The sequence below is a fragment of the Rathayibacter sp. CAU 1779 genome (assembly GCF_054551755.1).
The window spans coordinates 969,158-1,026,828 of record NZ_JBTOLK010000001.1; the positions used below are offsets into that span (position 1 = coordinate 969,158).

A 57,671-nucleotide genomic window follows, 5' to 3' on the forward strand; every position below is an offset into this window, starting at 1 on the left:
GGCGTGCGCCGTCTCGAGAGCCTTCGTGGCGCGGAATCCCGTGCCGCGGGTCTCGCCCGTGATGCTCTGGACCGGATCGAACGACGGCAGCGGGCCGTCTGGATCCGCGTCGGCAAGCTCGGTGCCCCAGAGTTGCTCGACGAACGCGATGGCGGTCTGCGGTGTGATCTGGTGCTCGCGCACCCAGCGCACCTTCTCCTCCCTCTCGGATGCGTCGTCGACGACGATGAACTCCTGTCCGGGGAAGATCTTGAGGTCGTCGGCCGGGCGCCCGGCGGCCAGTGTGCGGGACCGGATGTCCGCGGCGAACTCCGTCGCGGGCTCCAGGGTGGCGTGCGCCGAGAAGATCACCTCGGCGTTGCGCGCGGCGAAGTCGCGGCCCTCTGCGGAGTCCCCCGCCTGGAACAGCACGGGGTGGCCCTGCGCGCTGCGCGGCAGCACACCGCGGCCCTCGACGGAGTAGTACGCCGTGTCGTAGCGGAACGGATCCGGGAGCGATCCGGGCGCGCTGCCTGCGGTGCTGTCGGGCACGGCATCCCACACCCGCCTTGCGATGGCGATCACGTCGGCGGCGTGCGTGTAGCGGTCGGCGTGGTCGAGGTATCCGCCGCGACGGAAGTTCTCGCCCGTCCACGCGTTGTCCGTCGTCACGACGTTCCACGCTGCACGCCCACCAGAGAGCAGGTCGAGGCTCTGCAGGCGATGAGCGAGGTCGATCGGGTCGTTGTAGGTGGTGTTCTGCGTGGCCACCAGGCCGATGCGCTCAGTGACGGATGCCAGTGCCGCGAGTTGCGTGATGGCATCCGGCCGTCCGGCGATGTCCAGGTCGTGCAGTCGGCCGAGGTGTTCGCGCAGCCGCAGGCCCTCGCCGAGGAAGAACGCCGTGAACAGGCCGCGCTCGGCCGTCTGCGCGACGCGACGGAAGCTCTCGAAGTCGGTCTGGGATCCGCTCTCGGGGGCATCCCATACGGTCGACGAGTTCACGCCCTGGAAGAAGACGCCGAACTGGACGCGGCGGCGTGCGGATGCGCTCATCGGGCGGCCTCCAGGCTCGGGGTGGAAAAGCTCGGGGTGGACGGATTCGGTGCGGACAGGCTCGGGGCGGCCACGTTCGGGGCGAAGCGGTTCGCTGGCCGGTCCAGCCCGAGTGAGGTGCGCAGCGTGTCGCCAGCGCGCGGGGAGCGGAACAGTCCGCGGGCACGAAGCTCCGGCAACACGGCGCGGCCGAGCTCGTCGAGATCCTGGTCGAGGCGTGCGGGGAAGAGACGCACGCCGTCCGCCACCCCGGCGAGGGCGGAGAGGAGGTGGACGAGAACGGGAGCGGCGTCGGCGACGAGGGCACGGACATCCGCTCGAAAGTCGCCGCGTTCCTCGCCGAGGCGATCGGGCGCGGACAGCTGATCGAGCGCGGCCGGCCGATCGAGAGCGAAGAGCCCCGCCGAGTCGAGCGCGAAGCCGAGCTGCAGCACGATCAGGGTTCCCGGCGCGAGCATGGTGCGTGCGGCGTCGGCAGCCTCCGTCGCCCGGGCGACCAGTTCCGGAAGGTCCGCGGCGTCGGCGACACGTGAGACCGTGCGCCCGTCGGCGTGCGCTGTCGACCGGTCCCGGCCTGGAAGCGTCACGTCGATGAGCACGGCGTCGACCTCGGCCGACGAGTTCCGTGCGCCGAAGACGACCGGCTGCCCCTGCGGCGGACGCGGGATGATCGACGGTCCCTTCACCGAGAATCGCTCACCCGCGAAGTCGGCGTAGTGCACCTTCGTGCGGTCGAGGTACCGGCCGGTCGCGGCGTCGCGGATGACGGCGTCGTCCTCCCACGTGTCCCACAGGCGGCGGATCGCCTCCACCACGTCGGCGAGCTCGGCGTCTGCGACCGATGGGGGCAGCGGATCCCTGCCGTGTCGGGCCGCGATGGACGGATCCGGGTCGGCACGAACGATCCATCCGGCCCGGCCCAGCGACGCCGTGTCCAGCGTGGCGAGCTGGGTCGCCAGGTGGAACGGCTCGTTGTACAGCGCGTGCACAACAGGGATCAGGCCGATCGAGCCGGTGAGCGGAGCGACGGATGCGGCGCGCAGGGTCGCGTCCAGCCGTCCGTACTGAACACCCGAGCGGTACCGGGCGCCGGCACCGGGAACGGTCGGGTTGTCCTCGAAGCTCACCGCGGTGACGCCCGCGCGCTCGGCGGCGACCGCGGCCCGCGCGATGGCGGATGCCGGGGCATCCGTCTGCAGGTCGTCGTCGAGCTCGACGATCACGGCGAAGGTTCGGCTCATGCTGCGCTCCTGTCGGTGCTGTCGGACGCGGTGCCGTCGGACGCGTTGGTATCGGACGCGTTGGTGCCCGACGTCGTGACTCGCGAGGCGTTGATGCCCCACGCGTCAGCGAGCAGACGGTACGAGTTCACGCGGTCGACGTGGTCGTGCGTGATGGTGGTGACGAGCAGCTCCTGCGCGCCGGTCACGCGCTGCAACGTCTCGAGGCGCTCGACGACCGTGGCAGGCGATCCCACGAACTGGGTGTCGAGGCGGTCGCGCACGGCATCGCGGTCCTCGTCGGACCAGGTGACGGCATCCGCTTCCTCCGGGGTGGGGAACGGGATGGCACCCCGACCGGACCGGATGCTGAGCACCCACGGCGCGTAGCCCGCGGCGAGCCGTCGCGCACGTTCGTCGGTCTCGGCGACGACCACGTCGACCGAGACGATCACGTGCGGCTGTGCGAGCCGCTCGCTCGCACGGAACGCCGAGCGGTACTCCTCGATGGCCTCCAGCACGAACGACGGCGCGACGTGGTAGTTCGCGCCGAAGCGGAGTCCTCGTTCGCCGGCGAGCCGCGCACTCGGTCCCGCCGTGCTGCCGTGCACCCACAACTCGACGCCGCCGTGGTCGTGCGCGGGCGTCGCGAACACAGGGCCGCCGTCCCGGTCGACGTAGTCGCCGCGCAGGAACGCGAGGATGGCATCCACCGTCTCGACGAAGTCGCTGCCCTCGTCGCGCGCGAGCAGCCGGGCGATGGTGGCGAACCTTTCGGTCTCGAGGCGCGGAACGCGCGGTGCAGGGATGACGAGTCCGTCGACGACACGGTCGGCGGGTGTGGCAGTTCGGACGTCGGCTGCCGGACTCTCGGCGCCTGGCGCAGCGGGCGGCACGCGCGGAACCGTTGCAGCTCGGCCCACCCCGAGGTCGAACCGCCCGCCGCTGTACGCGCCGAGCACACCGGCAGCCTCAGCCACCTGGATCGGGCTGTAGTTGCCGAGCAGCGTCGCCGCCGTGCCCACCCGGATACTGTCGGTCGCCGCTGCGACGAGCGCGGCGAGCACGTGCGGCGCCGACCCGGAGATACCGGGGTTCGCGTGGTGCTCGGCGAGCCAGTACCGCGCGTATCCGAACCGCTCCGTCTGCTTCGCCAGATCGATCGTGTTGCGGATGCCGTCTGCCGGCTTCGATCCGCTCGGGAACGGCGACAGGTCGAGCACCGACAGCGGCGCGTGGGCCGGCGCATCCAGCCGGCGGCCTTCTCGTGTCGTCTGCTGCGTCACTGGTCCCTCCCTGCGGCCGGCCCTCGTCTCGGATCCGGCACCGCCCAGGGTGCGTCACACGGCGCGCGTCCCGCCCGTCCTGTTACGGATCCGATCGCTCGGTTACCTGCGTGGTCACCGTGTTACCTCGTCGGTCAGCCCGTGACGGGAAGCGGCAGCAGACGTGGCGATGCCGCCTGAGGCGTGCGTGTAATGGCCAACGCCGACGACAGCACCGCACCAGTAGCCGCACAGCGGATCCGACCGGATCCCCGGCACAACCCAGCACAAGGAGTCCCGCCATGAGCGACGAGCCCATCGACAGCACTCCGGGTCGCGACCTGCCCGACCCGGCCGACACCCCGCACACCTCCAGCAGCGCGGACGTCTCCGGCGCCTCGAACCCGCCAGCTGCGAGCACGGCGGATGTCGGTGCGTTCGGCGCAGGGGCGGGCGCGGCATCCGGAGACACGGCTGCGGCATCCGCGGCCCAGAACGGCACTCAGGTGCTGCCGAGCGGCGCGCAGCTGGCCGACCCCACCACCGACGCGGATACCTCCAAAGGCGTGTCCCGCCGCGGTCTTCTCACCGGCGTCGGGATCGGTGCGGCAGTCGTCGTGGCCGGTGGCCTCGGCGGCTGGTGGTTCCTGAAGAGCCAGAACGCAGCCAACGCCACGGCCAATGGCCTCGCGGTCGCCAACTCGTGGGCGAACAAGACGCTCACCCTCACCACCCCGAGCGGCGTGTGCGACGCACCGCTCGTGATCGCGTACGAGAAGGGCTTCTTCGAGAAAGCCGGCCTGGATGTCGTGCTCAAGAAGGCGGGCACCGACGAGGACCTGACGGCCGCCGTCGGCTCCGGCAAGTACGTGGCGTCCAACGGCATCTTCTTCAACTACCTCGGACCCATCTACAACGGAACTCCGGTGAAGCTGTCCGGCGGACTGCACCACGGATGCCTCGACCTCTACACCCGCAACGACGGCTCGGTGCCCAGCGTGGCCTCGCTCAAGGGCAAGAAGATCGGCGTGAGCAGCCTGCAGGGATCCGCCACCAACTTCTTCTCGCTCGACCTCCTCGACGCGGGGATCAACTCCAGCCCGGACGCGAAGCAGGTGGAGTGGGTCGTGATCGAGCAGGATCTGCTGCCGCAGGCACTCAAGGACAAGAAGGTCGACGCCATCGCGACGGCAGGTGGCTACTTGCCGATCATCCAAGGAGTGCAGGACGGCTGGGCGAAGGAGATCTCGAACAACCGCACCCTCAGCGACAACGCGCAGTACCCGTGCTGCGCCGTCGTGCTCAACAACGACTTCGTCAGCCAGGACCCGGTGACCGCCGCCAAGCTCGTCACCGCCTGGGCCGAGGGCTCCCGCTGGGCCGGTGCCCACCTGGAGGAGACGGCCAAGATCGAGTCCGAGAAGAGCTATGTAGCCGGCACTCCTGACGAGATCCTGCCCGTGCTCAAGACGCTCACCTTCGACCCGTCGCCGGAGAACCTCAAGAAGTCGCTGACCCCTGGCATCAAGAAGTTCATCAAGACCGGGTTCCTGCCCTCGAACACGAACGCGTCGGCGCTTGCCGACAAGGCGTTCGTCGACCTCGGTCTCAGCTTCTAGACGGTCCGATCCAGGGAGAGGATGCCATGACCACCACACTGTCGCCATCAGCGCCTGCGTCCTCCGCGCGCACCCAGACGCGTGGTCCCGATGCCGCCGCTGCAGGGAGTGAGCGCATCCACGCGGCGCTCGAGCGGATCGCCCATCCGGCCACGGTGAGCGTGCCGGTGATCGGTGCTGGCATCCTCTCCTGGATCGCCTTCTCGCTGGTCACCTGGCTCGTGCCCGACAACGGCGCGCTGCCGCTGCGCGATGCGCAGTCCATCCAGTCGACGACGCCGTTCACTGTCGTGGTCGGTTTCGCCGTGGCCGTCATCTGGGCGGTGATCTGGGCGCTCACCGCGACGAAGGGTCGCGTGGGTGCCTGGGCGACGCGCACCGCGGCGCACGGTGAGGCGTGGCTCCTCGGCGCCGGACTGTGGGCGCTGTTCTGGGAGTTCTCCACCGCCAAGGCGGAACTGCTCGAGCCGCCGTACTTCGTGGCGCCACAGGAGATCTTCGACCGGCTCTGGGCGAGCCGTGGCATCCTCACCGAGAGCCTCGCCAACTCGATGCTGCTGCTCGCCGTCGGATTCGCGGTCGGCCTGGTCGCCGGGCTCCTCACGGGCGTGATCATCGGCTGGTCGAAGCGGGCGAACTACTGGGTGCATCCGATCCTCATCTTCATCGGTCCGGTGCCGGCGCTCGCGTGGGTGCCGATCGCGTTCGTGCTCTTCCCGACCGCGTACACGGGTGCGGTGTTCATGATCGCGCTGACGGTGTGGTTCCCGATCACGATCCTGACGCGGGCCGGCATCCTCAGCGTGCCTCGGTCGTACTTCGACGTGGCACAGACGCTCGGCGCGAAGACCTGGTACCTCGTGCTCCGGGTGAGCCTGCCGGCCGCGCTGCCGAGTATTTTCACCGGTGCGTTCATGGCGCTCGGCGCCTCGTTCGTGAGCCTCACAATCGCCGAGAACTTCGGCGTGAACGCCGGCCTCGGCTGGTACATCAACTGGAAGAAGGGCTGGGGCGACTTTCCGGGCGTCTACGCGGGCATCGTCGTGCTCGTGGTCGTCTGCGGCGTGTTGCTGACCCTGCTGTTCCGGCTGCGCAACTACGTGCTGCGCTGGGAGAAGGAGCTGACCAGATGGTAGAGACGACGCACGCCGTGCCGTCGGTCGCCGGAAGAGCGGAAACCGGTGCACCGATCGACATCCTCGGGGTGACGCAGGCGTTCCGCAGCGGCGGCAAGGATCTCCCGGTGCTCGACGACGTGTCGATCTCCGCGCGACCTGGCGAGTTCATCGCCCTGATCGGGCCGAGCGGCAGCGGCAAGTCCACGCTGCTGCGGCTGCTCGCCGGGCTCGACAAGCCGCTGTTCGGCGGCGTCTTCGTCGGCGGAGCACCGGTGAGCGGGCCGGATCCGAGCCGTGCACTCGTCTTCCAGGATCCGACGCTGCTGCCATGGCGCACGGTTCGTCAGAACGTGGCGGTGGGCCCTCAGGCGCGCGGAATCCTGAAGGGGTCGCGACAGCGCATCGACGATGCACTCGAGCTCGTCGGACTCACCGAGTTCGCGGATGCCTGGCCCGCCCAGCTCTCCGGCGGCATGGCGCAACGCGCGGCGCTCGCCAGGGCCCTGGTGAACGATCCGTCCGTGCTGCTGCTGGACGAGCCGCTCGGCAAGCTGGATGCCCTCACCCGCCGTGTGCTGCAGGGCGAGCTGCTCTCGCTCTGGCATCGGCGCCGGTTCACCGCCGTGCTCGTCACGCACGACGTGAGCGAGGCACTGATCCTTGCGGATCGGATCGTCGTGTTCTCGCCGCGTCCGGCGCGCGTGCGCGAGGTGGTCGACGTCGAGCTGGATCGTCCGCGCGACCAGTCCTCATCCGGCTTCATCGCGCTGCGCCGACGGATCCTCGACATCCTCGACGCCGATCAGCGCGACGCCGATCAGCGCGACGCCCGTCAGCTCGACGCCGGTCAGCTCGCAGGCCAGGGGTGACGGCATGAGGACGACTCAACGTCTGATCGTGGCCGCCGGAGCGCTCGTCGCGGCGTTCGCGCTCGCTCTGGCCGGGGCATCCGCGGCGGTGGCACACGTCACGGTATCGTCGTCGAACGCGGTCTCCGGCGGGTGGGCGACGCTCACCTTCAGCGTCCCGGTGGAATCGGCGACGGCGAACACGACGGAACTGGCGGTGCAGCTGCCCGCGAGCACGCCGTTCAGCTCCGTGCTCGCGCGTCCCGTTCCTGGGTGGACCGCCACGCTCACCAGCACCAAGCTCGCCAAGCCGCTGAAGGACGACGACGGAAACGCCATCACCTCCGCAGTCACCCGAGTCACGTGGACCGCCACAGACGGCGGCCTGAAGCCGGGCGAGTTCGGACAGTTCGCGCTGTCAGTTGGGCCGTTGCCCGCGCCGGGCACGCTCTACCTGCCCGCCGTCCAGACGTATTCGGACGGCACGACGGTGGAGTGGTCGCAACGGGCGCAGGGCGGTGCAGAGCCGGAGCATCCCGCTCCGAGCGTCGTGGTCGTCGCTGCTTCGTCGGCAGAGGCGACGACCACGGCGCAGCCCAAGGCGGCCGCAGCCGACCTGTCCGTCTCGGCAGCAACATCGTCGACGAGTGCGGGCGGGTGGCTGATCGCACTCGCGATCGCTGCGCTCGTTGTGGCGCTCGCGTCCTCCGGAATCGCCGCAGCAGCCTTGGCGCGTTCACGCCGATGAGCGTTCGTGTGCGTCTCGTCGCTGTCGTCGGCGCCGTGCTGGCCCTCGTCCTCGTGGCGTGGCCGGTCGGCGCCGCCCCGGCGAGCGCACACGCGACGGTAGTGGGCACGGCACCGCAGAACGGCGCCGAGGTGAAGGAGTCGCCGACGAGCATCCGCGTCACGTTCGACGAGAGCGTGACGATGCCCCCGCAGGGCGACACCGCGGCCGTGGTCGATGCGGCAGGCAGGCGAGTGGATGCCGGCGCTCAGGTGCTCGAGAAGAACCGCACGGTCCTCGTGATCCCGCTCCGGAACTCCCTCCCGAAGGGCACCTACATCGCCAGCTGGTCCGTCGTCTCTGCGGATTCGCATCCCGTCGGCGGCTCGCTCCAGTTCGGCGTGCGAACCCCCGCGATCGCCGCTGCCGCCCCTGCGGTCCACCAGCCGAGCGCCGGCCTCGCTCTGACGGCAGGCGTCGTCAAGGGCGCCGTGTATCTCGGATTCGTCGTCGGCCTCGGACTGCTGCCGGCGGCATCCCTTTTCGGCGCTCGTCGCAGGGTGGCCGGACTCGCCAGGGCGGGGCTGGCGTTCGCGATCGTCGCATCCCTCGCGCAGCTCGTGGTGCAGTACCTGTGGGACACGTCGGGCGGTGCCACAGGCGCGGTCGGAGCAGGTGGTGGCGCGGGGGCGGGTCGTGCCGCCGGCATCGGCGGCCTCGCGGGCGGCGAGCAGCTCTGGGCCGGACTCATCCCGTTCCTCGGCTCGTCGTATGCCGTCGCCGTCGGCGTCCGACTGCTCGGGCTGGCGCTGGCCGTTGCCGTCCTGCCCGGAACGCGCGTGTTCGGGCGCCCGCTCGCCCTGCAGACCGCGATCTTCGCCGCAGCGGGGGTGGTCGCGATCGGTGCGCTCGTCGTCGACGGGCACGGCGCGTCCTCGTGGCTGCAGTTCGTTTCGACGGCGCTGCACGCCACCGCCGCCATCGCCTGGCTCGGCGGTCTCGTGATGTTGGGCTGGCTGCTGCTGCGCAGACGCCTCACCGCCGCCCGGCTGCAGCGTCTGCCGGCCTGGTCTCTCTACGCCGGAGCGTGCGTGCTCGTGCTGGTGATCAGCGGCGTGCTGCAATCCGTGATCCAGGTGCGGTATCCGGCCGCTCTGCTGACGACGACGTACGGCATCCTGCTGCTCGCCAAGCTCGTCCTGGTGGGGGTCGTGCTGGTCCTGGCCGCGCGGAACCGTGCGTGGGTGCGGCGCACCGTGCGGGAGAGCGTCGGCGTCGCAGCCTCGACCGCGGTCGCGACGTTCGGCAGCGGCATCCGTCGCACTGTCCCGTCTGCGGTCGCGGAAAACGGCAGCGAAACGCAGTCCGCGGCGGCGCAGACGCCGAGCGGAATCTCCGCCGTCGTGGCGGAGGGAGCCGTCGCCACGCTGGCCGCCGAGCCCGTGCGCGAGGACCACGGCCGACCGGCCCCCGGGCAGACCGCCGCGCTGCGTCGACGGGTGCGCTGGGAGGCGGCGATCGGCGGTGTCGTGGTCATCGTGTCCGGCGTGCTGTCGTCCATCACGCCTGCCGAGGCGGCATACGCCCCCGTCGTGGCGCAGCAGCGCACCATCGGTCCCTACACGGTGACCTTCGACGGCGGCCCGGCTCGGCGAGGTCAGCAGTCCTTCCGCGTCACGGTCGTGGGGGCCGATGACTCGACACCGCTGCCGCAACGCGTCGAACTGCAGCTCAGCGAGGCGTCCGGTCCGGTGAAGGCTCTGCCGGTGTCGTTCCCGTTCCGCGTTGCAGGGGTGAACCATCCGGGCACGGCCACGCCGATCGACTTCGCGAGCGCGACGGTCACGCTTCCGCGATCCGGCAGCTGGGTGGCGACCCTCACCGTCGTCGCCGACGCCTTCGACCAGTACACGGCCGAGCTGGACTATCCGGTGCAATGAGCCCGACACCACCCAGGAGACACACGTGACCCGCTACGAAGCCCTGGCCGATGCGATCGGCGGCACCCCGCTCATCCGACTGAACCGCTTGACGGCCGGTCTGCGGCCTGCCGTGTACGTGAAGCTCGAGAGCGCCAACCCGGCGGGCAGTGTGAAGGACAGGGCGGCACTGTGGATGCTCCGCGCGGCAGAAGCCGACGGCTCGCTTCAGCCGGGCGGCATCGTTGTGGAGACCACGTCGGGCAACACCGGTATCGGCCTCGCGGCCTTCGCCGCACACCTCGGATACCGCTCCGTCATCTTCACCAGCTCAGCTGTCTCTGCTGAGAAGCGCGCGCTGCTCACCGCCTACGGCGCGGAGGTGCGGCTCGTCGACAGCTTCGTGCCGAGGGACCATCCCGACAGCCTGCGCTCGCATGCCCAGCGTTTCGTGGCCGAGACGCCCGGCGCCTGGCTCGCCGATCAGTACGACAACCCTGCCAACCCCGACGCGCACCTCGCCAGCACCGGTCCCGAGCTCTGGGACGACACCGAGGGACGGATCACGCACCTCGTCGCCACGGTCGGCACCGGCGGCACGATCTCCGGCACGGGACGCTACCTCAAACAGGTGAGCGAGGGGCGCGTGACGGTCGTCGGCGCGGATCCCTTCACCTCGTCGTACTCCGGCGGCGACGGCAGCCAGAAGTACATCGAAGGCGCGGGGCACGTCGTGCATCCGGACGCCGACCAGGATGCCTGGCCGTCCAGCCTCGACACGGGCGTGATCGACAGGTATGTCGCCGTCGACGACCGCACCGCCATCGAGGCCATCCGGCGCCTGGCGGAGGAAGAGGGGATCCTGGCCGGCGGATCCAGCGGGATCGCGCTTGCCGCAGCCCTCGACGTCGCCGCCGAGCTCGACGAGGACGACGTGGTGGCCGTCATCCTGCCGGACTCCGGTCGCGCCTACCTCTCCACCTATTTCAACGACGATTGGCTCGTCGCCAACGGCTTCAGCGAGCCCGCGACCGCGCTGACGACGGTTCGAGAAGTGCTGCCGGAAGGCACTCCGCTGTACCTGGTGAACAAGGACGTCTCGCTGAACGAGGCGACGGCAGCGCTCGATGCTGCGGGAGCGGATCCCGACGATCCTGTTGTCGTCGTCTACGCACGCGAGAGGGAGCTCGCGCCGCATCCGTCCGAGGTCGTCGGCTGGACCACGCCCGCGGTGCTCGACGCCCTGGCGCGGGAAGCCGAGCGGACGGATCTGCTCGCGGAGGCGCGACCCACCGTCGGAGACGTGGCGTATCCGGTGCACGCCAGGGTCGGCATCGGGCTGACGCCGTTCGCCGCGCTGGAGGCCGCGCGGGCCGCGGACCCGGTGTGGAGCGCGGCACTCGTGCTGCAGGACGGACGGGTCGCGGCGCTCGTCGCCCGCGCAGACCTGGAGCGTGCGGTCGAGGAGGACGGGCATCCGATGCAAGCGGTGATCGACGGATTCGTGGAGATGCTGCTCTGACCCACGTCACTGTCGGCACCGTGACACCCGTGGGCCCCACGACACCCTGTCGGCACCGTGACACCCGTTGGCCCGGTGACACCCGTTGGCACCGCGACACCCCTGGTGAGTGTGCATAAAACGCGCTTCCCCGGTCGACGAAGAGCGTTCTCTGCACACTCGGCGGGGTGCCGACGGGGTGCCCAGCGGGACGTCGGCCGGACGCCGACGGAGATCGACGGGCGTGCGGACGCGACACAGGTCGGATGCGGGTCGAATGCCGAGCGTCGTAACGCGGCGACTCGTACGGGGGCCTCACCGAAACCCCCGATTACAGTCGAATCCATCGTTTCCGACCCATCCAGAGCCTGAGAGCCTCACCGTGAGCCAGCTGTCCATCCATCCCATCGCCCGACTGCGTTCCGAGCGCAGCAGCATCAAGTGGCGCCGCTACGCGCCCGACGTGCTGCCGCTGTTCGTCGCGGAGATGGACTTCGAGCCGTCGGAGGCGATCGTGGATGCGGTCTCGCGCGCGCTGGCATCCGGCGACACCGGTTACCTGGATGGACCGGGTCCGCTCGCGCCGGCGTTCGCCGAGTTCGCAAAGCGTTCGTGGGGTTGGCACGTGCGCCCGGATTGGATCCACCTCGCCACCGACGTCACCGTCGGTCTCGTCGAGACCCTGCGCCTGCTGGTCCCGCCGGTCGGCGCCCGCGTGGTGCTCACTCCGCCCGTGTACGCCCCCTTCTACGAGATGGTGGGCGAGGTGCAGGGAAGCGTGGTCGAGGTGCCGCTGGTGGAGGCATCCGGATGGACGCTCGACCTCGAACGCCTCGAGCATGTCTTCGCCGAAGGCGTCGACGCCATGCTGCTGTGCAACCCGCAGAACCCGACAGGACGATGTCACTCTCGCCAGTCGCTCGAGGCGCTGGCCGAGCTCGCAGCGCGATACGACGTGCCGATCCTGAGCGACGAGGTGCACGCGCCGCTGAGCCATCCGGATGCGGTCTTCACCCCGTTCGGACCCCTCGCCGAGGCCGCAGGCGTCGAGAGCGTCACGGTCACCAGCGCCAGCAAGGCGTGGAATCTGGCCGCACTGAAGTGCGCGTGGATCGTCGCGGCCGGACAGACTGCGGCCGACGACCTGACGAGGCTTCCCGAGGAGGTCGCGGCGCGCACGAGCATCCTCGGGCTGCACGCGAGCATCGCAGCCTTCGACGACACCGAGTGGCGGGATGCCGCCCTCGCCCAGATCACCGCCAACGTCGACCTGCTGGCCAGGGAGCTCGAGGAATGGGTTCCGGAGGCCCGGCTTGTGCGCCCCGACGCCGGGTACCTGCTCTGGCTGGATCTGCGGGATGCTGGCCTCGGCGATGACCCAGCCGCAGTGCTCCGGGATGTGGGACGCGTCGCCTTCAACTCCGGCCCGACCTTCGGAACGGGCGGCGCCGGATTCGTGCGCGTCAACGTGGCGTGCGATCCGTCCACGATCGTGGAGGCGGTGCAGCGCATCGCGTCGGTCGTGCGCGCGCAGCGGCCGTTGGAGGCGATTGCGGCCGTCTGAGCGCGGTCGGTGTTCTGCGCTTGGTCGTCCGTGGCAAGGGTCGGAACACGTCGGCGTTCACAATTCAGGAACGCCTCCCGCGACGAGACGGCCCGGTCCCGTGATTCAGCGGTTCGGGTCGCGAATGCGCACCGGCTTTCCTGATTTATGAACCGCGGTTCGCCGTCATGCACCGTGGCTGGGGTTGAGATAGGGGCTCAGGGCAGCTCTGCGGTGCCGCATTCACGGTGACGTTCAGACGTCGGCAGCGTCCAGCCCGCGCTCGAGGTCCTCGATGATGTCGCGCGCGCTCTCCAACCCGATGGACAGCCGGATCAGCCCGGGCGTGATGCCGGCCTCCAGCCGTTCCTGCTCGGTGAGCTTGAGGTGGATCGTCGATCCCAGATGGATGGCCAGCGTGCGCACATCGCCGATGTGCGTCATGGGCGAGATCAGCTGCAGGGAATCGATGAAGCGGCGCGCGGCATCCCGTCCGCCCTTCAGGTCGATGGAGACGATCGACCCTGCCCCGAGCGGCAGGTAGCGGTCGGCGAGCTCGCGGTACGGGCTGGATGCCAGCCCCGGATAGAACACGGTCGTCACCTCCGGCCGACCCTCCAGCCACTCGGCGACGCGCTGCGCGTTGGCGACGTGGCGTTCCATCCGCAGCGACAGCGTCTCGATGCCGGCCAACAGCAGGAACGTGCTCGTCGGCGGCACCGTCGGGCCGTACTCGAGCACCACCACGGTGCGCAGGTAGGCGCCGAACGCGGCATCCCCGAACCGGTCAACGAACGAGCGGATGCCTTCCCGCGGCGCCTCCGCCAGCTGCGGGAACCGCCCGCTCGCCGCCCAGTCGAACCGCCCGCCGTCGACGACCGCGCCGCCGATGACCGCGCCGTGGCCGGCGAGCCACTTCGAGGTCGAATGGATGACGACATCCGCCCCGTGCTCGATCGGACGCTCCAGAAAGGGCGTCGGCACCGTGTTGTCGACGAGCACCGGCACGCCGTGCGCGTGTGCAACGCGGGCCAGCCGCTCGATGTCGACGACCTGCCCGAGCGGATTCGGCAGGCTCTCCGTGTACAGCGCCTTCGTGGTCGGACGGATGCGCGCCGCCCACTCCTCGTCGCTCGCCTCATCCGGCACGTACTCCGCCTCGATGCCCTGGCGCTTCAGGATCCCGCGGAACATCTCGTTCGTGCCCTCGTACAGCGACCGCGTGACCAGCACGTGATCGCCGACACCGGCGAGCGCCGAGATCGCGACAGCGATCGCCGCCTGCCCGCTCGCGACGACGATGCCGTCGACGCCTCCCTCGAGGTCTGCGATCCGCTGTCCGGCGACATGGTTCGTCGGGTTCTCGTTGCGCGAATACGCGCGTCCTCCCCGCCCCGCGAAGCGGTCCTCACCGTCGTCGAAGCTGTCGAACACGTAACCGGCGGTCTGGTAGATCGGGGTCACCCTGGCGTTGGTCTGCGCGTCGATGACGCTCCCCGCGTGGATCTGGCGGGTTTCGAAGTCGGGGCGGCGGGTGGCGGTGTCGAGGTGGTGCTCGTCGGACATGCGTACACCCTATTCAGCGATGGGCGGGGGCGGCGCATTGGGTGACCTGGGGTGACGTGGGGGCGTGTCCGCGCATCGCACCTGCGTCAGCGCCCGCCCGGCATGAGCCACGCCAGATCATCCGGCCCATCGCCACCGGTATGATCGTGCGTGCACGCGAAGTGGTTGGCGCGTATGTCATCTGCAACGGCGGCCACCTTCTCCTTGATCCCACTGACAAGCTCGGAATTGATGGGATCGTTGGTACTCTTCCCCTGCTCGTCGAGGTTCAGAATCTGGATTCGATCGGCTGCTGCGCCGGTCAACTCCTGATAGCCAAGGGCATAGATCGAGAGCTGATCACGGGTGACATCCTCGTTCTGGGCCCGCGCCGTTGACTTGAAGTCGACAATCGCTGTCTCGTCGGTCTCCAGAGATTTGATCAGGTCGATCCTTCCGTTTACGGAGACACCAGGGGCGATGTCGACTTCGATCTGTTTCTCGGAGTGGATCGTGCGTGTGAGGTCCACACCGTGGAGATCAAAGTAACGCTCTATGGAGTCGACGGCCGCGCGATGCAATTGATCGCGCAGCGCCGGATATGCGTACGGAGTGTGGAGATGACGATCCACAAGTGCTTCAGCTTCCGACCGGCTCGGTACGTCGCCGGCGAGTGCCCGCTTGTGCATCTCGGCGAGTGCGTCGTGCAGACCCTTCCCATAGCCGAGTGCTTCGTGGATCGGTGGATTGAAGCCGTACATGAACCGCAGCTTGAACTGGTACGGGCACTCGAAGAGGTATTTGAGCTCCGAGAACGAGATGGCGATGTTCGGCGTCTCGAGCTTCGGCGTCGGGTCCAGCCGTTGGAGATCCGGGAGGCCTTCATCCGTTGTCGACATCCAGGTCGACGTCGTGCAGTGCAGATAGAACTCGGACGCTCTTCCCTGGCCGCGCTTGTCGCCTGGCGCGTAGGTCACGTAGAGGAACTTCTGGGAACGCGTTGCCGCGACATAGAACAGCCGCGTCTCGTCGGCGATCCCTCCCTTGTAACGTGCTCCATTCGCTACAGCCTCGAGAGCGATGACGTGAGGTATCGCCTGGGTTCCGCCCATACCCCGCATCGGGAATCTGCCCTGGCGGAGGAAGGGGACGAAAACTGCGGGCCACTGGAGACCCTTCGCGCGGTGAACGGTCGAAATGACGACCGCATCTGGACTGACGTAACCGGCGTCCTCGTCGGACTCCTCGTACACGCTCGGCGCCTGATGCGTCAGGAATCCGATGAAGGACTCGTACTTGCGTTCCGGCGCAGACGCGAAGTGGATCGCCTCGAAGTCCGAAATCACTTGGGAGAACTTGCCGAGCTGGTACATGACGAGTTCTCGCCTGCGGGCGTCGCCTGGAATCGTGTCCTCGCGAAGGTCGAGTGTTTCCAGGGCGGAGAGATAGAGGCGCTGGATGTTGTAGGTTCCCCAGCGATCTCCCCGATCGAAGTCGGCGCCCTGGTCCAGCACCCGGACGAGATCTGGCCATCGAGAACTGTCGGATACAAGGTCGGCGCGATCCCAACTCGCCCGAAGGTCAGACTCGCTGATCTCCCCCATCATGTACCGGAACAGATCCGCGCACGCCTGGATTTCTGGGGCATCGAACAGCCGGGCGAGGCCCTTGATGATGAAGGGGATGTTTCGTCGTTTCAGCTCGTCGACCAGGGGGTCGGCGTCTTTCACTGATCGGTAGAGCACGGCGCAGTCGGACCAGGACAGGCCCCGTGGAGTTGCACCGCGCCGGTCAGCGAACGGGAAGCCTTGCAGGTCTTCGATCCGTTGAGCGATCCACTCTGCTTCCTCGTGGGGGTCGCCGAATTGCAGCGCGAGCATGTCGCCGCGTTCCCATTCTTGGTGCGACGCGTAGAGCATTCGTTTCGAGAGTCGTTCGTTCGAATTCAACCGTTCAGCGATCGACCGCCCTAGCTCGACGACACCTTTCGTGGAGCGAAAGTTCTCCGCCAGATCGATCGTGCGCACGTTCGGGTACCGCTGCGCGAACGAGACGATGTTGAAGACTTCAGATCCCCGCCACTGGTAGATCGTCTGGTCATCGTCGCCCACCACGCAGAGATTGGCGCCGAAGTGCACGAGGCACTTGATGAGACGTTCCTGGATCGGATTGACGTCCTGATACTCGTCGACGATCACGTATCGGACACTGTCACGCACGTGATCGCGTAGGGCCTGCTCTGTCGGCGTGAGATCGTTCCTCGTCTCGACGTCAGTGAGGAAATCCACCGCCTGCACCATCATCGACGTGTAGTCGAAGTACCTTCGGCGTTCGAGTAACTCCCGATAGGACGCGAGACTCGATGCCACGACATCGCGCACGAGTGTCGTGTCGACGGCGTCCTCTTGCAGGATGGAAAGCGCCGTTTTGTAGGTGCGCGTGTCGATGAACCGGCGCAGAGGGCTCTCGACGCCGCCCACGAGTTTCGTGCAGGTGGTGAGCCCCGAGTTCTTGCTCTCTCTGTCGATGAGGAGTTGCTGCGTGATGTCGGTCAGCACGCTGTACTTGAAAGTCTCGGGCACGTAGGTCTGCAGCAGATCGAGGCAGAACCCGTGCATCGTGCCGATGTACATTTCGGCAAGACCGATGACCTCGCCGAGCTCGTCGCGCACGACGGAGTGCACTCGCTCCTTCAGCTCGGCAGCAGCCTTCTCGGTGAACGTGAAGGCGATCACGTTGGCCGGTCGGACTCCGGGCTGAGCGAGGATACGCGCGATGCGTTGGGCGAGTACCTGAGTCTTACCGGAACCTGCACACGCGATCAGTTGCAGAGTGCTGTCAACATCGTCGATCGCCTTCTGCTGTGATGGAGTGAACTGCAGAACGCTCATGAGTACTTCGCCCCCAACGACGAGCCGAACAGATCGCTGGCAGTGCCACTCGCGTCTCGCACCGCGTCCCGCACTTCGGGATCGAGCATGTCCAAGACACGGAGTTCCCCAGAGGATCCCGAGGTTCCCAGCGAGTCGACCCGATGGAACGCGTCGCCGTGATGTTCAGCGAAGTCGGCAAGACCCTTCAGCTTCACGATCGAGTCATCGAGGTGAGTGCCGTGCGGGTCGACGATCGACGGTCGGACCACTCCGTTCACCAGTGAGAAGACCACGAAGTCCGGGTGCAACGTACGCCAGTTGCCGATGGTGTCGCGGTATGGGATGCCGAGCGAGTCAGGCCGTGTCACCGACGGATTTCGGTACCACCCGACACAGTCGAGCCGCGCGGCCTCCTTGCGTGCGACGTCCCTCTCCCAGCCGTTGAGCGACGAGAGCGGGAACCATCCGTCCTCGTCGGCCATGATGTGCTTCTCGAGAAGCTCGGCGTCGCGTACTTGCCCTTCGACGGTCTCTGCAAAGTCCTCAAGACGCGAGCGCGGGCGAGTGAGTTGCGTCAGCTGGGGCTCAACCGCCTGAGCGCGGATGTCCTCGTACGCCTCGCGGCGCTCGTCGGCGAGCCCACGGATTGCGACTCGGTAGTCACCAAACCATTCGGACACGATCTCCTTGGCCGCCTTATCGACCTTCTCGCGCACGTTCGGAACCGTTGCGAGCGCGGCGCTCTTGACGAAGGCGGCACGGAGGGCTTCGTCGCTGTCGTCCGTGTCGGGATCCGCGAGAAAGTCCACATATGACTGGGCGACATCCGCCCCGAATGCGCGTTTCGCCTCCTCGAAGGCGACTCGGATGGCGCGGTCGTCCGCACGCTCTGCGAAGTCGGCGTACGACAGTTTATTGGTTCCGAACCGTCCGGAGATGGTCATTCCGCGCACCGTGCGAACTTCGATCTCAGCACTGCGGAGCTGCCCGTCATAGCGCGTCGCCAGGGCTTCAAGCGTGTTGTGCAGCTGCGACTGCACCGATGCGACGGCGCCGGGGCGCAGCGAATCGGCGGCCAGTGCCTGAGCGAGGCTGACGAGCTGCTTAACCGGACGTGACCCTCGCCGCGGCAACACCATGGCGGGCAAGTTGTCCCAGCATTCCCATACCGTCACGGGGATCGCCGCATTCGGCACGAGCTCCCTGCCATCGATGAGCACTTTCTGGCCAGTCTCCGGCATCGAGTCGCTGAGCCCGGTGAGGAACTTCGCGACATTGCCCGCGGTCGTCCTGTCGAAATGCGGCAGGATGCAGTCCACCGCGTTGAGGCGGTCGTCTCCCGGTATGCGTCGCGCAAGCGGTGTTCGCACCATGCGTCCGAGCAGCTGGGTGATGTGCGTATGATCCTTTGCCGGCCTGAAGGAGACCAGCACCTCGGCACGGGGACAGTCCCATCCGGTCGAGATGCCGTCCTTCGCGATCAACACCCGCACGTGTGTTTGTTCCTCGACGCTCTGCGGTTCGATCCAGTCGACATCCCATGAGCCGAAGGTGAGCACTTTGTGATCGCCGAGAACGTGGCGGACGTTCGTTGAGGTGAGGTCGCCGAGCTCGGCCTGAATCGTGTCGAGCCAGAGACCGACCGCGTCGGCGTCCTCCGTGTTCGGGATCTGCAGAACCATCAGCGGCACGACCCGGTCGGCTGAGGTCTCGCCGGGGAGCTGCTTCTGCTGGGCAAGATACGTCGCCCATCGCTTGGCGGAGTCTTTCAATTTGCGAGCCGCGCGGGTCGTGAGCGTGGTCTCGAGATTGCCGCTTTCGGCAGGGATGTCCAGCGCAATGGCGTCTTTGATCAGACCGGACTGCTGCACTCGTGCGGGATCGACAGTGACCGCAGGCAGCGTCGTGCGCCGGTCGACGGCCTCGGCGTCTTTCATCGCATCGGTGAACCGATCGATCGTCGCCGAGATACCCCACACGATCGGCATCGCGATCCCCGTCTTCTCACCGCTTACAAGCTGGCGCACGATCGTCGGCTTGTCCTTCGTGGTCTTCGCGTTGAAGCCACGGTGCGCCTCGTCGAGCACTAGATAGACGGTCAGCTCGTCGTCATCAATCGTGTTCGCGAGTGTCTCCCAGATGTTCCAAGCCAGATCATCTGGTGCAACGAGCGAAAGGTCATCCGAGTCGTCTGCAGCCAAGGCCCGATCCGCTCCGCGGGTGAGAAGTGACGTGCGCGACAGCCGCTGGGTGTTGAGGAAGTACACGTGGCGCGGTTCGAGCGTCGGCATGGCGAAGGGCGGTTTGATCGTGACCAGCCGGTCATACGACAGCTTCTCGGATGCCTGTTCCAAACGTCGCTTCGTCTGCTCGTTTAGGTTCGGATCGTCGGAGAACCAGATCACGACGGCGCCCGGGTCGGGCTCGAATTCGAGCTCGGAGTCGCCGTAGAACAGTGCCTCGATGGCGGCGGCAGCCATGACCGTCTTACCTGCGCCTGTCGTTGCGGTCAAGGCGAACGACGTTTCCACAGGCTGATCTTCTCGGTACCAGCGACGTGCACGACTAAGGTTGTCGAGCGTCTGGATGACGGCATCGCGCTGATAGTCCTTGAGCGTGAATCTCACCGGGCACCCCGCATCGCATCGATCTCGAAGTTGCGCAGGTAGGAGTCGTAAAGGCGCACCGGTTCGACGCCTTCCGGCAACGCTCGAGCGATTGCCTCGAAGAAGCGGCCCTCGTCCGTCACGACGAAAGCGAGCTGGGCATCAGGGTTCGCCACCATCGCCTCGATGAACGCCTCGGTCTTGTCGATGTTGTCGATGACGCCGTAGGTCTCGGCCACGTCCCATCCGTCAGGCAGCGACTCGATCCGACGGCCCTTTGAGCCGGCCCGAAGCCAGAGAAATGGCGCGATCCGCCCAAACTCGCGGTTGGACTGCACCCGCATGGGTGATTCGTACGTGAGTGTGAAGAACTCGACGTTCTCCTCAAACCCGTCGGCCATCGGGAACTCGTCGGTGAACTTGTATTCGCCCTTGATCGGATCGCCGCTCGGTGTTCGGCCAGTGATCGCGGCTTCGATACGCGGCTTCGTGATGTAGTCGCAGATGCCCCACTGTTCCCACTCGGGATCTCCCGGGCGGAGACTGGATGCGCGCAACTTCTTCTGCTCGTCAGCGCTCACCTCATTGTTGGTGATACTGATTGAGCGGCGGTGCCCATCGTCCTGCTTGTTGAGGCGCATGACTGCGTGCGCAGTGGTGCCGGAGCCGGAGAAGAAGTCGACGATGGTCGCTTCAGATTTGTCAAGAACGAAGAAGCGCAGCACATCCTCAACAGCAAAGAGCGATTTTGGAAAAGGAAATCGCCGTTCAATAAGTGCGGAGATGAGATTCGTACCGCCGGTCTCGGCGTTGTGTGACGGCATGTTCCAAACTCGCTTTGGAATGACGCCTTTTGCGGACCTGTATTCGGCTACGACAGAGCCATCCGCTTCGCGTCCGGTGACGGCAATGTCTTCAGATGCGATGGCTGCGACAGTTCCGCTCGGTAGGTACTGCACTGCGAGGTGCATTGTCTCAGGGTCAAATCGACGCGAGCGCAAGTAGCCATCTCGTAAGTATCTGCGTGCAGTCTCAGGAGTTATGCCCCATAAACCCTCGGTTCCATTAGGTAGAAGGGGCCACACAGCGAAGGTGCCCGCCGGAGGGACAACTGAGCGACGATCCACGTTCTTCGCAATTGGATCACCGATGGATTGGATATACCCGGTATCGTCGTCTGCAAAGACCGGGTAGAACTGATTTGGCCGTGCGCCTCGGCGGGCAGTGGGCTCTCGCCGGCGCAGCCCTAACCACATCACCGGCTTACCAATTTGCGCAGATGCAGATCTTGACGCGTCCAGCATGTTTGACTCGCCCAGTCCCACCTCTTGATCTCCGAGCAGAACAACGAAGATGTACTCCTCGACGCGGGAGAATTGACCGAAACGCGCGACACCCTTCGCGCTGATCACCGAGGTGACCATCTCTATGGCGCCCTCGGGAAAGATCTGATCGAGCAGCATCCCAAGTCGCAAGTACTCCTTTTCATCGATAGTGATGATGAGTACTGAGTCATCCGGGTTTAGTAATTCCTTCGCCAATAAGAGTCGCCGCTCCATGAATGCGAGCCACTTCGAGTGGCGGTACATGTCGTCGGCCTCGACGTAGTCGTTGTTGTACTTCCAGTCGCGAGCCCCCGTGTTGTACGGCGGGTCGATGTAGATCGCGTCGACCGCGCCGCGATGTGTGTACAGGAGTGCCTGCAGTGCGTGGTAGTTCTCGGCGTTGATCACAGTGTGGTAGGGCTTTTCGCTGCCCCGTTCGACCTTGCCGGTCGATACCAGACCTGGGTAGATCGGGTCGCGGAACTCCGCGACGGCGACCAGATCGGCGACCTCGGCCGACGTCATTTCGACTTCATTTCGTCCGAAGGTCGCCTCGAGCTCGGCGGAACGAGCATCCGAGGGGCCGGTTAAGGACAGCACTCTCCAGAGTCGCTCATGCTCGTCGCGGGGGGCCTCGCCTCTCGGTGGAAGGATTCGCACCTTCTCGCCAACGCGAATGCGGCGACCGGGCAGCTCGACGATCTCAGGGGTATGGCGCTCGAAGTTGAGGCCGAAGGCGCGTCGCTGTGACAGAAGGTCGATCTCGCGGGATATCTCGTCGCTCAGCTCAGGGTTCGAGACACGCAGTTGCCTGATCAGATCGTGGATGCGTGCCACGGGCATCCCATCGATGAAGTCGACATGCTCAAGAGCGTACAAGTACCCGGGGACATGCACCCTGGCACCAATCCAGGGGTGCCGCGACTCTGAATGGATGCCCCGAGTCGCATCCGATGCCGCCGCCCACATCGGCGGACTCATGGCAGCGCACCGCAAGCGTCAGGGCATGACGCAGGATCAGGTCGCCGTGCTCAGCGGGATCGATTCATCGAACGTGCGCGCGTACGAGACCGGTCGGTCGATGCCGAGCATCCAGTCGCTCATCCGCGTTGCGAAGGCTCTCGGCGTCCAGCCCGGGGTGCTTCTCGAGGACCTCGAACCTGACATGTTCGCGGCCAGAGCTGAGGGCGGCGGTCGGACAAAGGCCAGTTGAGCTCACTGCAGGCGCGAACCGAGGCTTGTGCGTCGCCTGCTTGGCGTGGGCTGTGTGGCCGGGCGTCCCATCCGATCCAGCATTTGGACAGCGCATACCTGGCTCGCGTCTCTCGGGGTGGGTGATGCACGTCACGGCGTCTCGTTCGCCGAGGCGTGTCTTTGTCACTCCCGCCCCCACACGCGAAGTGGCACCCGGATCGGCAGCTGGATGTCCGTGTCGTGGTCGTGGTCGTGGTCGTGGTCGTGACGAGGTACGAGTCGTTGCGCTGCTCGGCATTGTGGGGATGCGAAGCGCGTACACACGTACGAATGTGTGCGCAACATCCTTTGCTCTATTCTTCGTCGCCCGCAGAGTTATCCACAGGCCAATACTGAGAATGAGTTATCCACTGATCGAACAAAGTATCTATACTCGTGCGCCACCAGCCCATAGAATCGGTCCCATGAAAGGTCTCCTCGACGCGGTGCAGCAGGCCCTGGATGCCGTGCGCTCTGTCTCGAGCGGACGGGAAGCCGTCGACCTGGCCGCGGCTGAACTCGTCGCTGTGGCCGACGCGTTGGGCATGCTGCGACGCACCGTGGATGCGGCACTACTCCCGGTAGCGGCGGAGATCGCCCGGCAGTCCCGTCCCGAACTCGGCCGTGATTCCCTCGCGAAGCAGCAGGGCTTTCGAACACCAGGAGCATTGATCGCCACGACGACGGGTACGAGCACTGGTGAAGCGGTCCGTATGGTCGCCGTGGCGGAGGCGACCGCCCCACGGGTGATGCTCAGTGGTGAGATCGCTCCGGCGAAGCATCCGCATGTCGCCGCGGCGGTACACACCGGCACGCTGGGCACACTGGCGGCAGCCGCGATGATCAGCATGCTGGATCGTGTCGCGGCGCGCACCGATCCCGCATCGCTGGACGCGATGGAGGCCAGACTCGTGGATGCCGCGCCTGGGTTGTCGATCGATCGGGTGCACACCCTGGTGAACCGTGCGGAAGCTCTTCTCGACCCCGACGGTGTCGAGCCGCGAGAAGAAGAATTGCGGGCCGCGCGTAGTGTGACCATCCGACAGCGTCGCGACGGGACGATCCATGTGGAGGGCACTTTCGACCCGGAGACGGGTGCCCCGATCGTCGTCGCGGTGGAGGGAATAGTCAGCGGGATGCTTCGCCGACGTGACGACGGCACCAGCGTGGCAGAGGTCGACGAGCGCACTATCGCTCAGATGCGAGCCGATGCGTTGTCGGAGATGTGCAGCCACATCCTCGGTTGCGCGACCGTCCCGACGGCACCGAGCGCGACGGTTGTCGTGCGCGTGAGCCTGTCCGATCTCCAGACCGGTGATGGGTTCGCCACGATCGACGGAATCGCGCAGCCGGTGTCGGTGAGCACGGCACGGCGGATCGCCGCCGACGCCCAGTTCATTCCGTGCGTGCTCGGCGGGGACAGCGAGATCCTGGACTGGGGCCGCGCGAAGCGGGGATTCACCAGAGCGCAGAAACTCGCCCTGGCCGAGCGCGATGGCGGATGCGCGTTCTGCGGACTGCCGCCGGCGATCACCGCGGCCCACCACATTCGATGGTGGACACGGGATGCCGGCCCTACCGACCTGGACAACGGCATCCTGTTGTGCACCAGTTGTCACCACCGGATTCATGACGACGGATGGGAGATCCGCATTCAGGATTCGCCTCCGACGGAGAACGCGACGGCGGGGGTGCACGGGAACGCGACGGAGAACGCGACCAGGAACGCGACACCCCGCGCGGTGTTGTCCATGCGTTCCGTCGAGTCATCACCGCGCACGTTCCGCACGGCATCGAAGGTCTGGTTCATTCCGCCAGCGTGGCTGGACCGATCACGCACCCCGCGTCTCGGTGGCCGCGGTCGATACGACCTCGTGGCATGATCGGGTTGCTGGACGTGGCAGAGCTTGTCCCGCGGGCGGGCGGGCGGGCGGTGGAGGAGCCGGAGTTTTCGGCCAGCACCCGAGGACGGACGGCCCTTCCGCGTCTTACGCTGTGGTCGGTCGCTGCCACGGATCGACGTTCGCCGCTCGCGCTTGCCACGGTGCCTGCAACGCTGTCCAGCTTCCAGGGAGCGGCTTCCGCACCCGTCTCCTTCGCCCCGCGTCACGGATCGGCTTCAGCGTCCATTTCCTGGCGTTCCGCCCCCGCGGACAGACTTTTGCGTCTGTTCTCCCCGTCGCGCTGCCTACCCTCCGATTTCGCGTCGACATCCTGGCGCCCGCTCACGAACCGAAGCTCGCGGACCGTCACCCCGCCCGCGGACCGAGGCTTGCTGACCGCTGTCGGGGGACCAAGGGTCGACCTCCGCGCCCCCACCCGAACCGGCACTCGACGTCCGCTGCGCCCTGACCGGCACACGACGTTCGCCTATCGCCGACCGACGACAATAGAACCCATGGCACGAACGGTTCGAGGCGCACGCATCCTGATCACCGGCGCGGCGAGCGGCATGGGCAGGCTCTACGCGGAGCGCGCCGTGCTGGAGGGTGCGAAGTCGGTCGTTCTGTGGGACGTGAACAAGGCGGCGTTGGGTGAGCTCGCGGAGTCGCTGAGGACCGTCACGGAGCCGGGGACCGTGGTGTACCCGTACGCGGTCGACCTCGGGGAGCTCGGCGCCATCGCGCAGACCGCGCACAAGGTGCGTCGTCACGCCGGTGATCCGGACATCATCATCAACAACGCCGGCATCGTGCGCGGCGCGCTGTTCTGGGAGCACGACAACGGCGACGACACCCGCAAGATCATGCAGGTGAACGCGCTCGCGCCCATGTACGTGACTCGGGAGTTCCTGCCCGCGATGATCGAGGATTCGTACCGCGCCAAGCGCATCGTCAACATCGCATCGGCCGCAGGGCTGTTGTCGAACCCGCGGATGAGCGTCTACGCGGCGTCGAAGTGGGCCGTCGTCGGCTGGAGCGATTCGTTGCGGCTGGAGCTCGAACGCGAGGATCACAGCAACGTCAAGGTCACGACAGTGACCCCGAGCTACATCGACACAGGCATGTTCGAGGGTGCGCGCGGGCCGCTGCTCACCCCGATCATGAAGCCCGAATACGTGGTGGACCGCGTGTGGGATGCCATGCTCGCCGGCCGTCCGATGCTGATGCTCCCGAAGTCGGTTGCCCTCGCGAAAGCGCTCAAGGGCATCCTGCCGACGCGAGCGTGGGATGCCATCGCCGGCCCGATCTTCGGCGTGTACTCCTCGATGGACGACTTCGTCGGCCGCCGCTGAGGGTTCCGGCTCGCGCGGCCGGGCCTGGGCGCGTGGGCCCATCCGCGCCAGGAATTCGCTCTTGCGCCAGGAATGCTGGCGCGGAAGCGAAAACCTGGCGCGATCAGGTCTCAGGTCTCGGGTCTCAGGTCTCGGTCTCGGGTGGGCTGGTTTCGACGAGTTCAACCAACGGTCGGTGAACCTACGTCCAGCCCCGAACGGTCCAGCGGTCCGTGGGCCTACGTCCAGCGCCGAACGGCCGAACGGTCCGTGAGCCTAGGTCCAGCGGCGCACGGCCCAGCGTTCGAAGAGGCCGATGATGGCATCCGTCAGTTTGCCGAGGATGGCCAGCAGGATGATCGCCAGGAACAGGCGGTCGGTACGTCCGTTGTTCTGCGAGTCGCTGAGCAGGAATCCGAGTCCCATCGAGGAGGCGATGAGCTCGGCGGCGACGAGGAACAGCCACGCCTGAGCGAGCGCGAGCCGCAGACCGGCGATCACCGACGGCAGCACGGCGGGCAGCTGCACGGTGGTGAAGAGCCGCACACCCGACAGACCGAACGCGCGCCCCGCTTCGACGAGGTGCGTGTCCACGTGCCGCAGCGATCCGGCCACCGTCGTATAAACGGGGAAGAACGCGCCGATCGCGATCAGCGTGATCTTGGACTCCTCGCCGATGTGCATCCACAGGATGAGCAGCGGCACCCACGCGAGCGACGGCACGGCACGGATCGCTCCGAGCGTGGTGCTGAGGAAGATGTCCCATACCTGCGACAGCCCGACCAGCGCACCGACGACGAGGCCGAGCGCGCCCCCGATCGCGAATCCGATCAGCACGCGCTGCGTCGAGATCGCGATGTATTGGCCGAGCAGGCCGCGCTGCGCGAGATCCACGGCGGCCTGCACGACCATCACCGGCGCCGGGAGCTGCGCCGCTGTGAACAGTCCGGAGGTCGAGAGCACCTGCCAGACGACGAGGATGGCGACAGGCAGCAGCGCACCGCCGACGATGCGCACCCATCGGCGCGACGTGAAGCGTGGGCGACCGTCGGCCGTGTCGCCGGACGCCGGCCTCATCCTGTCGACGTCCGGGCCGTTCTCGACGAGAAGGGCGACCTCTGCATCGACTCCGAGGATGGGCCCGCCGCTCTGCTCCGTCATCGTGGATGCTTCCTTCGGGTTCGAGTCATGTCATGTCATAGCGGGGCGGGGCGGCGCCGCGGATGCGGTCGCCTACTTGCCGACGACCTTCGCGATCGCGTCGGGGTCGGCGTTCTTCGCGTACTTCGGCTCGAGCAGCGTCTTGAGCGCGGTGTCGATGTTGTCCTGGCTCGCGACGTCGCCCGTGGAGACGAACACCGGACCGACCTTCTTCAGCACCTTCAGCTGCGCGGCGCCCGGGATCGGGGAGACGTCCAGATTGGTGCGCTCGTCGATCACGGTCTTCGCCACCGGAAGGTCGATGCCGGCGACGTCGCTGAGGATCTGCGCCGTCTGGTCCGGGTGCTTCTGTGCCCAGGCGCGTGCGTACTCGTACGTGTTCACGACGGTCTGGGCGACATCCGGCTTGCTCTTCAGGAAGGATTCGGTGGCGTTGAGGAATCCGTACGTGTTGAAGTTCACGTTGCGGTAGATGAGCTTGGCGCCCGACTGCTGCGCGTTCGCCATGATCGGGTCGAGGCCGGACCAGGCGTCGACGGATCCGTTCTGCAGCGCGGTCCAGCCGTCGGCGTGCTGCAGGTTCTGGATCGTGACGTCCGTTGGCTTGAGGCCCGCGGCATCCAGAGACTGCAGAAGGAAGAAGTAGGGATCGGTGCCCTTGGTCGCGGCGATCTGCTTGCCCTTGAGCTGCTTCACCGATGTGATCGGCGAGTCCTTGCCCACGACGATGGCCGACCACTCGGGCTGTGAGTAGATGTCGATCGTCTTGATGGGCGAGCTGTTCGCTCGGGCGAGGAGTGCGGCGGAGCCCGCAGTGGATGCGATGTCCGCGGATCCGGTGCGCAGCAGATCGTTGGCCTTGTTGGAGCCGGCGGACTGCACCCAGTTCACGGTGATGTCCTGCTTGGCCAGCGCCTTCTCCAGCCAGCCTTCCTTCTTGATGACGAGGCTGAGCGGGTTGTAGGTGGCGAAGTCGATGGTGAGCGTGCCGCCCTTGGTGACGTGGCCGGACGCCGCAGGCGTGCTCGCCGCGGCGGCCTGCGAGTCTTCGCCGGCGACGCATCCGCTCAGGGCGAGCGTGAGGGCGGTGGCGCCCGCGGCCAGGGCGGTGATGATGCCGAGCTTCTTCTTCATCGGTGGTTTCTCGTTCCGTGTGCTGTGTTCGGGTTCGGGTCTGTCGTGCGTGCTGGGTGGTGCCGGTCGGGTCGGATGCCGTGACTCGCCGTGGCGTGCCCCCGCGCGTCCCGCAAGCGGCCGGCCTGTGTCGATCGCCTCAGGCCTCGAGGCTCTCGCGCGAGGACCGAGCCGCCAGGTCGGTCGGACGATGCCCGGATGCCCAGGCTTCGGCTTGGATGACGGTCGTCAGTCGCTGGTGGGATGGCCGCGCGAGGCAGGATGCCGCCGCGCGGCTAGCGCATGCGTCCGGTGGCGCCTGCCAGTCCGGCGGAACCGCGCTGGTCGTTCCGTTCGTGCCTGTCGACACCCAGCCCGGCCAGCAGCTCGGCGCGGAGCGCCGCGAGGTCGGCGTCGCCTCTGTCGCGCGGGCGCGACCCCGGCACGGTGACCAGCTGCCGGATGCTCGCACCGGGCCTATCCTCTCCCTGCCCGTCGGAGTCGCGTCCGAGCAGCACGATCCGGTCGGCCAGCTGCAGCGCCTCGTCGACGTCGTGCGTCACAAGCAGCACCGTGGTCGGCTCGGCGTTGTGCACGTCGAGCAGCAGGTCCTGCATCTTGAGGCGGGTCAGCGCATCGAGTGCGCCGAACGGCTCGTCGAGCAGCAGAACGCCCGGGTTGCGGGCGAATGCGCGGGCGAGGGATGCGCGCTGGGCCATTCCACCCGACACCTCGCGCGGGCGCAGGCCGGCGGACGCCGTGAGCCCGACCAGGTCGAGGAGGCGGGCGACGTGGTCACGTCCGGTGCGGCGATCGGATCCGCGCGGCAGTCCGAGCGCCACGTTGTCCGCGAGGCTACGCCACGGCAGCAGACGGGGCTCTTGGAATCCGACGGCGCAGCGCGGGTCGAAGCGGGTCACCGAGGTGCCGCCGATACGGACGGATCCGGCGGTCGGAGTATCCAGCCCGCCGGCGATGCGGAGGAGTGTGGACTTTCCGCATCCGCTCGCACCGAGGATGGCGATCACCTCGCCGGGCGCCACCTCGAGCGTGACGTCGCGGAGCACGGGTTCGGCCACGACGACGTCGCCGCGGCGTGCGCGCTGCGGCGGGAACGTGCGGCCGACACCATCGAACACGATGGGCAGGGCACCGCCGGCGGCGCGCTGTTCCGCGCGGACCGCTGTGGGCGCAGCCGTGGTCGACATGGGAGAACCTTCAGGTGGGAGGGATGATCGACTGTCGCGCCCCCTGGCGACGTCGTCCCTGCGACGCTATCGGCGGTCACGCTCTGCGCCACGCCGCTCCGTAACTGTTCGCAACACTCAGCGTTCGGATAGTTTCCGATGGCGCGACAGCCGGTGGATGGGATGGCGCAACGGTGCGGCGCTATAGGCCGTGCTTCGCCAGCCAGCCGGTGAGCACGGCGTTGAACTCGTCTGGATGCTCCACGCTCGACAGGTGCGCCGTGTCGCTGAAGATGTATCCCTCGGCGCCGGGCACCGCGTCGACGAGGAACGCCTGCGAAGCCAGCTCGAAGGAGAGGTCGAACTCGCCAACGGTGGCGAGCACGGGCATCCGCAGGTCCGCGATGCGGTCGTAGGCGGGCGGCTCGAGCGGAACGGAGATGGGCGCCTCCGCCCTGTGCACGATGTTCGGGCGGTTCAGCCCGTACGCGGTCTCGACGAACCCGGGGTCGAGCGTCGACTCGTCGCGTCGGGGACCCACCACCCACAGGGCCGTCTCGAGGCGTGTCATCCGCTCCCAGTCCGCGTCTTCGTAGGCGTCGTCGAGGGCGTCGAACGCGGCGTCCTCCTCGTCGGTGAGCTCGGTGTCGGGGAAGCCGCTCGGACCGGATCCGACGGTCGCGACACCCGCGACGACCTCGGGAGACTCGAGCGCGAGGTCCAGAGCGACGCGTCCGCCGCGCGACGCGCCGACCACCGTCGCGCGCGCGACGCCGAGGTGCTCGAGCACGTCGCGTGCATCGGCGCGGTCGGTGAACTTCACGTCGTCCGTGCGGGTCTGGCCGTAGCCGCGAGTGTCGAACCGCACCACGTAGTGGTCCCGCGCGAGCACCGGCACGAGAGGGTCCCACATGCGCAGGGTGGCGCATCCGGCGTGGATCAGCAGCACGCTTTCAGCGGATGCCGGCCCCTCGGCCTCGTAGTACAGCTCGGCACCGGGCACGCTCAGGTGTGGCATGTGTCGAGCCTAGGCTTGTCGGGTGACGGGCGTGCTGATCGGATTCGGGATCATCGCCTTCGTCATCCTCGTCGGCTACCTCGCCGGGCGCTTCGGCCTCGGCGGACCGTCCACCGGATACGTGCTCAACCGCGTGGCCTTCTTCATCGCGAGCCCCGCACTTCTGTTCACCGTGCTCGTGCACGCGGATCTGCACGATGTCTTCTCCGCGAACCTCCTCGTGGCAGCGGTGTCGTCCGTGGTCGCAGCCCTGGTCTTCGTGGTGGTGAGCAGGCTCTTCTTCCCGCGTCCCGCGCCGGAGACCACGATCGGTGCGCTCGGAGCCGGATACGTCAACGCCAACAACATCGGCCTCCCCGTCGCCGTCTACGTGCTCGGCAAGGCTGCGCTGGTCGCGCCCGTTCTGCTGCTGCAGCTCATCGTGTTCGCGCCCGTCGCGCTCGCGGTGCTCGACACCACGTCGCACGGCCGGGCATCCTGGCGCAGCGTGCTGCTGCAGCCGGTGCGCAACCCGATCATCCTGGCCTCCGTGCTCGCGGTCGTGATCGACCTCACCGGATGGCGCGTCCCGGATGCCGTGCTCCAGCCCCTCGAGATCCTCGGCGGCGCGGCGGTCCCGCTCGTTCTGCTGGCGTTCGGGATCTCGCTGCGCGGAGCACGGCCCCTGCGCGCCGCACACGAACGGATGCCGATCGTCGCGGCATCCGTCGGCAAGGTCATACTCATGCCGCTTGTGGCATGGGCCGTCGCGGCATTGCTCGGGCTGCATGGCCACGCACTGTTCGCGGTCGTCGCGCTCGCGGCGCTCCCCACAGCGCAGAACGTGTTCAACTACGCCAGCCGCTACCAGCGCGGCGAGGCGATCGCTCGCGACACCGTGCTCATCACGACGATCGCTTCGCTGCCCGTGCTGCTGGTGATCTCGGCGCTGCTGGCCTGAGCGCGGTGCCGCATCCGCCGTTCGCCCGATGCGACGGTGACAGGATCGATGCATGCCCGAGTCGCCGCACGATCCCGCCGGCATCGCGGATGCCGTCATCCTCGACATCGGCGAGACCGTTCTCGACCGCACCCGCGAGTACGCGGCCTGGGCCCGGTTCTTCGGCGTGCCGGCGCACACGTTCTCCGCAGTGTTCGGCGCGATGATCGCGCGCGGACACAAGGTGGCCGACGTGATCGAGTACTTCGGCGCGGTGACGGGTTCGGCAGCCGTCGACGGCACGGCCGGTGATGAGCTTGCCGACTCGCTCGGTTCGGCGCCGTCCTACGCGGAGCTTCTGGCGGCTCGGCGCGAAGCAGGGCTCGACGTCGGCATCACCGAGGACGATCTGTACCCGGATGTCCGCCCCGCACTGGCAGCGCTCGCCGCCCGCGACATCGTGGTCGGCATCGCCGGCAACCAGCCGTCCCGCACGAGCAACCGTCTGCGCGCCCTCGACCTGGGCGCAGCATTCATCGCCTCCTCGACGGACTGGGGCGTCGCGAAGCCGGATCCGGAATTCTTCCGCCGTGCTGCCGCGGAGGCGGGGGCCTCTCCGGAGCGGACCGTGTACGTGGGCGACCAGCTGCGCAACGACGTGGTCGCGCCGATGCAGGCGGGATTGCTCGCTGTACGGATCCGCCGCGGCCCATGGGGATTCATCGAGCACGACGAAGCGATCGAAGCGTCGTGCTTCGCGGTGGTCGACTCGCTCGCGGAGCTTACCGAACTGCTGACCGGGGGTGCAGGATCCGCACCTGAGGCATAGCGTTGCCTGTGAAAAAGCACAGACGACGCGGCCAGTGTGGTCCGCACGTGCTGCCCAGGTTCCCTCTTCAAGGGCGCACGGGAAGGAGTCGCGATGCTGCAAACCTCACTCCGACTGCCGGCCAGAGAAGCGAAGCCGCGTGCGCGCGGGCGCACGATGATGATCGACGGTGGGCTGCCGACCGCGCAGTTCGTGGACACCGTCGAGAGCCACAGCGATCTGGTCGACGTCGTCAAGTTCGGCTGGGGCACCGCCCTGGTCACCGCCCAGTTGACGTACAAGATCGATGCGTTGCTGGCCAACGGCATCGACTTCTACTTCGGCGGCACCCTGTTCGAGAAGTACGTCTCACAGGGCATGTTCGATCAGTGGCGCCGCTTCGTGGACGAATACGAGGTGCGGACGGTCGAGATCTCGAACGGCACCATCGCCCTTTCGAACGAGCGCAAGGCCGACTACATCGCGCGGGTGGCATCCGATTACCGCGTCTACAGCGAGGTCGGCTACAAGGAGTCCGACCGTTCAGAGACGATGCGCCCCGAGCTCTGGGTGCGCTACATCAACGAGGACCTCGCCGCCGGTGCCCACACCGTCATCACGGAGGCCCGCGAGAGCGGTAAGAGCGGCATCGCCCGTTCCAACGGCGAGCTGCGCTACGGGCTGATCGAAGAGATCCTGGAATCCGGTGTGGACGTCGACCGCCTCATGTTCGAGACGCCGACGAAGGAGCTGCAGAACTACTTCATCCGCCGGATCGGACCCAACGTGAACGTCGGCAACATCGCGCACTCCGACCTGGTGCCGCTGGAGACGCTGCGCCTCGGCCTGCGCAGCGACACCCTGCTTGCGCTGGACGCCGCCGTCGACGAATCCTTCGACCCCGCCACCCACCCCGAACCCGCACTCCGAGGAGACATCCATGCGTGAACCCCGCGACGCCTTCCACCTCGCCATCCCGGCCAAAGACCTCGACGAGGCGTACGACTTCTATGTGAAGGGTCTCGGCTGCAAGCTCGCTCGCCGTTACGACGACCGCATCACGCTCGACTTCTTCGGTGACCAGGTGGTGTGCCATCTGTCGCAGAACTACGACCCGAACCCGAGCATGTATCCGCGGCATTTCGGCGTGACCTTCCGGGAAGCGGATGACTGGCGCCGCCTCGTCGCGCTCGCCCGCACCCGAGAGCTCGAGTTCTTCGTCGAGCCGTTCCACCGCTTCGAGGGCAAGGTCGAGGAGCACGAGTCCTTCATGCTGAAGGATCCGTCGGGCAACCTGCTCGAGTTCAAGTACTACGCCGACCCGCGGATGATGTACTGACGGGCTGTCCCGCCCGCCTCGAAGCCCCGCGAGACTAGACGTCTGCGATGAGGCTGGCGCTCACGCGGCTGGTCTCGCCGCAGACGTCTAGTCTCGGCAGGTGTGGGATGCAGACCTCGGGGCCGCTCAGTTCATGCAGTCCTTGGTCGCGTCGTCGACGTAGGCCGTTATCGAGGGGCCGAGATCCGTGCCTGCGGTGGCCGCCGTCGTGGTGACCGTCTGGCGCAACGCGCTCAGAGCCGAGGCCTGGTCGGCCGTGAGGATGGGAGCGCACCGCTTCTGGATGGCATCCGCGAAGTCCGTGAAAGTCTGCGGGATGTCGCCGGCAGCTCGGTCTGACGCGGTGCTGCCCGGCCCGCTTGTGACCGCGGCCCAGAGCTGCTGCAGCGAGGCCTGGTCTGCCGTCAGCGGCTGATTCCCCGCAGTCGGCGCCGGAGACGGATCCAGCACGCCGGGCTTCAGCGGCGGGACCGTGTGCATCACGCCCTTCGACTGGCTGTCGGCCTGGGCCGCGGATTGGCCGTCGCTTCTGGCCGCGGCCGGGCGTGACGGCGTCGGGCTGGAGCACGCGGTGAGGAGCGACGCGAGAGCGACAGCGGTCAGGACGGCGGGGAACGGCGCCATCCGCCCGACTCGCCGCGCTCGGACTCGACCTGCCGGATCCTCGTGGTGCGGCATCCTGTGCTCCCTCCGTGCGTGTTCGAGGTGTCGCTCCGACGCCGATCGCGGAAGGGGACCGACGAGACTCGACGGCCGCACGACAGCGCACGGTGCAGCCGACGCTCGACATTACCGCCGCCCTGAGGGATCTCGGGTGTGTTCCCAGCACCCTCGGTTGTCCCGTTGTCCCGTTGTCCCGTTGTCCCGTTGTTCCGCGGTCCCGATTCCCGCCGTTCCGCTGTCCCTTTGTGTCGCCCGGGATCGGGCGGGGCGACACAAAGGGACAGCGGAACGGCGACGCGGGGTGCATTCGGGCCGGAGGCGACCATGGCAAGGACGGGAATGATGACGACACGAGCATTCTCGACGCGGTGATCGCGCGCTGGGTGCGGACGCAGCGGCGGGGGCGCGAGTAGGGTCTGGGCATGATCCGTCGGTGGGGAACAGCGGTCGGACGTGCCGCGCGCTGGGTCGCTGGGGTTGTGGCGCTGGTTGGTGGCGCGCAGAACGGCGGACGCAGTGGCGATGAGTCCGCGGCGCGGATGTACCGGCAGCCGCAGGACGAGTACCGGCCGTAGGCGGCGCCGCACCGAGAACAGCAGGTGTCGTCGAGGACACTAGGAATTCTGCTGTTCTGGACGCGAGAGCGCGGACACTGCTGTTGGCAGCCGGGTCGGGAGGACCGCCGGGTCCCGAGGGCGGCTCGGTCGGGATGGCGGCTGAGTCCTGAGGGCGGCCGGCGTCGGGATGGCGGCTGAGTCGGGAGGGCGGCCGGAGCCGGAGGACAGCCGGAGCGGACAGGCGCCTCAGACCTCCGTGATGCGCCCGTCGTGCATCTGCAGCACGCGGTCCGCGCGGGCGACGACGACCGGATCGTGGGTCGTCACGACGACCGCGGACTCGCCCGAACGCGCGAGCCCGTGCAGCACGTCCGTGATGGTCGCGGCGGTGGCGGAGTCGAGGGATCCGGTCGGCTCGTCGGCCAGCACGATGCGGCGCGGACGCACGATGGCCCTGGCGATCGCGACCCGCTGCTGCTGGCCGCCGGAAAGCTGGTCGGGCCGTTGCTTCGCCTGATGGCCGAGACCGACGGCATCCAGGGCGTGGGCGACGAGACGATCGCGCTCGTGCGGATCCTCACGGGTCAGTCGGAGCGGGACCTCCACGTTCTCGGCGGCGGTGAGTGCGCCGAGCAGGCCGAAGTCCTGCGGGATGGTCGCGATGTCCGCTCGGCGCAGCCGGGTGAGCTCGGTCTCGGTGGCGGATCCGAGGTCCAGACCGAGCGCCTCGACCCGACCGCCGGTGGGACGCACGAGGCCGGCGAGCAGAGAGAGGAGCGTGGTCTTGCCGGCGCCGGATCGGCCGCGCACCACGACGAACTCGCCGGGCTTCACGCTCAGGTCGACGTCGGCACAGGCATCCACGGTCTGGATGCCGCTGGCGAAGCGTCGCGATGCGCCCTGTGCGATGAGGACGGGTTCGCCGTTCATCGGCCGTTCTCCTCGGTGTCGTCGGATGCCGCTGCGCCGTCGGGTGCCTCGGATCCCGCTGCGTCGGCGGACTCTTCTGCGTCGGACCCTGCGTCAGATCCTTCTGCGTCGAACCCTGCGGCGTCGGACCCCGCGGTGTGATCGGAAGCGCCGCGACTCTCGCCCGCACTCGGCTTGCGGTGCCTGGGTGCTGCCGTGGTGCTGACGTCGAGCGCGGGTGCGGCATCAAGGGCGGGATCGGCGACGGGCGCGGCCGGGGCACCGAGGTCCGGCGCGGGGGCGGAGGCGTCCGTGATCGGTGGCGCAGCGGAGGGCCCAGGCGCCGACGCTTGTTGCGGCACGTGTTCGCCTGTGCTCGGGGTGTGCTCCGCGTAGACGCCGATGTGGTCGTCGTGCAGCTCGAGGCGGGCGCGGTCCCTGATGCCCAGGTGCGATACGTACTCCTTCGGCAGCTGCATGCGTCCGACGGAGTCGACGACCGTGAACTCGCGCGCAGGGAGCCCTGTGCCGAGCACGTCGTCGTCGCGGAGCACTTCGCTCGAGATCCGTCCGTCACGGATCTGAATGGTGCGCCCCACGTGCTCCGACACCGTCGCGTCGTGCGTGACGATGAGCGTCGTGGTGCCGAGCTCGCGGTTCACGCGCCGCAGGATCTCGAGCACGTCGGCGCTCGTCGCGTCGTCCAGCTCGCCCGTCGGTTCGTCGGCGAGCAGCACGGACGGCTCGTTGACGAGCCCGACCGCGATCGCCGCCCGCTGCCGCTGGCCGCCGGAGATCTCGGCCGGACGCCGGTCGGCGACATCTCCGAGGCCGAGCAGGTCGACGAGGTCCGCGGTGCGGGCATCCACGCCGGCGACGGTGCTGCCCTTGCTGCTGCCGGTCATTCCCGTGCCGAGAGACCTGGCGAGGTGCAGGTTCTCGGCGACGGTGAGGTACGGAATGAGGTTGCGCTCTGTCTTCTGCCACACGAATCCGACGACGCGACGCCGATAGCGCAGACGGTCGGCGCGGCTCAGCGCGTGTGCGGGCATCCCGGCCACCATCGCCGTGCCGGCCGTCGGCTTGTCGTGCGCCGAGAGGATGCCCAGCAGCGTGGACTTGCCCGACCCGGATGCCCCGACGATCGCCACCAGTTCGCCGGAGGCGATGTCGAGGTCGAGACCCTGCAGCGCCTGCACCTCGACGTCCTTCGATGCGTAGATGCGCACGAGGCCGCGGCACACGATGGCGCCGCCCGGGTGGCGTCCGGTACCCGGAACGGCAGGTGCCGTAGCGGATGCCTGTGCCCGCGTCATCCGCGCCGCTGATCGTGACGTCATGCTTGCCTCCTTGGGGCGGCTTTCGATCCGGCAGGTGTCGAACTCGCGGGTGTCGAACTCGCGGGTGTCGAACTCGCGGGTGTCGAACTCGCGGGTGTCGAACCCGGGGACGTCGAACCCGCGGGCCTCGAACCCGCGGGCCTCGAACTGCGGGCGGATGCCTTGCCTCGCCGTGTCCCGGTCCCGTCCCCGTCGTCCAGCGTCGCGCGGCGGTCCACCAGTGCCGGCACCACGCCGGCGACGACGGCGAGCACGAGGATGGATCCCGCGGCAGCGAGGATGGGGACCCAGCCGATGACCACGGTCGCGGCGGATCCGGATCCGGTCGACACGATCGCCGGCAGCGTCGGGATCGCGATGAGCACGCCGAGCGCGCATCCCACGACGACGCTGACGATCGCCACCGGAACCGTGATCCACGCCGCCACGATTCCCGGCGCCGAGCGTTCGAAGCCGAGCGTGCGCAGGGTGACGGTCCGGAGGCGGCGGGCACGGGCATCCGCCACCGACGATGCCGCGAAGGCTGCGGCCGCGCACGCGACGCTCAGCACGATGCCTGCGATCGTGATGCCGAGGAGTCCGGGCACGATGACCGGGGCGACGCTGGACGGACCCGACGCGTTCGTGCCGCCCGTCGTGACCGTGACGCCCAGGGCGCTGGTCACGAGCACCACGGACAGCACGCCCATGCTCGTCGCGACGACGGCGGCGGTGACCATCCAGGCGACGCCGGTCGTCGCCCTCGCCTCGGTCAGGCCGACGAACGAGGCGGCCCTACCCCGTGAGGGCAAGCCGCCGCGCAGCATCCGAACAAGCAGCGGGAAGAGCCGGAGAACCACGGCGGCACCCGCCAGTGCGAGCAGCAGAGGCGTCAGCACGACGAGCGGATCGACACTCGACTCGCCGCCTGCCACGCCGCCCTCGACGACCACGACCAGAGCCGCGGCCGCGAGGACGACGAGCGCTGCCTGGCCGATCCAGCTGAGTCGTTGCGCCGCGGACTTCGCGGCCGCCGGGAGGCCGTCGCCGGCCAGCACGAAGCATGCGGCGGCGGCCGGGGCGATGAGCGCGCACACCACGACCGTGAGTACCTCGCGGGTGCCGAAGGCGAACGGGACCGACGGATCCACGCCCACCGGAACGGCCACCAGCGCGATCCCGACGACGCCGCCGACGAGAGCCGCGGGAACGGCGGCAACGGCCAGCTCGGCGGCAGTGCGCAGGCCGAGTGTCGCCAGCGAGGCGCCTCTGGTGCGCATCAGGCTGCGCACGGAAGCCCTGGATGCCACGAGAAGCCGCACCGTGAGCAGCAACGTCAGCAGTGCCACGCCGGCGGCCGCCGCCATCGTCAGCGCCACGATCGATGACGAGGCGAGCGCTGTCACCGAGAACGCGGAGAGGATGCCGGGCAGCGACGACGACAGCCGAAGAACATGTCCGTCCTGGGTGCCGTCGTGGATGGGCTCCGGGTTGGTCAGGAACAGATCGAGTCCGTTCTGCAGGTCGGGCAGCGTCGAGAGCGCGACGGCGTCCCCGTCGACCGGGAACCAGGACTCGATGCTGTTGCCGGGGAACCGTCCGCCGATCTCGTCCCACGAGTCGGCGTTCACCCAGATCACCGCGCGCCGGTACTGCTGTCCGTCGCTGTTGGTCTGCACGACGATGCGCGCGCGTGTCGTGTCCAGCGCCCAGTAGTCGCTTTCGGTCTGGCGCGGCCGGATCGTTCCCACCAGCTTCACGACGCGGTCGAACGGGGAGTGGAAGATGTGCTGCGTCTCGCCGAGGTGCCAGCGCAGTGCGCTCGCGGCGTCAGCGGTCATCACGACTTCCACCGGACCCGTCGCCGAGGCGGATTCCCGGGGCCAGCGGCCGGAGACGAGCGAGGCATCCGCCTTCAGGCCCGGATACGCCTCCACCGAGAGGATCTGCCCGCCCGATGGAGCATCCGGGGTCTTCGACGAGTTGAATCCGGGGTCGAGGCCGCCGCCCTGGACGGGGCTCGCGATGCCGGTGAACCGACCGGATCCGACGACGTCCCGCAGCTCGGACGGCATGCTCGACGTGGCGTGACGCAGGGTGGCGGGCATCGCGTTCCAGGTCGGCGCGATCGTGTACTCCGAGGTGCCGGGCTTCGACGGGAGCCGGTGCTGCGCGTCGATCTCGGAGATCAGGTCGCGCGACGGCGCTGATGCCGACGACACGGTGTGCCGCAGGTTGCCGTCGATGAGCCGCTCGGTCAGCCGAGGTGCTCCGACGGCAGCCAGCGCGATCACGGCCACGAGCACCCCGAGCACCACGAGCCGAGCGGCCTGGTCCACCAGCGACCGGCGGAACACCGAGCGGTCGGATGCCCGCCCGCCGCTCACGACGCACCCTCCAGCTGGTCGTCCGGGCTCTCGGCGGCCCGCAGCGTGAGCCGATACTGTCCCGCGATGAGCCCGGCGACGACGACCGCGAGCGCGCCGACGAGGATCACGAGGCCGAGCCCGTCGATCGCGATGCCGACGGGCAGCACGTCGGGTGCTGCGGGCGCCGACGTGCGCGCGACGGCGCCCGCGATCAAGGGGATGGCGAGCAGCCCGGCCAGCCCGCCGGCGACGAGCGCGAACGCGACGGCACCGCCCGACTCAGCGACCCGGATGCCCGCCTGCCGCTTCGACTCGACGCCCAGCGTGCGCAGCACCTCGATCTCCGGTCGCCGATCGCGCTGCAGCGCCGCGACGGTCGCGGCCACTGTCAGCGCGGCGAACGCGGCGGCTCCTGCTGCGGCGAGCCACAACGCCGTCGCGGACGCCCGCACGAATCCGGCCTCGAGCACCGTGGACGGGCGGGTGATCGTCACGCCGTGAAGGCCCCACGCGCCGCGGACGACGACGGGATTCGCGGTCCAGGCCTCGAGCACGGTCGGCGGCTGCTGGGATCCGGCGAAGTACGCGGCCTGCAGCAGCGGGAGGTCGGCGAGCATCGCAGCGCCGCCGGTGGTGCCCGGTACGACCGGGATGATCCGCGCGACCTTCGCGGTGAAGCTCGCCACCTGGCCGTCGACGGCCGTCGTGTCGCCGACACGGAGTCCCGTCTGATCGGCGAGGCTCTGGCTGATCGCCACGGGAGCGCTCGCGGATCCGACCGGCATCACGCGCACCAGCTCACCGCCGACCGATGCCGGATCCACCAGCGGCAGGCCCGCGCCGATCGTGGTCGTCGCGGTGGTCGAAGCCCGGTCGCCGAAGATGTCCGGACGCGCTGCCCACTTGGCCGTCGAGGCGGCGACCGCCTTGCCGTCCACCTTGAGGTCTTTCAGGGCGACGGTGACATCCGTCGCGATGACGTCCGACTGCACACCGACGTCGGCGGCTGCCACCGTCCACGGCCCGCCGGATGGCAGTCGGACCGACACCGTGCTGTCGTCGCCGACGAGGGTCTGCGGCACCGAGACGGGAGCGGCATCGCCCGCGGGATCCACGAGCCAGAGCGTGATCGTCGCCGTCGGCGCCGACGCTTTCGGCGTGTCGATCGCCCAGGTGCCCGACGACTGCAGCACGGCGGTCAGCGTCGAGCCTGAGGTCGACGCCGAGCCTGAAGCCGAGCCTGAAGCCGAGCCAAGGACGACGCCCGGCAGCTTCTTCGACGCGATCGACGACTCGATGCCTGCGGAGTCCAGGCGGCGCTCGTTCACCGGCACGATCGTCGGCAGCTCGGACGCGCGCATCCCGACCACGCTCGTCGCGATGTTGCTGATCATGCCGGACGACCGCAGCACCGGCGCCACCGGAGCCGACGACGGATCCGCGCTCGCCGCGCGACGGAGACCGGCCGGCAGAAGATCCTGAGAGCTGGAGAGCAGCGGGTCGCCGTCGACCGTGATCCGCGCCGCGCCGCCGTTGGCGAGCCGAGCGGCGTCGTCGAGGAACGACTCCGACGTCGCCGTCGCGCCCGCGGCGAGCGTGCCTGTTGCGACGGCCAGGGCGACGAGCAGCACGGGAGCCGCGAGGATCCCCGAGCTCTGCGCGATCTGCCTGCCGGTCAGCGCGGTGCCGAGCGTGCGGCCGCGGGCGAGACGTGCGGCGACGAGACGTCCGAGGGGGGCCAGGAGCGCCGCGGCCACCGCTGCCAGGGCGCAGAGCACCACGGTGGGAGCTGCCAGCGCGAGGGGATCGCGGATGAGGGATGCGGCATCCGCCGCCTCCTGATATCGCCAGGTGCAGATGGCGCCGAGCACGACGAGCACGATCGCGACCATGCCCACCGTGGATGCGCCGCGCCGGCGCGCGTCGTCTCCCGCGAGCGGACGGACCGCGGCCGGCACCGCCGTCGCCACGAGCGCGAGCACGGCGAGCAGCAGCGCAGCGACCGGAGGGACGACCACCTCGGCGACTCCGACGGGAAGCCCGAGCAGCAGGGCGAGCACGAGCTGCGCCACGATCGCACCGGCCACGACGGACGGCACCGCGACGGTCGCGCCCTCGAGCAGTGACCGACCGACCATGCGAGTCGAGGATGCGCCGCGCAGCCGCAGCAGGCGATCCTCCGTCGTGCGCGCCACGACGAGCAGGTGCCCGAGCATCGCGACGGCGACGGCGCCTGCGACGGCGAGGATCCCGAGCGGCACCACGATCGTCTGCTCCACCACCTGCACGGCCTGGGCGATGGTGGCGATCGTCGTCGCGCCCGCTCCGGTCGCCGTGGCACCGCCCGCCGACGTCAGCGCGTCGTCCACGCCCGGCCCGAACACGGTGAACCCGTGTTGCAGCGCCGCCAGATCCGCAGGGAGCACCTTCGAAACGACGGGCGTCACCGTCCAGCGCAGTGCGTCGCCCGAGGTGGTGCGTGCCACGTGCACGGGTGCGGATCCGAACTCCCGTGCGATCAGGGCATCCACGCGGCTTCGCTGCGCCGCGTTCACCCGCGACGCATGCGCCGTCACGGTCTCCGAGCGCTCGGCGAGCGACGCGCTCGCCAGCGCGTGACGCACCTCGGATGTCGGCGCCCGCCCCCACAGACCGCCCGCGGCCGAGAGCAGAGCAGCCAGCACGAACACCGTTGCGCCGATGGCGACGAGCAGGGGCCGACGCCGCGCAGAGCGCGCCCGCCAGAATGGCTCGCCGCTGATGGCCGTCTCCTCGCCTCGGGTCCGTCACGCGGGCCGACGAGAGGGAGGATCCTCTGGGCGGGGGCGATCAGGCAGAATCCGCCCGAGTCTAGCCCTCGCTCGGGGGACCGAGAACCCTTGTTCACCCCCGTGCTCAGGCGAGCAGACGCGCCCGTCTCTCGATCACAGATCCCCGGGCCCCATGCGAGCACCGTGCCGTTCCCTGTGCGAGCACCGTGCCGTTCCCTGTGCGAGCACCGTGCCATTCCCGTGCGAACACCGTGCCGGAAATCGGAGTCCCAGCACACCGCGCCGAATGGTGGATGCCTTCCGCGGCTTGTCGCCGCAAAGTTCCGATTTTCGGCGCGGTCCACAAGAGTGATCGTCGCGGCGGAGGCCAGAAATGGCCCCCGCTTTTAGCTCCAGCGCGCGGGATTCAGCCGAAGATCATCGGGCGGTCTTCGTCTTCGCCGCCGCCGTTCAGCGACAGGTCGAGGTCGACCAGCACCGGCACGTGGTCGCTCGGGGCATCGCCCTTGCGCTCGTTGCGGTGGATGCTGCCGTGCGTCACGAGGTCAGCGAACGGCTGCGATCCCATGATGAAGTCGATGCGCATGCCCTCGTTGCGTGGGAACCGCAGCTGCTTGTAATCCCAGTACGTGAAGCCCTCCGGCTGGTACTGGCGCACCACATCCGAGAGACCGAGGGAGACGAACTCGTCGAACGCCGCACGTTCCGGTTCCGAGATGTGGGTGGAGATGCCGGGGAGCACCGTCGGATCGCCGTTGTCGGCATCCGTCGGCGCGATGTTCCAGTCGCCCATGAGCGCGAGCGGCTGATCGGGGTGCTCGGCGAGCCAGCCGCGGGTGTCAGCGGCGAGCGTCGCGAGCCAGTCCAGCTTGTACGCATAGTGCGGGTCGTCGAGGGCGCGTCCGTTGGGCACGTAGAGGCTCCACAGCCGCAGGCCGGCGACGGTGACGCCCATCGCGCGCGCCTCCTGCGGCAGGTCGGAACCCTCCTGCCCCTTCGCGAAGCCGGGCATGCCCTCGAAGGAGGTGACGACATCCTCGATCGGAAGACGGGAGGCGAATGCGACACCGTTCCACTGGTTGAGGCCGTAGATGGCCAGCTCGTAGCCGGCCGCCTCGAACTGCTCGCGCGGGAACTGCTCCGGCTTGCACTTGATCTCCTGCATGGCGAGCACATCGACGTCTTCACGCACCAGCCAGTCGACGACACGACCCGCTCGGGCGCGCACGGAGTTCACGTTCCAGGTGGCGACACGCATGCGGATCAATCTATCGAAGGGCGCCGACAGACCGAAGGTCGCCGACAGACCGAAGGTCGTGGTGCGTGGTTCCAGAGGATGCGGCGTCAACGCCGTTCACAATTCAGGATCCGAGCGCCGTCGGCCCCGCAATGCCCGCGCCACGGCGCAGCGCGGGCAGGCGACACCCCGTTCCGATCCTGAGTTGTGAACCGTCGGCGAGCGCGACTTCATGAACCGGCGACGAGCACGACCGGCCGCGCACGAATCGTTCCTGAAGAGCTTTCCGAGGGTTACGTTTGTCCCAGCCCGACGTTCGCGTGCTTCGCCGCGAGCGGAGTACAGCGCGAGGGGGAAACGCTGATGGCCCACATCGTGGCGAGCGGTGCAGGCAAGGTGCTCATGGCGCGTCGGGACGATCCGACGCACGACTACATCCTGGCGCTGACCGGCAAGGAGCGTCCGCGCGTGCTGTTCGTCGGCACGGCGACCGGAGACGAGCTCGACTACACGCTCAGCTTCTATACGACGTACGACTCCGACCGGTGCGCCCCGCATCACCTCAAGCTGTTCCACCGCGACATCGACGACCTTCGCGGATTCGTGCGCGGCTTCGACGTGATCCACGTCGGCGGCGGCAACACGGCCAACATGCTCGACGTGTGGCGCAGGCAGGGGTTCGACGAGATCATGCGGGAACTCTGGATGGATTCCGACGTGGTCTTCACGGGAGGCAGCGCAGGCGGCATCTGCTGGTTCGAGGGCGGGACGACCGATAGCTACGGTCCAACCCTGCAGGTGCTTCCCGAGGGCCTCGGATTCCTGCCGGGCAGCTTCTGCCCGCACTACGACGCAGAAGACCAGCGCCAGCCGCTGTTCCACCGGGCGTTGACCTCCGGTGCGCTTCCACCCGGTTACGCGGTCGGGAACCTGCAGTCGCTCCACTTCGACGGAGCGACGTTCGTGCGCGCGATCAGTCCGGTGGAGCATCCGCTCGCCCTTCGCGTGCACGCCGACGGTGATCGGATCGTCGAGACATCGCTGGAGAGCGTGGTGCTCGCGGATGCCGCAGCCGCCCGCGCGCTCGCCGCCGCGTCCGTCGGTGAGCGCGGGGAGACCGCCTGATGGACGTCGTCAAGCTCGTCGTCGAACTCCTGGTCGTCATCGCGGCCATCTACATGGGGACGCGCACGAGCGGGATCGGACTCGGCGTCTGGGGTCTCGTCGGCGTCTTCGTGCTCGTCATGTTCTTCGGCGAGGCGCCGGGAAGCGCCCCCGTCGACGCGGTGTTCATCGTCATCACGGTCATCACGGCGGCCTCGGTCATGCAGGCCGCCGGCGGCATCGACTGGATGGTCTCCGTCGCGGCGAAGGCCATCAGATCGAGGCCCAGATCCGTCGTGTTCCTCGCTCCGGCGATGTCCTTCCTCTTCACGGTCGGCGCCGGAACGGGCAACATCTTCTATCCGCTGCTGCCGGTGATCTACGAGACCTCGTACAGCCAGAGGATCCGGCCGGAGCGGGCGCTGTCGGTCTCCGCGGTGGCGTCGCAGGTCGGCATCCTGTGCTCGCCGGTGTCTGCGGCAACGGCATCCATGGTGGTGCTGCTGGCGCCGCACGGATTCGACCTCGGCAAATTGCTGCTCATCATGTGGCCGGCGTCGATCGTCGGCATGTTCCTGGCCTCACTGTTCATGCTGCGGCACGGCAAGGACCTCGACAAGGATCCCGAGTTCCAGAAGCGGCTCGCCGAGGGCAAGATCCAGCCGCCGGAGAAGCCCGAGCTGAAGAAGCTGCCGTGGCAGGCGACGGCTTCGGCAGGGATCTTCCTCCTCGGTGTGCTCGTGATCGTGTTCTTCGGGCTCTTCGAGAACCTGCGCCCGCTGGTGCCGGGTGCGGACGGCAAGCCGACGCCGCTCGGTGTGACGACCATCATCGAGATCACGATGGGCGTGGTGGCCGCGCTGATCTTCGTGATCTGCCGGGTGAAGTCATCCGAGGTGCCGAAGCAGTCCACGTTCCCCGCAGGCATCGTCGGTGCGATCGCGCTGTTCGGCATCGCGTGGCTCGCCAACACGTTCATCGCCGCCAACCAGACGCTCATCGTGAACGGGCTCGGCGCCATGGTGCAGGGGTCCAGCGCGTTCATCGGCGCGCTGCTCTTCGCGCTCGCACTCTTCCTTGTGGCGGCGCTCACGACGAGCCAGTCCAGCGCGACCAACGCGATCGTGCCGATCGGTCTCACGATCGGGCTGTCCGCATCGCTCATCGCCGGACTCTGGCCAGCCGCGATGGGCATCTACACGCTGCCGGCCAACGGATCCCAGGTGGCGACGGTGGCGTTCGATCAGACCGGATCGACCCACATGGGCAAGTTCGTGGTCGACCACTCGTTCCAGCTGCCGAACCTCATCTACATCGTCTCGGCGATGATCGTCGGCACACTGCTGTCCACGATCATCGCCTAGCGCAGGGTCCCGGCGCCGTCAGGGCCGGGGTCGGGGACTGGCAATTGCGCCATTTGCGCACTATCGCGCCACTCCGAACGGTGCAATAGAGCGCAAATGGCGCAATTGTGGGTCGGTGGGCCTACCAGCCGCCCCCGCCGCCTCCTCCTCCGCCGCCTCCGGAGAATCCGCCTCCGCCGGAGCCGCCGAACGAGCTCGAGCTTCCGCTCGAGGAGGCAGGCGTCGTGGCGAATCCCGAGCTGGAGACCGCGCTCGACCACAGGGCGAGGCTGAGGAAGGGCGACGGACCCGCATACCAGTCCGGCGACGACTGGTTCGTCGTCGCGTAGCGATCCTGCAGCACCTTGACCCACTGCTCCGAGATGCCCAGCACCATCGCGTACGGCAGCACCTTCTCGTACAGCTTGATGACGGCGCCCGCGTCGGTGACGTCGATCCGCTCGGCGGTCTGCGGGCTCTGCAGGAACGCGAGGCGATCCTTCTCGGCGAGCTGGATGTACACCCGCAGCCCCTCGAGATGATCGCGCACCTCGGCACCCTTGTCCGTGATCCGCATGCGCGGCGTGCTCAGCACGAGGAGCACGATCGCGAACACCGTGGCGACGATGTCGGGCAGCGCCACCCACCAGACGCCGGCCATGTTGAGACCCGCGAGCACAAGGTGAACGATGGGCAGCACCACGAGCAGACCGAGTCCCAGGCGCACCCAGCCGTTGCCCCTGCGCTTCGCCCGCGCGCGGAGGCCCAGCTCGGTGACCCTGCGAGGAGCGGATGCGCGCTGCGCGGCGAGCGCGTCGCCGAGCGTCCTGCTCGTCTGGTCCAGCACGCGCCGGTCGCCCACCGTGGCCTGCGGGAAAAGGGCGCCGAGCAGCGCGATCTCGGACTCGTCCAGCGACGACCAGTCGGTGTTCACCAGCGTGAGCGTGTAGCGCTCGGTGGCCGGAGCATCCGTGTTCTCTGAGATGGTCAGATACTTGCCAACCGCGAGGCCGACGAGCTCGGCGGCGAACGCGGTGCCGCCCTTGCGCAGGAAGTCGGCGGCGAGCATCGGCCACACGCCGCGCGGCGCGTCGTACTCGGGCACGATGATGCCTCGGCCCTTGGCATCGCGGAACGGCCCGGCGCGCAGGTAGATGACCCACACCAGTGCGGCCAACAACGGGAGGAAGAACAGCCACGGCAGCACGGTCCACTGCCACTGCCGGGTGGCGTGCGGCGGCTCGGCGAACGCGGCGTTGCGGAATCCGATCGCGACGGTGAGCGAGTAGTAGGAGTTCAGGCCCTTCACACTCGAGACGATCGTGTCGCCGTCACGACGGATGGTGCACGGCGAATCCGACGCCGACGCCTCGGATGCCGCTGGGTAGCACGCGCTCTGTCCGTTCAGCCCGTCGGCGGTGCCGTCGTGGAGGTTGATGCGCACGGATGCCTCGCCGATGCGGGAGCTCCATCCGGTGCCGTTCACGTCCCAGTACAGTTCGGCGTCGTCGGTGTCGGCGAAGTGGCTGACCACGTTCTGCAGCGTGTACGTGATCACGTACGTCTTCGCGCCGTGCACGTACGCATCCTTGTCGCCGATGCGGAAGACCGTCATGTCGTCGCCGTATCCGGCGTCGTCGCTGTCGACCGTCGCGTACGGCTGCGGCGTGCCAGCGGCATCCGTGACGGACTGGAGGCGGAGGTGCAGTGGGATGTCGTCGACGTAGGTCGGGATCGCGCGCTCGATGCCGTGGTTGACATCCGAATCCGGGAACCGCACCGCGATCGTCTCGGTCACCGTCATCGACGAGTTCTTGTCGGCGTCACGATGCAGGTCGAAGACCGAGTCGAAGCGGTCGACGGTCAGTTCCGCGACCGGGTCGTCGGCGAACGGCCGAAGAACCCCGCCGAGCGCGGGGTCGGTGCCGCCGCGCGACGCCGAGGTGTCGGCTGAGGACGCCGGAACGGATGCCTGTGCCGGCATCGCAGACAACGCCGAGCCGACTACCGTGCCGAGCCCGGCGAGTGCGATCACGGCGGCCGCGGCGCTGACCAGCCGGACGAGGCGTTGCTGCATCGCCCCAGGGTATCGGGGGCACGGGACCCGAGGCCGTCTCAGAGGTGAGGCAGCGCCGAAGCGCGGCTGCCCATCGTGCTGGGTTACCTAGCGAAAGAGTCCGAGCTCCTCAGCGATCGCCGGCATCTGCACCGCGATGGCTTGCCACAGGATCTCCTCGTCGGTGCCGTCGTAGTCGTGTGCAATGAAATTCCGGACGGCGCGCATACCCTTCCAATCGATCCCCGGGTGCGCAGCACGGAACGACTCCGGAAGCCTTTCTGCGGCCGCAGAAAGGTCGACGATGATCGAGCGCGCGATGCGTCGTTGGTCGTCATCATCAGGATCGAAGAAGACCTGTCGGCCCCGCGACACCACCCGTGCGGCAGACCTCGCGAAACGTGACATGTCCGCGAGGATCGCAGGTGTCCGGTCCTCGCTCACAGAGGTACGGCCTCGGCCAGGATGCGTTCCATCGCCCGCCCGGTGCCCCTGTCGGAGACTACGTCGACCTTTGCACCGAGCAATTCTTCGACTTCGGACATGAAGCCCGCCAGGTCGAATATGCTGCTGCCCGCATGAGGGTGCACGAGCAGGTCGACATCGGACTTCGATGTCGCCTCACCTCGTGCAACGGAGCCGAAAACGCGCACGTTGCTGAGCCCTCTGGCATCTGCAGCGGCGAGCACTTCGGTACGTGATTCCCGCAGAGACTCAGCAACGCCCGACATATCACGATGATAGGCAACCCGGTTGTGGAACGGGGTTACATGCGCTCATTCGCAACCCACATGATCGGTCTGTTCTGAGCCGGATGCAACGGCGCCGCGCGTGGCCACCGGATCAGGGCGCCGCGGATCGATTGACGAATTCGAGTAAGACATCGGCAGCGTCCGGGTGGTCTTGAGGTCGGTGGCCGTGACCGGTCAGCACGACGTGCTCTGCGTCTGCTATCCGGTCGGCGATCGACTCGTACTGGTCGTTCCACCCTCCCGTGATGACGAGAGTCGGCACCCCGGTCGTTGCGGGAGTGTCGAGGGTCCACGGGCCGGGGAGAAGTCGCTGACGTTCTGCGTCGAGAAGTGCCCCCGGTGTGGTCGGCGTCTCGACCGCCTCCCCGCTCATGGCGGCCGCGAACTCGACTGCGAAATGGGCTGCATCCAGGTCCTCGGCACGGTCGAGCACCGGCTGCAGACGGCTGATGTGGCCTTCGACGGATGCGAGTCCTCGCCCTAGCGCGTACGCCGCGGGCTCGAACAGCACCAGTGCCCGGACAAGATCTGCGCGCCCAAAGGCAGCACTCATGGCGACCGGCCCTCCAAATGAATGTGCGACGACGATTCCGCCGCCGTCGCACTCTCCGAGGAGCCGTGACTCCCACGCATCCTGGTCGAATCGTCGTGCAGCTTCCGCGCCGTAGCCCGGCATGATCGCGAACCGGCTGTTCGAGAGCCGGTTCGCGATCGGCCAGGCCAGGCCGGGTGATCGCCTCGACGAGTGGAGATAGACGTATGGTCCGCCTGCACCCTCGCGCCCGCGTCTCTCCATGCTGCGACCGTAGCAAGCGGCGCGTCGGGTCGAGGCGGGGATCACTCGATGATCGGGACGTTGCCCGCAACCGAGTCGGCGCAGTCGCCTCGGCGCTGGCATTGCTCCCAGCTCCAGCGCCTTCCCAGGCCTACCCCCGCTACTCTGGATGCTCGTGACCGACTCCCGCCAGCAGCTCATCGACCACATCTCGAACGAGGCCGTCTTCCACGGCGACTTCACGCTGACCAGCGGAAAGAAGGCGTCGTTCTACGTCGACCTTCGCAAGGTGAGCCTCGACCACCGCGTCGCTCCGCTCATCGGACAGGTCATGCTCGACCTCATCGCCGAGGTGCCCGACGTGGCAGCCGTCGGCGGGATGACGATGGGAGCCGACCCGATCGCTGCGGCTGTCCTGCACCAGGGTGCAGCCAGGGGACTCGCGTACGACGCGTTCGTCGTGCGCAAGGAGCCGAAGGATCACGGCCGCGGCAAGCAGGTCGAGGGTCCTGAGCTCGAGGGAAAGCGCGTGATCGTGCTGGAGGACACGTCCACCACGGGTGGTTCCCCGCTCAAGGCGATCGAGGCGCTGCAGAAGGTCGGAGCGGAGATCGCGGCCGTCGCTGTCGTCGTCGACCGCAACACCGGTGCCCGCGAAGTGATCGAATCCGCCGGCTATCCCTACCTCGCCGCCATCGGACTGGACGACCTGGGTCTGTCGTAGTGGCCGGCCGCTTCCTCCACGGGCCGAACGGGTCCGACGAACCCGACGACGACTTCGCGTCGTTGTTCGGCGACGTCGACGACGACCTCGGCATCGACGATGAAGCGGATGGCCTCGAGCCCATGTTCCCGGCGCCCCCGCCGGTCTCGTCCCAACGGCAACCGGAGCTGCCGGATCCCCGATCGGCGCCGCCTGCCTACGACATCCCCGAGCTGTCGATGCCCATCCCGCCCCGTCCGGCGCCGGCGCCGCGCGACACCGACGCGAACCTCTCAGCAGGGGGTGGCGGCTTCTTCTGGGGGCTGACGCCGAACGGGGCTCCCGACCCGCGCATCCACGGTGCGTCCGATGCCTCCGGTGCAGGACAGGATGCGGCGGCATCCGCCCCGCCGGTTCCGCCGGCCCCAGGCGACAACAGGCACCGAGGGCTGGTGCCGCCGTCCGTGCCGCTGGCACCGTACATCCCGCCGGTGTACGAGCAGCCGGCGCCCCAGGCACCCGCCGAGCCGGCCGCGGAACCGATTGTGCCGCCGACGTCGATCGTGCCGCCGGGCCCGATCGTGCCGCCGGCGCCCGTCGTGCCGCCAGGCCCGATCGTGCCGCCGACATCGCCGACCGTCGAGCCGTGGAGAGGCGAGCAGGCACAGAGCGAGCGGGCACGGTACGAGTCGGGGCAGCACGGCCCGGCACAGGACGACCCGGCGCAGCACGGCCCGGCACAGGACGAGCCGACGCACAGCGAGCCGCCGCATTCTGAGCCGGCGCCCGGGACCGTCTCGCTTCCCTGGGTCACCACGCGTCGGTCGCCCGAGCCGGATCCGACGGATGCCGTGCCTCCGCTCCCCGCCCAGCCGCAGTGGCCGCCGGTGCCGCCGGCCGGTTCGCCGCCGGCCTTCCCGTGGGAGGACGCGTCCGTGGCCGAGACGCAGGACCAGACATCCGCGTGGCCCTCCTCGTACGATTCCGCCCCGGATGCCGCGCAGCCCGCAGCCTCGTCCTGGTCGCTGTTCGGCGACCTCTTCGACGATCAGGCCGACGGCGTCGCTGCAGCAGACGGCACCGATCAGGCCGCGGGACCGGATGACGCGCCGAACGCCTCCGCGACCCCGGATGTCGCGGCTCGCGATGCCGCCCCGCACGACACGGATCAGCCACGCGAGCCCAAGGACCTCACCGCGACGGACCTCTTCGCCGCGATCACCGCCACGTCGACGACGGAGGCTCTGCCAGGGGCGGCCGCGAGCGAGGCAGCCGCTTACGACCTGCCGGAGGGTGACGCCGTGCCGACGCCGGGGTGGCCATGGGGCGCTTCCGCCGTTGCGGGGGTCGCTGCCGCAGGGGCGGCCGGCGCCACTCCGACGGGGGCCGAGTCGGCCCTCGGCGCGTCCGTCGCAGGTGCCGCCTCCGATGCACAGGGCGACAACCCGTCATACCGGCGAGGTCGCTCGCGGCAGGACACATCGGACGGCGACGGCTCCGGCAGGCACGGCGGCTCTGGCCCGTCGCGCGGCGGCTCGTCCGGCGGATCCGGTGGCGGATCGGGCAGCGGTTCCGGTGGATCGGGCAGCGGATCCGGTCGTGGTGCAAGCGGACCCGGCGACCATGACGACGACACCGGAGGTCCGTCCCCGCGCGCCCAGCGCATCATGCTCATCGTCGCCGGAGCGATGCTGCTCGTACTGCTGCTCATCGCGCTCTTCATCGTGGGGCGCACCGTGAGCCATCCGGTGACGACGCCCTCGCCGACTCCGACCGCGACGAAGACGGCCACCCCCACGCCGACGCCGACGGCGACGCCGGCTGCGACCGGTCCGCAGGCGCCCGGCAAGCATCCGTGGGACTCGCTGCGCGGCGGCGAGTGCCTCGATCCGTTCAGCACGCCGTGGGCCGACACGTTCACCGTCGTCGACTGCGGCACTCCGCACGCCGCCCAGATGGTCTACACGAGCGTCTTCTCCACCGACGCGAACGCCGCGTATCCCGGAGCGGATGCGCTGGCCGGGCAGATCAACGCGCTCTGCTCGCGTCCCGGTGTGCTCAACCTCGACGCCGCCGGTCAGTACGACGACGCCCAGCTGCAGGGCAGCTACCCGGTCACGGACAAGCAGTGGAAGGCCGGGCAGCGCTCGTACTTCTGCTTCGTGAACCGGTCGTCGGGACAGCCGATCACCGGCAGTCTCCAGGGCCCCGGCCCTCAGTAGCGGCGGCGCCGGACGCGTCGCGGTCGGGATTCGACGTCCGACCGGTTTTCGATACCTGCCGACCCCCGTCCGGCCATCTGATCGAGTGCTCCCGTTCATCTTCGGCGGCCACCGTCTATTCCGGTCCCACCCCCTGAGCGAGGGTCACGCGCCATGCGGCCCGAGCTCGTTCGTCCTGCCCTGACCTGTCGTGCCTCGGCGAGCCAGTGCAGAGCTGCCGCGCGCAGATTTCGCGCTCACGCACGGCGATTTCAGGTGTGGTGCGTGCAGGTGCCCTGAACTGAGGAAGGTCGTGCGGTGAACGTCGAACTGAAGTCGAAGTGGGCCGAGCTGAGGGCGAGGCGGACCTGGCGTCGGACCATCGTCATTTCAGCGGCGGTCGTCGCAGGTGCGGTGGCACTGTCCGTCGCCGGACTCACGCTGCCACGGGCCCTCGCCGCCACGACCAGCACCCAGCAGAGCTACGACCTGACCGGGTCCTCGTACTGCAGCTCGACGACCGGCCAGGCGACCGCAGCGCTGAACACGAACCTCATCTCGAATCCGGATGCCACGTACTCGACCCGCCGCGGCGACGTTCCCGGCGGCGCGGGTACGGCCAGCGGCACGACGGTGCCGGACCCGGACGGCGTCCTCCTGCCGGACTGCTGGGCCGTGACCTCGACGATCCTCGGCAGCGATCCCGCGAACGAGATCGCGAGTGTTGTCTCGTCGAGCTATCCGGGGGCGAGCGGATCCAACTTCTACGGCGGCAGGAGCGCGAACGACAAGGCAGTGGCCGGCACCGTCACGACGGCATCCCAGACCATCTCGCTCGACTCGCTCGGCGACGTCACAGGCACACCGTTCTCGCTGTCGGGGTCGATGGGCGGATACGCCGACCAGGACGACAACACGGTGATCACGGCGACCTGGGAGGACGCATCCGGAGCCTCCGTGGCCGACGCTTCCGTGTCCGACGATTCGGGGAGCTCGGTCGTCACCAAGCTCGGACCGGTGATGGCAGCGGATCGCGGAGATGTGTCATCCGAAGTCCCGCGTAGCGCGTACGGGGTCGTGCCTGCAGGTGCGAAGCAGGTCGTCGTGACCATGACCTTCACCCACGGCGGCGCAGGCAACAACGACGCGAGCGCGGACAACCTCGACCTCACGATCGGAGACTCGGCCGTCGCACCCACCGCGCAGAGCTACGACGAGTCCGCGGTCTGCCCGACTCCTGCCCCCGTCGTGAGCGGTGCCAACCTCATCTCGAACCCCGGTGCAGAGGATTCGACGCTCGTCGACTACCCGTACGGAACGGGCGGCGGTGTGACCGGCGAAGGGACTGCGGATGCTCAGGTGTCGCTTCCGGACTGCTGGGTGAGCGGCAGCGAGCTGCCCTCGCCCGACGCGGTGATCGAGTCGTACGCGACGACCGCGAAGACGTATCCGGGCCTGAGCGGATCCCGCGTGTTCTTCGGCGGCACAGCCTCGGCGACCAAGGCAGGCACAGGCGGATTCAAGCCCGCCGCGGGCTTCACCAACCAGGTGCAGGGCACGACGAGCACAGCGACGCAGACGATCGACGTCAGCTCGCTCAGCACGGGAACCCACACCTACCAGTTGTCCGGAAAGCTCGGCGGATACTCGACGCAGGGCGACTTCGACAGCCTGTCGGCGACATTCATCGACGCGACGGGCAACGCGATCTCCACCGCGTCGACCAACCCGATCACCGAGCCGGAGCGAGTGGCGGCGGCGGACTACCTCGCGTACGAGGGCGGCACGACCGCGGACAACGGCCTCCTTCCCGTGCAGACCGTCGGAAGCCTTCCAGCCGGAACCGCGAAGGTCGTCATCACGCTGAGCGCGACCGCCATCGCGACCGGAAACGACAACAACGGCGTCGCGGACGATCTGAACTTCACCGTCGATCCGACGTCAGCCGGCGCGACCGGCCAGAGCTACGACCTCACGTCCGGCACCCATGGCTCGAGCCCGAACTGCCCGGCGGCCGATCTCGTCACGCCGGCGCTCGACACGAACCTCATCGCGAATCCCGGTGCAGAGGACTACACGCCCGGCGTCTGGATGGGCGCCCCTGGCGACGACACGATCAGCCTCGTCGACTGCTGGGTGAGCTCCTCAGCGCTCCCGGCGCCGGAGGCGGTCGCCGAGTCGTCCGCGCAGTCGACGTCGACCTATCCGCCCGCCCGCACGAGTTCGCGCGTCTTCTGGGGCGGTACGAACCCGAACGGCGGCATCGCGGGCGTCGCGACGAAGGCGACCCAGACGGTCGACCTGAGCGCGGTGGACGCCGCGGGCAAGGACTTCAAGCTCTCCGGACTCCTCGGCGGGTACGCCACCCAGGACGACAACGCGGTGGTCTCCGTCACGTTCCAGAGCAGCCAGGGCACCACCGTCGGCTACGCCGCGATCGGACCCGTGAAGGCCGGGCAGCGCGGAAGCGTCTCGAGCCTCGTGCAGCAGGCGTGGTACGGCACGGTCCCCTCGGGTTCCGCGAAGGCCGTCGTCACCATCACGATGACCGCTGTCAGCTCCGGCAACGACTCCAACGGCGAAGCGGATGATCTCAGTCTCGTCATCGGCGACAGCGCGGCCCCGAGCGGCACCATCCTCGAGACGATGCCGTACACGGCGGCAACCGGTGACACCGGAACGCACATCGACCCGGGCAGCGGCGTCAGCGTGCCGAACGTGGTGGCGGGGGCGCTGGACCGTCCGGCGGGCGTTTCCGCTCTGGCCGGCACGGTGTTCGTGTCCAACACGGGCGACAACGTCGTTGCCACCCTCGACGGGAACGGCAACACCACGGTGATCGCGGGATCCCTCGAGGGCTATGGCGAGACGGGCGACGGCCGGGCAGCGGCGAACGCGACCCTGTATCAGCCGTTCACGACGGCCGAAGACACGAACGGGAACCTGTTCATCGCCGACAGCGGAGACAACACGGTGCGCGAGATCCGCACGGACGGCACGATCGTCCGCATCGCGGGCACCGGAAAGGCGGGCGCGGGCAGCATCCCGGCGTCAGCGAAGAACGGCGGAAGGGCGACGTCAACGGCGCTGAACCATCCGGAGGGCCTGGCCGTCGACGCGGCAGGTGACGTCTACATCTCCGACACCTACAACCACCGGGTCGTGAAGGTCTCCCCGTTCGGAAGCATCTTCCAGGTCGCCGGCGGCAAGGGCTCGGGTTACAAGGGCGACGGCGGACGGGCGAGCAAGGCATCCCTCACCATGCCGACCGGCCTTGCGCTGGATGCCAAGGGCAACCTGTACATCGCGGACTCCGGCGACAACGTGATCCGGCGAGTGGATGCCGGAACCGGCGAGATCTCGACGGTCGCGGGCAATCACGCGGCCGGCAAGGCGAACGACGGACGCGGCGGATTCTCCGGCGACGGCGGACCCGCGACTGCCGCACAGCTGAACGACCCGCAGGGCGTGGCCGTCGACGGTGCAGGCGACCTGTTCATCGCGGACACCTTCAACAACGCGGTGCGCGAGGTGACCCCCGACGGCATCATCAGCACCGTCGTGAATGCGGCAGGCGCCGCGGGCGCAGCACCGGCGCCAGGCGGCGAGAGCAGCGGATTCACACCGGAGAAGTCGAGGCTGAACACGCCGTACGCACTCGGCATCGACGCCTCGACGAACACGCTCTACATCGCCGACACGAAGAACTCGAGCATCGCCCAGGTGATCGGCGGACTGGTGAGGCCAGGAAGCGCGGCGGGACCGACGGCATCCGGATCCAAGGCGACGAGCACGTCGACGCCGACCGTGACTCCGACGCCCACGGGGACGCCGACCTCGACGGGGACCCCGACCCCATCCGTGACTCCGACACCCACCCCCACGCCGACAGGATCGTCGACCGCGGTGCCGACACCGTCGGACACGCCATCGGCGACCAACACGCCGACGCCGTCGGACAAGTAGCGCGGCCGACAGCGACAGCCGACCCGCACGACCAGTGACGACCGAGCCGAAAAGACGAGCAGAAGAGACAGGAATGACAGACACGAGCAGCAAGATCTTGAACACCGCCCTCTCCAGGCGCAGGTTCCTCACCGGCGCCGCGGCGGTGGCGGGAGCTGCCGGTCTGGCCGGCGTGCTGCCGTCGGGCCTCGCGGCGGCCGCAGCGGCGGCGAAGCCGCAGAGGTTCGACCTGAGCCAGGTGAAGCACGTGGTGTACGTGATGATGGAGAACCGGTCGTTCGACCACTACTTCGGCACGTATCCGGGAGCGCGGGGCTTCAGCGACAACAAGGCGCTCCGGCTCGCGAACGGTCGCTCGGTCTTCCAGCAGCCGGATCCCGCGAACCCCGACGGCTACCTCGAGCCGTTCCACATGTCAACGCTCAGCACCGGCGCCGCCGCCGTCCCCTCGCTCTCGCACGACTGGCGCGACCAGCATGCGTCGTGGAACAACGGCGCCATGGACAGCTGGATGACGACCCACCTCGCATCCGACGGCGACGTCAACGGCTCCTTCACCATGGGGTACTACACACGCGAGGACGTCCCGTTCCACTGGGCGCTCGCGGAGTCGTTCACGCTGCTCGACGCATACCACTGCTCGGTGATGGGCCCGACGGATCCCAACCGCATCATGTGGATGACGGGCGACATCGATCCGGCCGGCAAGTTCGGCGGTCCGGTGCTGGAGACCGTCACGCCCAACCCGATGACGTTCCCCACCTCGGCCGAGACCCTGTACAACGCCGGATACACGACGAAGAACTACTTCGCGGGCACGTCGAGCGGATTCAACGTCTTCTCCTGGTTCGCGAACTTCCAGACCCGCGGACTCGTCGACGACAGGCTGTACAACCCGATCATGACCGGCAGCACGCTGTTCGGAGACGGGACTCCTGGAGGCATCGGCGATCCGCTCAACCCGACCCCGGCATCCGTTCCGACGCTCGCGTTCGAGGAGGACTGCGCCAACGGCGTGCTGCCGGATGTGTCGTGGCTGCTCATGCCCGGCGCGTCGGACGAGCATCCGCCGAACCTGCCCGCCGCCGGCGCGCAGTACCTCGCGTCCAAGCTCGAGGCGCTGGCCGGCAACGAGGAGCTGTGGAACTCCACGGTCTTCGTGCTCAACTACGACGAGAACGACGGATTCTTCGACCACGTCGCCCCTCCCGTGCCCGACCCCGACAGATACCCGGAGGAGTTCGTGCACGTCGCGTCGCCGAAGGGCACGCCGGGCGGTGGACTGCCGATCGGCGGCGGATTCCGTGTGCCGTGCATCATCGTCTCGCCCTGGACCGTTGGCGGACACGTGTTCTCCGAGGCATCGGACCACACGTCGGGACTGCAGCTCATCGAAGCCGTGACCGCCGCCGGCGGCCTCTCCGGCCACGGCCCCGTCACCTTCGGACCGATCAGCCGGTGGCGCCGCGCGACGTTCGGCGACTTCACCAACGCGCTGCGCCCCGGCGCCCGACCGGCACCGAAGAACGTGCAGTTCGCCGCGCAGACGACGGCGGCGAACCTCGCAGCGCAGACCACAGCGGCACTGCAGCCGATGCCGGTTCCTCCTGGAGCGACGCAGACCATGCCCACGCAGGAGAGGAAGTGACGGCGGGGATGTCCGGCTCTGAGGTCATCACCCCGTCCAGCGCCCCGGTGGACTTCGTCGCGACCGACCGTGGCGACACGGTGGACCTCGCCGCCATCCGGCACAACGTCGAGGTGCTCGCCGCCGCGACCTTCGACCGGCAGTCACGCGCTCAGGTCATGG

General features: G+C 68.3%; 43 protein-coding genes (2 of these 43 running past the window's edge). 22 read left to right on the top strand and 21 right to left on the bottom strand.

What is annotated here, in order from left to right; genetic code table 11:
• The 3 genes in view from ACX9R5_RS04455 to ACX9R5_RS04465 are tightly spaced (each overlapping or abutting the next) and all read right to left on the bottom strand, a layout consistent with a single transcriptional unit that may run on beyond the window.
• Positions 1-1,035, bottom strand: partial view of an NtaA/DmoA family FMN-dependent monooxygenase gene (locus tag ACX9R5_RS04455; RefSeq protein ID WP_459407787.1) — the 5' portion only. Its footprint begins 357 nt before the window's first position; 1,035 of the gene's 1,392 nt are visible here — the first part of the coding sequence; its start codon is at positions 1,033-1,035; the stop codon falls past the left edge of the window.
• The gene (locus ACX9R5_RS04460; RefSeq protein ID WP_459407788.1) at positions 1,032-2,276 is read right to left on the bottom strand and encodes an LLM class flavin-dependent oxidoreductase; all 1,245 of its coding nucleotides are present in this window, start codon (positions 2,274-2,276) and stop codon (positions 1,032-1,034) included. The genes ACX9R5_RS04455 and ACX9R5_RS04460 overlap by 4 nt, the downstream gene beginning before the upstream one ends.
• A complete protein-coding gene (locus ACX9R5_RS04465; RefSeq protein WP_459407789.1) occupies positions 2,273-3,541 on the bottom strand; it encodes an LLM class flavin-dependent oxidoreductase in 1,269 nt (422 codons plus the stop codon). Before ACX9R5_RS04465 ends, ACX9R5_RS04460 begins: the two co-directional genes overlap by 4 nt.
• A gap of 281 nt (positions 3,542-3,822) precedes the next feature.
• On the opposite strand from ACX9R5_RS04465, the gene ACX9R5_RS04470 reads away from it, so the two are divergent.
• From ACX9R5_RS04470 to ACX9R5_RS04500, 7 genes are all read left to right on the top strand, one after another.
• The gene (locus ACX9R5_RS04470; RefSeq protein WP_459407790.1) at positions 3,823-5,139 is read left to right on the top strand and encodes an ABC transporter substrate-binding protein; all 1,317 of its coding nucleotides are present in this window, start codon (positions 3,823-3,825) and stop codon (positions 5,137-5,139) included.
• Between the two features lie 26 nt (positions 5,140-5,165).
• Positions 5,166-6,275 carry an ABC transporter permease gene (locus ACX9R5_RS04475; protein WP_459407791.1) on the top strand — a complete coding sequence of 370 codons (1,110 nt, stop codon included), beginning with the start codon at positions 5,166-5,168 and terminating at the stop codon, positions 6,273-6,275.
• A complete protein-coding gene (locus ACX9R5_RS04480) occupies positions 6,269-7,126 on the top strand; it encodes an ABC transporter ATP-binding protein (RefSeq protein WP_459407792.1) in 858 nt (285 codons plus the stop codon). Before ACX9R5_RS04475 ends, ACX9R5_RS04480 begins: the two co-directional genes overlap by 7 nt.
• Before the next feature lie 4 nt (positions 7,127-7,130).
• Entirely contained in the window at positions 7,131-7,853 is a 723-nt protein-coding gene (locus tag ACX9R5_RS04485) for a YcnI family protein (protein ID WP_459407793.1), read from the top strand.
• Entirely contained in the window at positions 7,850-9,772 is a 1,923-nt protein-coding gene (locus ACX9R5_RS04490) for a copper resistance CopC/CopD family protein (protein ID WP_459407794.1), read from the top strand. The genes ACX9R5_RS04485 and ACX9R5_RS04490 overlap by 4 nt, the downstream gene beginning before the upstream one ends.
• 25 nt (positions 9,773-9,797) lie before the next feature.
• Positions 9,798-11,273 (top strand): PLP-dependent cysteine synthase family protein, encoded by a 1,476-nt coding sequence (locus ACX9R5_RS04495; RefSeq protein ID WP_459407795.1) that lies wholly within the window; start codon positions 9,798-9,800, stop codon positions 11,271-11,273.
• 361 nt (positions 11,274-11,634) lie between these two features.
• Positions 11,635-12,816 carry a MalY/PatB family protein gene (locus ACX9R5_RS04500; RefSeq protein WP_459407796.1) on the top strand — a complete coding sequence of 394 codons (1,182 nt, stop codon included), beginning with the start codon at positions 11,635-11,637 and terminating at the stop codon, positions 12,814-12,816.
• Positions 12,817-13,050: 234 nt separating this feature from the next.
• Here ACX9R5_RS04500 and ACX9R5_RS04505 read toward each other — a convergent pair whose 3' ends face one another.
• The 4 genes from ACX9R5_RS04505 to ACX9R5_RS04520 form a co-directional block, all read right to left on the bottom strand.
• Positions 13,051-14,361 (bottom strand): O-acetylhomoserine aminocarboxypropyltransferase/cysteine synthase family protein, encoded by a 1,311-nt coding sequence (locus ACX9R5_RS04505; protein ID WP_459407797.1) that lies wholly within the window; start codon positions 14,359-14,361, stop codon positions 13,051-13,053.
• Positions 14,362-14,447: 86 nt separating this feature from the next.
• Positions 14,448-17,231 carry an ATP-dependent helicase gene (locus ACX9R5_RS04510; protein ID WP_459407798.1) on the bottom strand — a complete coding sequence of 928 codons (2,784 nt, stop codon included), beginning with the start codon at positions 17,229-17,231 and terminating at the stop codon, positions 14,448-14,450.
• Positions 17,228-19,840 carry a DEAD/DEAH box helicase gene (locus ACX9R5_RS04515; protein WP_459407799.1) on the bottom strand — a complete coding sequence of 871 codons (2,613 nt, stop codon included), beginning with the start codon at positions 19,838-19,840 and terminating at the stop codon, positions 17,228-17,230. The genes ACX9R5_RS04510 and ACX9R5_RS04515 overlap by 4 nt, the downstream gene beginning before the upstream one ends.
• Complete coding sequence (locus ACX9R5_RS04520) at positions 19,837-21,981, bottom strand: site-specific DNA-methyltransferase (RefSeq protein WP_459407800.1); 2,145 nt, start codon at positions 21,979-21,981, stop codon at positions 19,837-19,839. Before ACX9R5_RS04520 ends, ACX9R5_RS04515 begins: the two co-directional genes overlap by 4 nt.
• A gap of 97 nt (positions 21,982-22,078) precedes the next feature.
• Here ACX9R5_RS04520 and ACX9R5_RS04525 point away from each other — a divergent pair, with 97 nt between their 5' ends.
• The 3 genes from ACX9R5_RS04525 (at position 22,079) to ACX9R5_RS04535 (ending at position 25,612) form a co-directional block, all read left to right on the top strand.
• A complete protein-coding gene (locus ACX9R5_RS04525) occupies positions 22,079-22,357 on the top strand; it encodes a helix-turn-helix domain-containing protein (RefSeq protein WP_459407801.1) in 279 nt (92 codons plus the stop codon).
• Between the two features lie 445 nt (positions 22,358-22,802).
• On the top strand, positions 22,803-24,260 hold the full coding sequence (locus tag ACX9R5_RS04530) for an HNH endonuclease (protein ID WP_459407802.1): 1,458 nt from the start codon (positions 22,803-22,805) through the stop codon (positions 24,258-24,260).
• 515 nt (positions 24,261-24,775) lie between these two features.
• Entirely contained in the window at positions 24,776-25,612 is an 837-nt protein-coding gene (locus tag ACX9R5_RS04535) for an SDR family oxidoreductase (protein ID WP_459407803.1), read from the top strand.
• 255 nt (positions 25,613-25,867) lie between these two features.
• Here the strand turns inward: ACX9R5_RS04535 and ACX9R5_RS04540 are convergent, their stop codons facing one another.
• The 4 genes from ACX9R5_RS04540 to ACX9R5_RS04555 all read right to left on the bottom strand — a co-directional run bounded on the left by ACX9R5_RS04540 (position 25,868) and on the right by ACX9R5_RS04555 (position 30,070).
• Complete coding sequence (locus ACX9R5_RS04540) at positions 25,868-26,752, bottom strand: ABC transporter permease (RefSeq protein ID WP_459407804.1); 885 nt, start codon at positions 26,750-26,752, stop codon at positions 25,868-25,870.
• Positions 26,753-26,824: 72 nt separating this feature from the next.
• Positions 26,825-27,886 carry an aliphatic sulfonate ABC transporter substrate-binding protein gene (locus ACX9R5_RS04545; RefSeq protein ID WP_459407805.1) on the bottom strand — a complete coding sequence of 354 codons (1,062 nt, stop codon included), beginning with the start codon at positions 27,884-27,886 and terminating at the stop codon, positions 26,825-26,827.
• A gap of 275 nt (positions 27,887-28,161) precedes the next feature.
• Complete coding sequence (locus ACX9R5_RS04550; protein WP_459407806.1) at positions 28,162-29,073, bottom strand: ABC transporter ATP-binding protein; 912 nt, start codon at positions 29,071-29,073, stop codon at positions 28,162-28,164.
• Between the two features lie 181 nt (positions 29,074-29,254).
• Positions 29,255-30,070 carry an alpha/beta fold hydrolase gene (locus ACX9R5_RS04555; protein ID WP_459407807.1) on the bottom strand — a complete coding sequence of 272 codons (816 nt, stop codon included), beginning with the start codon at positions 30,068-30,070 and terminating at the stop codon, positions 29,255-29,257.
• Between the two features lie 22 nt (positions 30,071-30,092).
• Between ACX9R5_RS04555 and ACX9R5_RS04560 the strand changes: the two genes are divergently transcribed.
• The 4 genes from ACX9R5_RS04560 to ACX9R5_RS04575 all read left to right on the top strand — a co-directional run bounded on the left by ACX9R5_RS04560 (position 30,093) and on the right by ACX9R5_RS04575 (position 33,136).
• Complete coding sequence (locus ACX9R5_RS04560) at positions 30,093-31,010, top strand: AEC family transporter (protein ID WP_459407808.1); 918 nt, start codon at positions 30,093-30,095, stop codon at positions 31,008-31,010.
• Positions 31,011-31,062: 52 nt separating this feature from the next.
• Positions 31,063-31,818, top strand: a complete 756-nt coding sequence (locus ACX9R5_RS04565) for an HAD family hydrolase (RefSeq protein WP_459407809.1) — start codon at positions 31,063-31,065, stop codon at positions 31,816-31,818.
• Positions 31,819-31,911: 93 nt separating this feature from the next.
• Positions 31,912-32,745 carry a phosphosulfolactate synthase gene (locus ACX9R5_RS04570; protein ID WP_459407810.1) on the top strand — a complete coding sequence of 278 codons (834 nt, stop codon included), beginning with the start codon at positions 31,912-31,914 and terminating at the stop codon, positions 32,743-32,745.
• Positions 32,738-33,136, top strand: a complete 399-nt coding sequence (locus tag ACX9R5_RS04575; protein WP_459407811.1) for a VOC family protein — start codon at positions 32,738-32,740, stop codon at positions 33,134-33,136. Before ACX9R5_RS04570 ends, ACX9R5_RS04575 begins: the two co-directional genes overlap by 8 nt.
• Before the next feature lie 126 nt (positions 33,137-33,262).
• Here ACX9R5_RS04575 and ACX9R5_RS04580 read toward each other — a convergent pair whose 3' ends face one another.
• The gene (locus ACX9R5_RS04580) at positions 33,263-33,760 is read right to left on the bottom strand and encodes a hypothetical protein (RefSeq protein WP_459407812.1); all 498 of its coding nucleotides are present in this window, start codon (positions 33,758-33,760) and stop codon (positions 33,263-33,265) included.
• 461 nt (positions 33,761-34,221) lie between these two features.
• Between ACX9R5_RS04580 and ACX9R5_RS04585 the strand changes: the two genes are divergently transcribed.
• Positions 34,222-34,374 carry a hypothetical protein gene (locus tag ACX9R5_RS04585; RefSeq protein WP_459407813.1) on the top strand — a complete coding sequence of 51 codons (153 nt, stop codon included), beginning with the start codon at positions 34,222-34,224 and terminating at the stop codon, positions 34,372-34,374.
• Positions 34,375-34,602: 228 nt separating this feature from the next.
• On the opposite strand, the gene ACX9R5_RS04590 is transcribed toward ACX9R5_RS04585, so the two are convergent.
• The 5 genes from ACX9R5_RS04590 to ACX9R5_RS04610 form a co-directional block, all read right to left on the bottom strand.
• Positions 34,603-35,286 (bottom strand): ABC transporter ATP-binding protein, encoded by a 684-nt coding sequence (locus ACX9R5_RS04590; protein ID WP_459407814.1) that lies wholly within the window; start codon positions 35,284-35,286, stop codon positions 34,603-34,605.
• Entirely contained in the window at positions 35,283-36,605 is a 1,323-nt protein-coding gene (locus tag ACX9R5_RS04595) for an ABC transporter ATP-binding protein (protein WP_459407815.1), read from the bottom strand. The genes ACX9R5_RS04590 and ACX9R5_RS04595 overlap by 4 nt, the downstream gene beginning before the upstream one ends.
• Positions 36,602-38,971 (bottom strand): FtsX-like permease family protein, encoded by a 2,370-nt coding sequence (locus ACX9R5_RS04600; protein WP_459407816.1) that lies wholly within the window; start codon positions 38,969-38,971, stop codon positions 36,602-36,604. The genes ACX9R5_RS04595 and ACX9R5_RS04600 overlap by 4 nt, the downstream gene beginning before the upstream one ends.
• A complete protein-coding gene (locus ACX9R5_RS04605; RefSeq protein WP_459407817.1) occupies positions 38,968-41,637 on the bottom strand; it encodes an FtsX-like permease family protein in 2,670 nt (889 codons plus the stop codon). Before ACX9R5_RS04605 ends, ACX9R5_RS04600 begins: the two co-directional genes overlap by 4 nt.
• Positions 41,638-42,130: 493 nt before the next feature.
• Positions 42,131-42,982 (bottom strand): exodeoxyribonuclease III, encoded by an 852-nt coding sequence (locus ACX9R5_RS04610; RefSeq protein ID WP_459407818.1) that lies wholly within the window; start codon positions 42,980-42,982, stop codon positions 42,131-42,133.
• A gap of 342 nt (positions 42,983-43,324) precedes the next feature.
• Between ACX9R5_RS04610 and ACX9R5_RS04615 the strand changes: the two genes are divergently transcribed.
• A complete protein-coding gene (locus tag ACX9R5_RS04615) occupies positions 43,325-44,086 on the top strand; it encodes a Type 1 glutamine amidotransferase-like domain-containing protein (protein WP_459407819.1) in 762 nt (253 codons plus the stop codon).
• Positions 44,086-45,429, top strand: coding sequence for an anaerobic C4-dicarboxylate transporter family protein (locus ACX9R5_RS04620; protein WP_459407820.1), 1,344 nt, complete (start codon positions 44,086-44,088; stop codon positions 45,427-45,429). The genes ACX9R5_RS04615 and ACX9R5_RS04620 overlap by 1 nt, the downstream gene beginning before the upstream one ends.
• A 121-nt stretch (positions 45,430-45,550) precedes the next feature.
• Here the strand turns inward: ACX9R5_RS04620 and ACX9R5_RS04625 are convergent, their stop codons facing one another.
• The 4 genes from ACX9R5_RS04625 to ACX9R5_RS04640 all read right to left on the bottom strand — a co-directional run bounded on the left by ACX9R5_RS04625 (position 45,551) and on the right by ACX9R5_RS04640 (position 49,012).
• Complete coding sequence (locus ACX9R5_RS04625) at positions 45,551-47,485, bottom strand: DUF2207 domain-containing protein (protein WP_459407821.1); 1,935 nt, start codon at positions 47,483-47,485, stop codon at positions 45,551-45,553.
• Between the two features lie 87 nt (positions 47,486-47,572).
• A complete protein-coding gene (locus ACX9R5_RS04630) occupies positions 47,573-47,872 on the bottom strand; it encodes a HepT-like ribonuclease domain-containing protein (RefSeq protein ID WP_459407822.1) in 300 nt (99 codons plus the stop codon).
• Between the two features lie 32 nt (positions 47,873-47,904).
• Positions 47,905-48,195 carry a nucleotidyltransferase family protein gene (locus tag ACX9R5_RS04635; protein WP_459407823.1) on the bottom strand — a complete coding sequence of 97 codons (291 nt, stop codon included), beginning with the start codon at positions 48,193-48,195 and terminating at the stop codon, positions 47,905-47,907.
• A 112-nt stretch (positions 48,196-48,307) separates the two neighbouring features.
• Complete coding sequence (locus ACX9R5_RS04640; RefSeq protein WP_459407824.1) at positions 48,308-49,012, bottom strand: alpha/beta fold hydrolase; 705 nt, start codon at positions 49,010-49,012, stop codon at positions 48,308-48,310.
• A gap of 148 nt (positions 49,013-49,160) precedes the next feature.
• Between ACX9R5_RS04640 and pyrE the strand changes: the two genes are divergently transcribed.
• The 5 genes from pyrE to ACX9R5_RS04665 form a co-directional block, all read left to right on the top strand.
• Positions 49,161-49,715, top strand: a complete 555-nt coding sequence (gene pyrE, locus ACX9R5_RS04645) for an orotate phosphoribosyltransferase (RefSeq protein ID WP_459407825.1) — start codon at positions 49,161-49,163, stop codon at positions 49,713-49,715.
• Positions 49,715-51,916, top strand: a complete 2,202-nt coding sequence (locus ACX9R5_RS04650) for a hypothetical protein (RefSeq protein WP_459407826.1) — start codon at positions 49,715-49,717, stop codon at positions 51,914-51,916. The genes pyrE and ACX9R5_RS04650 overlap by 1 nt, the downstream gene beginning before the upstream one ends.
• A 297-nt stretch (positions 51,917-52,213) precedes the next feature.
• Positions 52,214-55,861 (top strand): NHL domain-containing protein, encoded by a 3,648-nt coding sequence (locus ACX9R5_RS04655; RefSeq protein ID WP_459407827.1) that lies wholly within the window; start codon positions 52,214-52,216, stop codon positions 55,859-55,861.
• A gap of 73 nt (positions 55,862-55,934) precedes the next feature.
• Positions 55,935-57,509, top strand: a complete 1,575-nt coding sequence (locus ACX9R5_RS04660) for a phospholipase C (protein ID WP_459407828.1) — start codon at positions 55,935-55,937, stop codon at positions 57,507-57,509.
• Positions 57,510-57,517: 8 nt separating this feature from the next.
• Positions 57,518-57,671, top strand: the 5' end (the start) of a protein-coding gene (locus ACX9R5_RS04665) for an alanine racemase (RefSeq protein ID WP_459407829.1). The gene runs 674 nt beyond the window's last position; the window shows 154 of its 828 coding nt (coding positions 1-154); its start codon is at positions 57,518-57,520; its stop codon lies beyond the right edge, outside the window.

Excerpts from the sequence above, each read along its gene's own strand:
- ACX9R5_RS04460 (WP_459407788.1), bottom strand. The coding sequence starts at position 2,276 with ATGAGCCGAACCTTCGCCGTGATCGTCGAGCTCGACGACGACCTGCAG.
- ACX9R5_RS04470 (WP_459407790.1), top strand. The coding sequence starts at position 3,823 with ATGAGCGACGAGCCCATCGACAGCACTCCGGGTCGCGACCTGCCCGAC.
- ACX9R5_RS04475 (WP_459407791.1), top strand. The coding sequence starts at position 5,166 with ATGACCACCACACTGTCGCCATCAGCGCCTGCGTCCTCCGCGCGCACC.
- ACX9R5_RS04480 (WP_459407792.1), top strand. The coding sequence starts at position 6,269 with ATGGTAGAGACGACGCACGCCGTGCCGTCGGTCGCCGGAAGAGCGGAA.
- ACX9R5_RS04485 (WP_459407793.1), top strand. The coding sequence starts at position 7,131 with ATGAGGACGACTCAACGTCTGATCGTGGCCGCCGGAGCGCTCGTCGCG.
- ACX9R5_RS04490 (WP_459407794.1), top strand. The coding sequence starts at position 7,850 with ATGAGCGTTCGTGTGCGTCTCGTCGCTGTCGTCGGCGCCGTGCTGGCC.
- ACX9R5_RS04505 (WP_459407797.1), bottom strand. The coding sequence starts at position 14,361 with ATGTCCGACGAGCACCACCTCGACACCGCCACCCGCCGCCCCGACTTC.
- ACX9R5_RS04510 (WP_459407798.1), bottom strand. The coding sequence starts at position 17,231 with ATGAGCGTTCTGCAGTTCACTCCATCACAGCAGAAGGCGATCGACGAT.
- ACX9R5_RS04525 (WP_459407801.1), top strand. The coding sequence starts at position 22,079 with ATGCCCCGAGTCGCATCCGATGCCGCCGCCCACATCGGCGGACTCATG.
- ACX9R5_RS04530 (WP_459407802.1), top strand. The coding sequence starts at position 22,803 with ATGAAAGGTCTCCTCGACGCGGTGCAGCAGGCCCTGGATGCCGTGCGC.
- ACX9R5_RS04535 (WP_459407803.1), top strand. The coding sequence starts at position 24,776 with ATGGCACGAACGGTTCGAGGCGCACGCATCCTGATCACCGGCGCGGCG.
- ACX9R5_RS04540 (WP_459407804.1), bottom strand. The coding sequence starts at position 26,752 with ATGACGGAGCAGAGCGGCGGGCCCATCCTCGGAGTCGATGCAGAGGTC.
- ACX9R5_RS04545 (WP_459407805.1), bottom strand. The coding sequence starts at position 27,886 with ATGAAGAAGAAGCTCGGCATCATCACCGCCCTGGCCGCGGGCGCCACC.
- ACX9R5_RS04550 (WP_459407806.1), bottom strand. The coding sequence starts at position 29,073 with ATGTCGACCACGGCTGCGCCCACAGCGGTCCGCGCGGAACAGCGCGCC.
- ACX9R5_RS04555 (WP_459407807.1), bottom strand. The coding sequence starts at position 30,070 with ATGCCACACCTGAGCGTGCCCGGTGCCGAGCTGTACTACGAGGCCGAG.
- ACX9R5_RS04565 (WP_459407809.1), top strand. The coding sequence starts at position 31,063 with ATGCCCGAGTCGCCGCACGATCCCGCCGGCATCGCGGATGCCGTCATC.
- ACX9R5_RS04570 (WP_459407810.1), top strand. The coding sequence starts at position 31,912 with ATGCTGCAAACCTCACTCCGACTGCCGGCCAGAGAAGCGAAGCCGCGT.
- ACX9R5_RS04575 (WP_459407811.1), top strand. The coding sequence starts at position 32,738 with ATGCGTGAACCCCGCGACGCCTTCCACCTCGCCATCCCGGCCAAAGAC.
- ACX9R5_RS04580 (WP_459407812.1), bottom strand. The coding sequence starts at position 33,760 with ATGGCGCCGTTCCCCGCCGTCCTGACCGCTGTCGCTCTCGCGTCGCTC.
- ACX9R5_RS04585 (WP_459407813.1), top strand. The coding sequence starts at position 34,222 with ATGATCCGTCGGTGGGGAACAGCGGTCGGACGTGCCGCGCGCTGGGTC.
- ACX9R5_RS04590 (WP_459407814.1), bottom strand. The coding sequence starts at position 35,286 with ATGAACGGCGAACCCGTCCTCATCGCACAGGGCGCATCGCGACGCTTC.
- ACX9R5_RS04595 (WP_459407815.1), bottom strand. The coding sequence starts at position 36,605 with ATGACGTCACGATCAGCGGCGCGGATGACGCGGGCACAGGCATCCGCT.
- ACX9R5_RS04610 (WP_459407818.1), bottom strand. The coding sequence starts at position 42,982 with ATGCGTGTCGCCACCTGGAACGTGAACTCCGTGCGCGCCCGAGCGGGT.
- ACX9R5_RS04615 (WP_459407819.1), top strand. The coding sequence starts at position 43,325 with ATGGCCCACATCGTGGCGAGCGGTGCAGGCAAGGTGCTCATGGCGCGT.
- ACX9R5_RS04620 (WP_459407820.1), top strand. The coding sequence starts at position 44,086 with ATGGACGTCGTCAAGCTCGTCGTCGAACTCCTGGTCGTCATCGCGGCC.
- ACX9R5_RS04625 (WP_459407821.1), bottom strand. The coding sequence starts at position 47,485 with ATGCAGCAACGCCTCGTCCGGCTGGTCAGCGCCGCGGCCGCCGTGATC.
- ACX9R5_RS04630 (WP_459407822.1), bottom strand. The coding sequence starts at position 47,872 with ATGTCACGTTTCGCGAGGTCTGCCGCACGGGTGGTGTCGCGGGGCCGA.
- ACX9R5_RS04635 (WP_459407823.1), bottom strand. The coding sequence starts at position 48,195 with ATGTCGGGCGTTGCTGAGTCTCTGCGGGAATCACGTACCGAAGTGCTC.
- ACX9R5_RS04640 (WP_459407824.1), bottom strand. The coding sequence starts at position 49,012 with ATGGAGAGACGCGGGCGCGAGGGTGCAGGCGGACCATACGTCTATCTC.
- pyrE (WP_459407825.1), top strand. The coding sequence starts at position 49,161 with ATGCTCGTGACCGACTCCCGCCAGCAGCTCATCGACCACATCTCGAAC.
- ACX9R5_RS04660 (WP_459407828.1), top strand. The coding sequence starts at position 55,935 with ATGACAGACACGAGCAGCAAGATCTTGAACACCGCCCTCTCCAGGCGC.